The following is a 57,671-nucleotide window of genomic DNA, read 5'->3' as shown; positions in this document are numbered from 1 at the left end:
CGATAGCCGGTCTGGCGCACCGCCGCTTCCACCTTGGCGCGGACCTCCTCGCTGACCGGGCCGTTGCCCAGGACCCGCGACACCGTTGACTTGGACACGCCGGCCACACGGGCGACATCGTTGATGCTGATATTCACTGGAACCGTTCCCGCCTCCACTGCCGCGCCTTGACCCAAGCGCCCGTTGCCAGATCCTAACCCGAAAGCATTACAACACTCTTGTGCACCGCACATTGACCTGAAGAGTGGGAACGTTCCCACTATACTCACCCGCCCGACCACCGGAGCCTGCCGTGTCCCCTCCGCCGCTTGCCCCCGTCACCTCCGACCTCGTCCGCCTGCGCGCCTCTGCCCGCGACAAGGACGACGCCATCGCCCAGGCCGCCCAGTTGCTGATCGCGGCCGGCTGCGTGGCGCCGGGCTACGAGGCCAGCATGCGGCGCCGCGAAGGCCTGGCGAACACCTTCCTGGGCCATGGCTTGGCTATTCCGCACGGCGTGGGCGAGGACCGCCACCTGGTGCGCCGCGACGGTATCGCCGTGCTGCAGTTGCCCGAGGGCGTGGAGTGGAACCCGGGCCAGACCACCCGGCTGGTGGTCGGCATCGCCGCGCAATCGGACACCCACATCACCCTGCTGCGCCGGCTGACCCGGTTGATCCAGGACCCTGCGCAGTTGGACGCGCTGTTCAGTACCGACGACCCGGCCGTGATCGTGGCCGCGCTGACCGATGACCGTGCCCCTGAGGTCAGTGCGGCACCGGCCACCGACCTGGCCGAAACCTTCGACTGGACCATCCCCTACCCCAGCGGCCTGCACGCGCGCCCGGCCACCCGCTGGGCCGAGACTGCGCGTGGCTTCTCGGCCCGCGCGCAGGTACGTGCCGGCGACCAGGCTGCCGATGCCAAGAGCCTGGTCGGCCTGTTGCAGCTCGGCCTGCGTACCGGCGACAGCATCACCGTCTCGGCCGAAGGCAGCGACGCAACGGCGCTGCTCAAGCGCCTGCGCGCCGTGATGGACAGCCTCACTGCGCAGGAAAAGGCCGATGCCGAACGCGCCGCACAACGGCGCGCCGCGCCGGTGGTCGGCTGGACCCCGCCGCAGGCGCAGCCGGCCATTGTCGGTATCGGCGCCAGCCCGGGCGTGGCGATCGGCATCGTGCACCGCCTGCGCGCGGCACAGACCGAAGTAGCCGATCGACCGGTCGGCCTGGGCGACGGCGGTGCGCAGCTGCACGACGCACTGACCCGCACCCGCCAGCAGTTGGCGGCGATCCAGGACGACACCCAGCGCCGTCTCGGCGCTTCGGATGCGGCCATATTCAAGGCCCAGGCAGAACTGCTCAACGACACCGATCTGATCACCCGCACCTGCCAGTTGATGGTCGAAGGCCACGGCGTGGCGTGGTCGTGGCATCAGGCGGTGGAACAGATCGCCTCCGGTCTGGCGGCACTCGGCAATCCTGTGCTCGCCGGCCGCGCGGCCGACCTGCGCGATGTGGGCCGCCGGGTGCTGGCCCAGCTCGACCCGTCTGCGGCGGGCGCCGGCCTCACCGACCTCCCCGACCAGCCTTGCATCCTGCTGGCCGGCGACCTGTCGCCGTCGGACACCGCCAATCTGGACACCGCACGCGTGCTCGGCCTGGCCACCGCGCAGGGCGGGCCGACCTCGCATACCGCGATCCTCTCGCGCACGCTCGGCCTGCCGGCGCTGGTCGCGGCCGGCGGCCAGCTGCTGGAGATCGAAGACGGCGTCACCGCCATCATCGACGGCAGCAGCGGACGGTTGTACATCAAGCCGTCGGAGCTGGATCTGGATGCGGCGCGCACGCACATCGCCGAGCAGCAGGCGATCCGCGAGCGCGAGGCCGCGCAGCGCGCATTGCCTGCCGAAACCAGCGACGGCCACCACATCGACATCGGCGCCAACGTCAACCTGCCGGACCAGGTCGCGATGGCGCTGACCCAGGGCGCCGAAGGCGTGGGCCTGATGCGCACCGAGTTCCTGTTCCTGGAAAGCGGCCGCACGCCCAGCGAGGACGAACAACACGCCACCTACCTGGCGATGGCGCAGGCGCTGGGTGGCCGGCCGCTGATCGTGCGTGCGCTGGACATCGGCGGCGACAAGCAGGTGGCGCACCTGGAACTGCCGCACGAAGAAAACCCGTTCCTGGGCGTGCGCGGCGCGCGCCTGCTGCTGCGTCGTCCCGACCTGCTGGAGCCGCAACTGCGTGCGCTGTATCGCGCCGCCAGGGACGGTGCGCGGCTGTCGATCATGTTCCCGATGATCACCTCGGTATCGGAGCTGATCGCGTTGCGCGCCATCTGCGCACGCCTCCGCGCCGACCTCGATGCGCCGGAAGTGCCGATCGGCATCATGATCGAAGTGCCGGCCGCCGCCGCGCAGGCCGACGTGCTGGCACGCCACGCAGACTTCTTCTCGATCGGCACCAACGACCTCACCCAGTACGTGCTGGCGATCGACCGCCAGAACCCCGAACTGGCCGCCGAAGCCGACAGCCTGCACCCGGCGGTGCTGCGCATGATCCACAGCACGATCGAGGGTGCGCGCAAGCACGACCGCTGGGTCGGCGTGTGCGGCGGCCTGGCCGGCGACGCATTCGGCGCCAGTCTGCTGGCCGGCCTCGGCGTACAGGAACTGTCGATGACGCCCAACGACATCCCGGCGGTGAAGGCGCGCCTGCGTGGCGCCAGCCTGAGCCAGTTGCAGCAGTTGGCCAAACAGGCGCTGGACTGCGAGACCGCCGAACAGGTGCGTGCACTGGAAGCCAAGCGCGAGGATGTGGCATGAGCCTGCAGGCCCTCACAATCACGCTGAACCCGGCGATCGACCAGACCATCCAGCTCGAGACCCTGCAGCCGGGCGCCGTGCATCGCGCCAGCAGCATGCGCAACGATGCCGGCGGCAAGGGCATCAACGTGGCGGCCTGCCTGGCCGACTGGGGCAGCGATGTCGCCGCACTCGGCGTGCTGGGCGGTGGCAATGCCGGCGTGTTCGAAGCGCTGTTCCGCGAACGCGGCATCGTCGATCACTGCCAACGCGTGGCCGGCGACACCCGCACCAATCTCAAGCTGGTCGACGCGCGCAGCAACGACACCACCGACATCAACCTGCCCGGGCTGCGATTGGGCGCCACGCATCTGCAGGGCGTGGCCGACCAACTCGCCCCGCTGCTGCGCGCCGGCCTGCCGGTGGTGCTGTCGGGCAGCCTGCCAGCCGGCCTGCCGGACGATAGCTGGGCGCAGCTGCAGGCCCGGGCCAGCGCCGCCGGTGCGCGCGTGCTGCTGGACACCAGCGGCGCGCCGCTGGTGGCGGCATTGGGCGCCGCCCGCGAGGCCCTGCCGTACGCGGTCAAGCCGAACCGCCACGAACTGGAAGCCTGGACCGGCCGGCCGCTCACCGACCGCGCCGCGCTCAGCGCTGCCGCGCACGAACTGCTCGCCCGCGGCATCCAGTTGGTCGTCATTTCGATGGGCACTGACGGTGCGTTGTTCGTGCAGCGCGACCAGCGCCTGATCGCCCGCCCGCCGCGCCTGGCACAGGGCAGCAGTGTGGGCGCAGGCGATGCGATGGTGGCCGGGTTGGCCGCCGCGCTCATCGACCACGCGACCACGCTGGAGCAATGCGCGCGGCTGGCCACGGCGTTTTCGACGTGCCGGCTGGAAAGCGGCGACGCGCGCCGGATTACGCCAGAGGGCGTGCGCCGCGCCGCAGGCGAGGTCGTGATCGAGATGCTGTCGTGAGCGCAGCGCTGCCACTGACACCTTCGGCCGCGCGCGTGTCGACGCAGTGCGTTGCCCCTTGCGATCCCGGCCTGCGCCGCCCTCGCGCATAACCGCCGCTCACCTCTGCCGGTAACACCGGCGACCGCAATACAGCAGGAGTTTTGCCATGTCTTCCATCGTGGTCATCGCCGCCGGCGAACGCAGTACCGAGGCCGTTCTGGCCGCCGAAGCGCTGCGCCGTGCGGCCACCGCCGCCGGCCGCAGCGTAGCGATCGAAATCCGCAGCGACCAGGACGTGCTTGGCGCATTGCCCGCCGAACTGGCCAGTGGTGCGTCCCAGGTACTGGTGATCGGCGATGCCGATGCCGACACCGCACGCTTCGGCAACGCGCAGCTCGTACACCTGAGCCTGGGCGCGGTGCTGGACGATCCGGCGGCCGCGCTCGGCCAGCTGGCCGCTCCTGCCGATACCGACACCGCCAGTCCCGACGGTCCGGAACGTCGCAGCAAGCGCATCGTCGCCATCACCTCCTGCCCCACCGGCATCGCCCACACCTTCATGGCGGCCGAAGGTCTGCAGCAGGCCGCGAAAAAACTTGGCCATCAGATGCGGGTGGAAACCCAGGGCTCGGTGGGCGCGCAGGATGCCTTGAGCGACGAAGAGATCCGCGCGGCCGATGTCGTCATCATCGCCGCCGACCGCGAAGTCGACCTGGGGCGCTTCGCAGGCAAGCGCGTGTTCAAGAGCGGCACCAAACCGGCGATCAACGATGGTCCGGCACTGATCGACAAGGCGCTGGCCGAGGCCAGCGTGCACGGTGGCACGGCACCGGCCACCGGAACCGCCGCCAGCACGACTGCAAGCAAGGGCAACGCCCGCACCGGCGCCTACAAGCACCTGATGACCGGCGTGTCGTTCATGCTGCCGTTCGTCACTGCCGGCGGCCTGCTGATCGCGCTGGCGTTCGCGCTGGGCGGCATCTACGCCGGCGACGATGCGCATCAAGGTACGCTGGCCTGGTCGCTGTTCCAGATCGGCGCCAAGGCCGGCTTCACCCTGATGGTGCCCGCCCTTGCCGGCTATATCGCCTACTCCATCGCCGACCGCCCCGGCATTGCCCCCGGCATGATCGGCGGCCTGGTCGCGGCCAACCTCAGTGCCGGTTTTCTCGGCGGGATCATCGCTGGCTTCATCGCCGGCTACGGGGTGGCCGCGCTCAACCGCTACATCAAGCTGCCGCGCACCCTGGAAGGACTCAAGCCGGTGCTGATCCTGCCGGTGCTGGGCACCCTGCTGGTGGGGCTGGCGATGATGTACGTATTCGGCCAGCCGGTCGCCGATCTGCTGGCCTGGCTCACCGCCTGGCTGCGCGGCATGCAGGGCAGCAGCGCGCTGCTGCTGGGCCTGCTGCTCGGCGGCATGATGGCCTTCGACATGGGCGGGCCGGTCAACAAAGCGGCCTATGCGTTTTCCACCGGCCTGATCGCCAGCCAGGTCTACACCCCGATGGCCGCCGCCATGGTCGCCGGCATGACCCCGCCGCTGGGCATCGCGCTGGCCACCTGGGTGTTCCGCAACCGCTTCACTACCGAAGAACGCGGCTCGGCCACGGCGGCCGGCGTGCTCGGGCTGGCCTTCGTCACCGAAGGCGCCATCCCGTATGCCGCGCGCGACCCGTTGCGCACCATTCCGGCCTTGGTGATCGGTTCGGCCGTGGCCGGCGCGATCTCGATGAGTGCCGGCGCCGAGCTGAAGGCACCGCACGGCGGCGTCTTCGTGCTGCTGATCCCCAATGCCGTGACCCACCTGGCGATGTATGTGCTGGCCTTGCTGGCCGGCGTGGTGGTCACTGCCATCGCACTGCGCCTGCTCAAGAAGCCGGTCGCCGACGTCATCGCCTGACGCACGTTTGCCACGCGTCGTCGGTCAGCTGCCCGCCTCCGCCGCAGCTGATCGCTGACCCGCCTCACCCCCGATCGGTTTCACCGCTGTGCTGCGCACCGACGTGCGCCGACAGCGGCTTGCCCACCCACTTGCTGTCGCGTCCGCCACGTTGGCCACGCCCGCTTGTTCCGGAGTCCTGTCATGACCGCCCCGACCCATTACCGCCCCCGTTCCCGCCTGCTGTGCCTGTCGCTCGCCTTGGCGCTTGCCCCGCTCGCCCACGCGCAGGACGCCGCCGACGCCTTCAAACTCAAACTCGGCTATACCGGCGAAGCGGCTTCGATGATCGACGGCGGCCGCAAGAGCGGCCATGCCTATGCCGGCCAGCTGATGGTCGGCACCGACGTCGACATGGATCGGCTGCTCGGCTGGAACGGCGCCACCGTCAAGCTCTACGTCAGCAATCGCCACGGCACCAACCTGGCCAATAGCAGCATCGGCAACAGCACCTCGGTGCAGGAGATCTATGGCGGCCAGGGCACCCGCCTGGCCAACTTCACCCTGCTGCAAAAACTCTTCGACGACCGCCTGGAACTGGAAGCCGGCCGCAGCGTGGCCAACATCCACTTCCTCGGCTCGGACCTGTGCCAGTACTTCCAGGGCAACTCCGCCTGCGGCAACCCCACCTTCGTGTTCCGTACCAGCAACTTCACTTACTGGCCGGTGTCCAGCTGGGCCGCACACGCCACCGCCTGGGTCACGCCCAAGGTCTATGTGCACGTGGGCGCGTATGAAGTGAACCCGGTGCAGGCCCAGGACGGCCAGCACGGTTTGAAGTGGAGCACCGACGACACCACCGGCGTGGTGGTGCCGTATGCCATCGGCTACAAGAACAAGGGCGGCGACGGCACCCTGGCGGCGATGTACGAACTCGGCGGCTGGCAGGACAACTCCGACTACACCGACCCGCTGCGCGACCGCAACGGCAACCCCGCCGTCCTCAGCGGCCTGGGCTACGAGAACAAACAAGGCCGCTCGGGCCTGTTCGGGCGCTTCGAACAACAGGTCACCAACCCCGACCCATCCGGCACCCGCGGCCTCACCGTGTTCGCCGCCATGCTCAAGAGCACCGGCGGCCAGGCCATCGAAGACCATTTCGTGCAGCTGGGCCTGGTGCAGAAAGGCACCTTCGCCAACCGCCCGCAGGACAATATCGCCTTCGTGATCACCCAGCAGAAGTACAGCGCCGAAGCCATCGAAAACCTGCGCCTGGCGCGCGCCTCCGCCGGCGGCACCGGCACCCCGGCCGACAACCAGATCATGATGGAGCTCAGCTACGGCATCCAGGTCACCAAGCGCCTGCGCATCGCCCCCAACCTGCACTACGTGATCAACCCCGACCAGTTCAACGAACCCACCCGCACCACCGATCTGAAGAACGCGTTGATTGCGGGCATGCGGATCGACTGGAATCTGTAACCCGTCGAGAAGCTGCGTGCATTGCGCGCATCGATACGCCCAGTGTTTCCTAGACATCTCAAGGTCATAAAAAATGACTGATTGGGAGGTGGTGCCTAACGCCTGAATGAGCCCGATACGCGAAGCGTGTTCGGCTTGAATGAGTTGTTGTGCCTCGACCGATTACTTCAACAGCCCCTGGCAAAGAACGGTCATGGGAATAACCGACCTAGGAATGCACTTGAATTCATCAGCGTGATCAGCTAGGAGCTTGGTTAGTTTGCTCGCTTCTTTCGAGTTACGAACAAAGGCGGCCTGAATGAATTCAGGTAGCGAGAAATCGCCTTTACATCTCCACTCTCTCTCATGTAGCCAGCTTACCCAGCCATCTTTACTAACCTCGAACCTCACAACACGCCATAGTTCCCCGGCAGGAATCCCAAGATCTTTTGTCTCCGTGTCAGACAGGTACAGCACCGGACGGCATCCATTCTCGTGGCCGTATCTCTTTGTAACTGCGATCCCGTATGGCTCGTATCTCGGTTTTTGTGGATCGGAGTTCCCTGGGGTCAATACGTATTTCAGCGAGGACAACGGGACGTCCATAAAGCAGGCTGCCCGATTCTTGCCTTTAATCATCCCGGTCTGCGAAGTACTTCCCCAGATCGATCCTGTTTTTAGGATATGAACTAGGTTGTCGTACGCAGAGTAGTCATCATCCTTCTTGGTATTCTTTGTAAGGTGAATCAGATACGGCGAAAGATCTGGTCGCACATTGAAAGGAAGGTCATCAAACTTTGGCAGCGGCATAGCTCACCTTGAGACATAACGCCTGTGTTAAGCCGAACCGCGAAGCGGGTTTGGCTTGAAAGAATTGTTAGCGGTCAAAGGCCGACGACCTTGTTCCAGTCTGCAATATACATGTAGAGGCGTTGAAACTCACTTGGTAGAAGCATGCGATTGTGAGCAATAAAGTTGCGCGCCTTCTCAAGCTCATCCATGCGTTGCTTTAGCCAGTGCTGCGAAGGAATAATTGCGGAGAAACATTCCCACTTTTCTGTGATGACTGCTGCAAGCATCCCGAAATCAACAAACCCAAGCGGGTCCCGTTTTTGACCCTCGAGCCAAGAATCCTTCAGGGCTGCCGCCCGCCGCGACTCAGCGTGCTGCTTCACCTTGTTCGGGAGCTTTTCCCACCAGTCCACGCCCTCCTTCTCCTCAAGAGTCTCCCGAATTAGCACGCGGAGTTCGTTTTCAAAGCAATAGATGAGTGCGTATAGCCGAGACATCTCAAGTGCTTCGTTTCGTCTTGCGACTCCGAACGGTGCTAGCACTTCTTGGAGCAGAGCCTCCTCGGACGCTGCGTCACTAGCGCCGATTTGTATTCCTGCCCTCTGGAATACTGCCGCTTCTGACTCGAACATTAGGCCACGAAACAAAAAGTCCCGCAGGTCTTTCTGGATGTCAGCCAACCAAATGCTCCCGAAGCGACTTAAAGATGGCATTATAAACCTCAACATCTTTAGTGGCCGGCAAGTGGATTTGTATATTGTAGTGCAGCGCTGGCACTGCTGCAGGCATGCCAGCTGAGCCAGGAATCGAAATTGGCGTCGGCGTCGGCGTGAGCGTCTTCTGCTCCTCGTCAAGCACCTCGGCTTTAGGCTTAGACGGTTCGTGGTCTATATCGGCATGTTTAAGCAGGGCGAAGAACGCCTTTGCCATCAGCTCAGAAGTGCGGTCGCTAGCATTGTGAGTGCTTTTAAACTTTCCTTGGATGAGATCCTTGTCGCGCTCTGAAGGGTGAGACTTGATGACGAAAAGATCGCTGTAGGCCTCTTTGAGTGCCATACCGAGAACAGCCTTGGCCTGCGACTTGTCTCTGTAAGCGTGGTAGCGCTCCGTGGGAACACCGCTAGCGCTCAGAAATCCGATCGCTTTGAGCAGCGGAATATATGAGCGATGGTTCGAAGAACCAAACCCGATGTCCTTGAGATGTTGCTGCGAGAAGTTGGTTGGAGCTTGTCCTTCCTGGAGTTTAGCTAGGAAATCTCCCAGCTGCCCATAGCTCATTGTGTAGACGTTCGGTAACGACATACTTCCCCCTTGACTGCTAACGCCTGAATTAAGCCGCGCCGCGAAGCGGCGTCGGCTTGAATGAATAGTTAGACGGTGGTGCCAGGAGGTGGTGAAGCAAGGACCGTGCTCCCCAGCACTGCCGCCGAGAGCCGAGCATGCCACAGATTGCGGTCTTGGGGCTTGCCCGAGGTGCTGGAAGCTTGATGTGACCGACGCCCAAGGCAATGAGCGCTGCGGGACAACGAAGCGGGACGACGAAGGAGCACGCGATCCGATGGCGGGAGACGAGGGGACCGCGTACCGGAGCCGACCGCTGAGGCGCCAGCCCTGTTGCCAAAGACGAAAGCCGCGCCGCACTTACAGCACTACCGCCTAACTACTATTGGACCGCCGAAATGCGGTGTTGCACGGAGTATCTGCGATCGCTGGCACTTTGTGAATGGGGGGGGGGGAATCCTATTCGCAATCATGGGGTAGCACGATGGAGAGCGGCCTCGACCATGCAGACGCATTGGAGTGTTATCCAGCAAGGACGCAGACGTATGAGATACGCCCCCAAAAACAGTGGCGTAACAGCACCTCCACCTCTCTGGCTACTCGATCAGGTGCGCGACCTCCTGCCGGAGCGGCACTAAAGCCTGCGCACCGAGCAGGCCTATCCGAGCTGGATACGGCCTTCATCCTGGTCAGCGGCACGCGTTATCCGGCGCAGATGGGCCAGGTGGAGGTCGAGGGGTTCACACCCGCTTGGCGACCGGAGCGCAGGTGTCTGCGGGCACACAAAGCCAGCGTTGGCAGCGCTGGTGTTTCTCTCCCGCGATGTATTGCGTATCAATCGGCATCACGTGTCCGACGGGATCTCTAGTGTTCAAGATCTTGAGTAGTGGAGTCACAGTCACAACCGCACAGTCACGATGTACAACCCAGAAACGAAAAAACCGCGCAATGCGCGGCTTTTTCGTCAGGCCAGTACCAACCCATCAAGGACGACGCGCCAGCGCCTCCACGTCCTTGGCCTTGGGCAGCAGATCCTGCTTGGTCACCGCGAACGGTCCGATGCTCAGCATCGGCACGGCCACGATCACCGAGGAGATCACCACGATCACCGCACCGATCATGTGGGTCTCGGCCAGGCCTTCCATCGATTCGCCGCCGTAGATGTACAGCGCCATCGCCGACAGGAAGAACATCACCGCCGTGATCACCGTGCGCGACAGCGTCTGGTTGATCGAGCGGTTGAGCACTTCCAGCGGCTCCACGCGCAGCGCGCGGAAGTTTTCGCGCACACGGTCGAACACCACGATGATGTCGTTGATCGCAAAGCCCATCACCGACAGCAGGCCAGCCAGCACGGTCAGGTCGAACTCGCGGCCGGTCAGCGACACATAGGCCACCGTGACCAGCAGATCGAACAGCGCGGTGAGACTGGCGACCGCCGCGAACTTCCACTCGAAGCGGAACGCGATATAGATCAGAAAGCCCACCAGCATGAACACCGTGGCGTACACGCCGTTCAAGGCCAGGTCCTTGCCGACCTGCGGGCCGACGAACTCGCCCGGTTGCACCGTGGCCGGATTCTCTTCGCTGGTCACCGCCTTGCGCACGTCTTCGGCGACGGTGCGTGCGGCATCGTCGCGATTGTTGTGCTGGCCATGCGGCTGCAGGCGGATCATCACCTCGTTGCCGCCACGGGCGTTCTGCACCTGGGCGTTTTCGAACCCGGCCTTGGACAGTTGTTCACGCACCCGGTCCACGTCCACGGCCTTCTGGAACGAGGTCTGCACCAGCGTACCGCCAGTGAATTCCAGCGCGTAATTGAAGCCCTTGCCGGCCACCACGCCGATCGAGGCGACGGCGATCACCAGCATCAACACCAGCACCGGTTTGCGCCAGCGCATGAAATCGATCTTGGTGTCGTTGGGAATCAGGTGAAGCGGAAAAATTTTCATTGAAAGATCTTCCTAAAAAGTCCGCACATGGATGTGCGGGCTCTTGCGAGGGACTCGCATGACAGACGGGCTCTTGCGAGGGACTCGCATTAGATAGCGACCGACTTCAGCTTCTTGCGGCTGCCATAGATCAACACCGCCAGCGCACGCGACACCGTGATCGCGGTGAACATCGAGGCGAAAATACCGATCATCATGGTCAGCGCGAAGCCCTTCAGCGGACCGGTGCCGAATGCGTACAAGGCCACCGCCACGATCAGGCCGGTCAGGTTGGCGTCGAGAATGGTGCCGCCGGCCTTTTCGTAACCTGCGGCGATCGCCGACTTGGGCGGCACGCCCAACCGCAACTCTTCGCGGATACGCTCGTTGATCAGCACGTTGGCGTCCACCGACAGACCCACCGACAACGCCAGGCCGGCGAAACCCGGCAGCGTCATGGTGGCGCCGAACAGCGACATCACCGCCACCACGATCAGCAGGTTGAACAGCAGCGCCACCGAGGTGATCGCACCGAAGACGCGGTAGTAGATGGTGAAGAACACCAGGGTGAACAGGAACGAGTAGACCACTGCGGTCACGCCGCGCTCCACGTTCTCCGCGCCCAGGCTCGGGCCGATCACGTATTCTTCGACGAAGTCCATCGGCGCGGCCAGCGAGCCGGATTTCAGCAGCTTGGCCAGGTTCTCGGCTTCGGTCTTTTCCAGACCGGTGGTCTGGAAGTTCTTGCCGAACACGCCGGCGATCCGGGTCGGCGCCAGCGCCTCTTCCTTGACCCGCACGCTGCGCACTTCCTTGCCGTCGACCATGGTCACAGTGGGAATGCGCTCGATATAGACCACCGACATCAGCTTGCCGACGTTGGCGCTGGTGTAGTCGAACATGCGCTGGCCGGCCACGTTGTTGAGCGTCACGCCCACCGCCGGCATGCCGTTCTGGTCGGTACTGACGGAGGCATTGACCATCTGGTCGCCGGTCACCAGCGCGCGCTTGCTCAGCAGCACCGGCGCGTTGCTGTCGCGCAGGCGATAGACCTTGGCTTCCGGCGGAATGGTGCCGGTGCGCACGGCATCCTCGGCGTTGCCTTCGACCACCGCGCGGAACTCCAGCGAGGCGGTAGCGCCGATCAGGCGCTTGGCTTCGGCCGTGTCCTGCAGGCCGGGCAGCTCGACCACGATGCGGTCTTCGCCCTGGCGCTGGATGGTCGGCTCGGACACGCCCAGGGCATTGACGCGATTGCGCAAGGTGGTCAGGTTCTGCTCGATCGCGCCGCTGGCGATCTGCTTGAGCTCGGCCTCGGGCACCTTCACCGCGATGTTCTGGCCGCTGACGTCATAGGTCAGGGTCGGCTGCGCCTTGGCCAGTGCCACCCGCGCGGCGTCGGCATTGGCGCCTTCGCCCAGGCTGATCTGGATGCTGTTGTCGGCGCGACGTTCCACCGAGCGGTAGGCGATGCGGGCATCGCGCAAGGTGGTGCGGATGTCTTCGGCAAAACCGTCCAGGCGTTTTTCCAGCGCGGCCTTCTGATCGACCTGCATGGCGAAGTGCACGCCGCCCACCAGGTCCAGGCCCAGCACCATGGGCTTGCCGCCCAGGCGAGCCACCCAATCGGGCACGGTGGAGGCCAGACTCAGCGCCACCGTGTAGTTCTCGCCCAGCTGCTGACGCAGTGCGTCGTTAGCGCGCCTCTGCGCCTGCAGCGAGGACAGCCGCACCATCAGGCTCTCGCCCTCTTTGGTGATCGCCTTGGGCGTGATGCCGGCGCTTTTGAGCTCGCCGTCGATACGGCTGCGCAATGCGTCGTCGAGCTGCGCACCGCGGCTGGCGGTGATCTGCACGGACGGGTCCTGCTGATAGACGTTGGGCAGCGCGTACAACGCGCTGACCGCCAGCACCAGCAGGATCAGGAAGTACTTCCAGCGAGGAAATTCGAGCATTGCGACAGTCCCGCGCGGCACCATCCCGGCGCCGCGCCTAGCAGTGAGAACGACTTCAAGCGACCGACACCGTCGCCTGCGGTCATCCGGTGGATGCGGGGTGCACGGTCCCGAAGCGGACCTGCGGCCCGGTTCGACCCGGTGCACCGACTGCGCCGGCCTGGCGGCCGCGCAGCGGTGGTGATGCTTGCATGGAACAGGCGAGCAACCGACCGGGCACGCGCCGGGGTGCGCCGACGCGAAGAAACCGGAGTGTACGGGGGGTACCTGCCGATTTCGAGCGCCGGCAACGCCTACCGATGGCGCATGCGCCGACGGCCGGCGCTCAGCTGGCCGACTTCAGGGTGCCCTTGGGCAGCACGTGCCCCACCGCACTCTTCTGCACGCGGATGCGCACGTTGTCGGCCACTTCCACGGTGATGAAGTTTTCGCCGATATCAGTGATCACACCGGCGACGCCGCCGGAGGTGATGACCTCATCGCCGCGCGCCAGCTTGTCCAGCAACGACTTGTGTTCCTTCTGGCGCTTCATCTGCGGGCGGATCATCAGGAAGTACATGACCACGATCAGGATGATCGGCAGTGCGAAGGTGGACAGCCCTCCCACCGAGCCGGGTGCCGCTGCGCCGCCGGCCGCTTGGGCCTGGGCTGCGGGGATCAGGAAATCGAGCAAATTCATTCAATGCATCCTAGTTTGGTGCCAGCCCGCCCACGGGCGCGCTCGCTATTCAGGTACCGCCTGGGCGGAACAGCCGGGAATTATGCCACGCGGGTCCAACCCCGTCCGCGCCGGCGCGCGGACGGCAGGGCTCAGCTGGTTTCCCCGGGCAGCGGCGGCGTGGTGGCGCCACGTGCCGCATAGAAGGACCGCCGGAACTGCACGAAGGTTCCCGAGGCGATCGCCGCACGCATGTCGGCCATGAGTTTCTCGTAGTACCAGAGGTTGTGCAGGGTGCCCAGCATCGGCGCCAGCATCTCGTTGCAGCGGTCCAGGTGGCGCAGGTAGGAGCGCGTGTAGCCGCTGCTGCAGGCGTGGCACCCGCAGCCCGGCTCGATGGTGTCCAGGTCGCGCTCGTACTTGGCATTGCGGATGCGCACGGTGCCGAAGGAGGTGAAGTAATGCCCGTTGCGCGCATTGCGGGTAGGCATGACGCAATCGAACATGTCCACCCCGCGCGCCACGCCTTCGACCAGGTCCTCCGGCCGGCCTACCCCCATCAGGTAGCGCGGGCGATCGGCCGGCAGGCGCGGATGCAGGTGCTCGAGCATGGCGTTGCGCTCGTGCTCGGGCTCGCCCACCGCCAGCCCGCCGATGGCGTAGCCGTCGAAGCCGATGGCGCGCAGGCCCTCCAGCGAGCGGGTGCGCAGGTCCGGATGCACCCCGCCCTGCACGATGCCGAACAGCGCCGCGTCGTTGCCCAGCCCGTCATGCGCCTGCCGCGAGCGCTGCGCCCAGCGCAGGCTCAGCTCCATCGAGCGCCGCGCCACCTCTTCGGTGGCCGGGTACGGCGTGCACTCGTCGAAGATCATCACGATGTCCGAATCGAGCACCTTCTGGATCTGCATGCTCTCTTCCGGCCCCAGGAACACCCGCGCCCCGTCGGTGGGCGAGGCAAAGGTCACCCCCTGCTCGGTGATCTTGCGGCGATGCGCCAGCGAGAACACCTGAAAACCGCCGGAATCGGTGAGGATCGGCCCGTCCCAGCGCGCAAACCCGTGCAGGCCGCCGTGGTCGCCGATGACATCCAGGCCCGGGCGCAGATACAGGTGGAAGGTGTTGCCCAGGATGATCTCCGCACCCAGCGCGCGGATCTGCTCGGGCAGGATGCCCTTGACCGAGCCATAGGTGCCCACCGGCATGAACGCCGGCGTCTCCACCGTGCCGCGTGGAAAAGTCAGGCGACCACGCCGCGCGTGGCCGTCGGTGGTCTGGAGCTGGAACTGGAGTCGGGACATTGAAAGGCCGGGATTGGGGATTCGGGAGTCGGGATTGGCAAAAGCGGGACGGCGGTGAGCGGAGGGCCGTTACGGGTCTCCACTCCCCAATCCCCAATCCCTGCTCCACAACAACATCGCATCGCCATACGAAAAGAAGCGGTAGCGCTGCGCGATGGCGTGCCGGTACGCCTCGAAGATGCGCTCACGGCCGGCGAAGGCGGAGACCATCATCAGCAGCGTGCTCTCGGGCAGATGGAAATTGGTCACCATCGCGTCGACGCTGCGGATGCGGTAGCCGGGCAGGATAAAGATCTGGGTTTCGCCGGCGAACGGCTGCAACTCGCCCTCGGGTGCGGCCTCGGTCTTGCGCCAGGCGCTTTCCAGCGAGCGCACCACGGTGGTGCCCACCGCGATGACGCGGCCACCACGTGCACGGGTGTGCCGCACCTGTTCGACCAGCGCCGCACCGACATTGAGCCATTCGGTGTGCATCACATGCTGATCCAGCCTGTCCACCCGCACCGGCTGGAAGGTGCCGGCGCCGACATGCAGGGTGACATGGCCGAATTCCACCCCACGCTCGCGCAGGCGCGCCAGCAAGGCCTCGTCGAAATGCAGGCCGGCGGTCGGCGCGGCGACCGCACCGACTTCGCGCGCGAACACGGTCTGGTAGCGCTCGCGGTCTTCCAGGCCCGGCTCGCGGCGGATGTAGGGCGGCAGCGGCAGCCGCCCGGCCTCGGGCAGCCATTGCTGCAGCGGCGCGGGGATGTCGAAGCGCAGCAGGTAGAACTCGCCGTCGCGGCCCAGCACCTCGGCCTGGCCGCCGGCGTCGAGCGCGATCAGGCTGCCGGCCTTGGGCGACTTGCTGGCGCCGATCTGCACCCGCGCCTCGCGCTCGCCCAGCAGCCGCTCGATCAGGATCTCCACCCGTCCACCGCTGGCCTTCTGCCCGAACAGCCGCGCCGGGATCACCCGGGTGTCGTTGAAGATCAGCAGATCGCCGGGCTGCAGCAGTTCCGGCAGATCGCGCACCTGGCGGTCGTCGAAGGCCGCTGGCGCCGGCGGCACCACCAGCAGGCGGCTGGCGGCACGTTCGGCCAGCGGCGCCTGCGCGATCAGCTCATCGGGCAGGTCGTAATGGAAATCGGACTTCTTCAAGGCCGCAGGACTGGTTGGCTGAGGAGCCGGGCATTGTAACTGCGGCGGGGATTCGGGATTCGCAGTGAGGCAGGGATTGGAGATTCGGGATTCGGGATTCGCAAGAGCCGGATCCATTGGCTTGAGGGTGTACGGCCTGGACCTGCCCCGCTTTTACGAATCCCCAATCCCCAATGCCGAATCCCGGCTCTATCACCGCTCGAATTTGGTCGACAAAATGATCGAACTGGTCGTGCGCTCCACCCCGTCCAGGGCGCCGATGGCGTCGGTGAGCACGTCCATTTCGTTGACGCCGCCCACCACGCCCAAGGCGATCAGGTCGTAGGCGCCGCTGACCGAATGCAGCAGGCGCACCTCGGGAATGTCACGCAGCGCCTTGACCACCGCCGCCATCTTCTTCGGCAAGACGGTGATCAGGATGTGGGCGCGGATGCGGCCCTGATCGTACGCATCGTGCGTGCGCACCGTGTAGCCGCTGATCACGCCGTCGCGTTCGAGTTTCTCGATACGGCTCTGCACGGTGGTGCGCGAGAGCCCGAGTCGGCGCGCAATCTGCGCGGTGGAGGCGCGGGCATCCTCGCGCAGCAGCGACAACAGGCGCTCATCGGACGGGGTGACCTTCATTTTTGCCCAATCGTTTCGGCGAATCGACGAAAATAGCGCACATCTCGCCAGAATTCACGCTGCCAAACGCCGATCCCCTGCCGATAATAGAAAAGACACCGACACCTTGCAGGAGACGCGCCATGTCCGTTCTCGCCCCGCTCGCCCCGCTGCGTGCCCACACAGGGCGCCGCCTGACCGATGGCCTGGACGATGCCGCGGTCGCGCGCCTGGCCGGCAACCATCCGGACCTCGTGCAGGCCATCGCCGCGGCCGCCGCCGAATACGCGCTGGTACGCGCCGAGGCCGCCGACCTGCTCGATCTGGACGAAGCGGCGCAGATCGCCGCCGTACAGGACGGTTTCATCAACTTCTACGCCGACGATGCGGTCACGCCCTATGTGGCGCTGGCCGCGCGCGGCCCGTGGGTGGTCACGCTCAAGGGCGCGGTGCTCTACGACGCCGGCGGCTACGGCATGCTGGGCTTCGGCCATACCCCCACGCCGGTGCTGGACGCGATGGCACGGCCGCAGGTGATGGCCAACGTGATGACGCCCAGCCTGGCGCAGCGCCGGCTCGACCGCGCCCTGCGCGCGGAGATCGGCCACAGCCGCGGCGGCTGTCCATTCGCGCGTTTCATGTGCCTGAATTCCGGATCGGAAGCCGTGGGCCTGGCCGCGCGCATCGTGGACACCAACGCCAAGCTGCATACCGACCCAGGCGCACGCCATGCCGGCGCCCGCATCAAGCGCCTGGTGGTCAAGGGCAGCTTCCACGGCCGTACCGACCGCCCCGGGCTGTACTCCGACTCCAGCCGCAAGACCTACACCAAGTATCTGGCCAGCTATCGCGACGAGGATTCGGTGATCGCCATCGCTCCGTACGACGTGGCGGCGTTGCAGCATGCCTTCGACGAGGCCGCGCGCAATCACTGGTTCATCGAGGCGGTGTTCCTGGAGCCGGTGATGGGCGAAGGCGATCCGGGGCGCGCCCTGCCGGCCGAGTTCTACGCCGCCGCACGCGCGCTCACACGCAGCCATGGCAGCCTGCTGCTGGTGGATTCCATCCAGGCCGGGCTGCGCGCGCACGGCGTGCTGTCGGTGGTGGATTACCCCGGCTTCGAGCGGCTCGACCCGCCGGATCTGGAAACCTACTCCAAGGCGCTCAACGCAGCGCAATACCCGTTGTCGGTGCTGGCGGTCACCGAACATGCCGCGCAGGTGTATCGCAAGGGCACCTACGGCAACACCATGACCACCAACCCGCGCGCGCTCGACGTGGCCTGCGCCACGCTGGCCCTGTTCACTGCGCAGGTGCGCGAGAACATCCGCGTGCGCGGCGCGCAGGCGATCGCCAAGCTGCAGGCACTGCAAGCCGAGCTCGGCGGGCCGATCACCAAGGTGCAGGGAACCGGCCTGCTGTTTTCCTGCGAACTCGCGCCGCAATACAAGTGCTACGGCGCCGGCTCCACCGAGGAGTGGCTGCGCCAGCGCGGCGTCAACGTGATCCACGGCGGCGAGAACTCGCTGCGGTTCACTCCGCACTTCGCCATGGACGAAGACGAGCTGGATCTGCTGGTCGGCCTGATCGCACGCGCATTGAAGGAAGGCCCACGCCAGGCGCAAGCCGAGGCGGCCTGAGTCGACATCGGCGCCTCGACTGCGCGAGTGCAGTCGAGGCATCACCCGGACCCGAAAGAGCATCGCCACCGCCCGCAGTGACGCACCCCGCACACAGGCATTGGTCTGCACGACCTCGCCAGCAAGCAGAACGCCACCGCTGCTGGGCACAGCGCGGTCTTGCGAGGTCAAGCGGCGAAGCGAAGCCCAAACGGCTCAGCCAGACGGGCCTGCATGAATCGTCGCTGCACGCCGGCCGAAACACCCGTCCGGCTCGGCGAGCCGCATCCGCATCCCTGCCGGTCGGCCGATCAGATCGGAACAGCGCTCAGCTTGCGCCGCAGGTAATTGGTCACGGCACGGCGCGGCGACTTGCCGCGCCACGACGCCCAGCACAGATGCGAACCGACGGCGATCTGGCCGCCGCGGTGCCCGAGGCCGAACCAGGTGCGATCCGGGTGGAATGCATCGCGTGGCGGAAAGGCAATGCCAGCAAACTGCTGCTGGTGCGCGTTATGGAAGCGCGTCAGCCCACGCGGGCCGGAGATCATCGGGATCTGCCGGTGGTCTTCCAGCGTCTGCGGCGCATGCGCCTCGAAGATGTGCGCGATGAAGGCGCTCCAGAACGGATGCCCGGCCTCCGAGCCGAACACGGCGTTGCCGATCTTGAAATCCTCAGTTCCGGGTGCGCCCTCTTCCACCGGCAATACGCAGCGCTGCCTCAGCAGATCGCTATCCAGCGGGCGCAGCAATTTGTAGTCGGTATCGAAATAAAAGCCGCCATGGGCGTGCATGTAGGCGCAGCGCGCGATGTCGGCCTTCATGACGCCGAAGCGGATCTGCTCGTAGCGCTGCGCAAACGCGGGAAACGCACGGCGCATCAACTCGGAGTTGTCGGCATCGTCCCAGACGTAGCAGGTCCAATCGGGGAGCAGACGTTGCAGTCGCGCACACACCCTGCGCTCTTCCCACAACAGGTGCTTGGTGGGTGCGGTCAGATGAAACACATGGGGGATCATGGGAATACGGCTCAGTGGTCTGGGGGCCACCAGAACCCCGCCCGCAGCAACTGCATCGAACCGACAACCCGGTCGAGGTTCTGGCTAAATGCACCGTAGCCTCGCTAGCGATGTGACGTAACGCACAGCTTTTGAATGAGGTTCCCACTCCTTCATCGATAAAAACTATGCGTGGCAGAAGTTGCCATATGTGCCACGGATTGCACGACAGTTGTCACCGCCGTGTCATCCGCCACCACCATCACTCCCAACAACGATCCGCGCGCCCCTTCAGCGTGGCTGCGCGCGGGCAATCGCGCGGCGCGATGCGCCCCTGTTCGTGTTCGACCAGACGCTTGCTGCCGTTGGGATCGCGCTGCAGCTCGAAGGCGTCGTACAGGCGGCCGGTGGCGGTGCGCGACTCGTAGCGCAGGCGCTGGCCGTCGAGCCGCAGCACCTGATACAGCTGGGTGTCCTCGCCGACCGGGCGCATGGTCTTGCGCGCCATGTCCGAGAGCCGGTACTGCTTGGGCCCGGCCACCGAGACCACGAACACCGGCGTCGCCTGCCCGGCCTCATCGCCGCGCCGGCCGTAGGTGTGATCGTGCCCTTGCAACACCAGATCCACCTTGTGGCGGCGAATCACCGGCAACACCTGCTCCACCAGTTTTTCGTTCTCGCGATCGGCGCGCGGCGAAAAGAACGGCTGGTGGATCAGCACGATCGACCAGGGATGCGGATTGTCGGCGAGCACCTTGTCCAGCCACTGCGCCTGCGCCGGCCCGGTGCCCAGATCCAGGGCAGAGGTGCCGTCCAGCACCGCGATGCGCACGCCCTGGTAGTCGAACCAGTAACTGGTGCGTGCCGTGGCCGACGGCCCGTTACGCGGCAGCGCGAACGTCACCGGCCAGTGGCCGCCCAGCACGCGGGAGGCCTGTGGAGTGTCCTCGCCTTGTTCGTGATACTCGTGATTGCCCGGCGCCGGCGCCACCGCGGTGCCTTCCAGCAACCAGCGTCCGGCTTCGAACCATTCGGCCCATTCGTTGTCGTCCTGACCGTCCTTGCCGCTGACCAGATCGCCGGCGAACAGGGCCAGGCGCGCGTCCGGCGCCGAGCGCCAGGCCTGGCGGATCACCCGCGACACCAGGCTCAGGTTCTTGTTCTGGGTGTCGCCGAAATACAGCAGCGTGAGCGGCGTCTGCGGCGTGGCGGCGGTACGGAAGTGATTCCATGCGCCCCAGGTGTCGTGGCCCTGCACGCGATAGGCGTACAGCGTGTCCGGCTTCAATCCGTCGATATCGGCGCGGTGGTGGTGCGAGCTGCCGTTTTCGCTGGCCAGCGTGGCGGTGCTGGCACGGATGCGGCGCGGCGCGCCCACATCGGGCGAATCGCCGGCCACCACCAGTTCCAGCCATGGCCGCTCCACGCTGCCGTCGGTGCGCCAGGCCACCGCAAAACCGGTGGCGGCATCCTGTGCCGGGGTGGCGACGATGCGGTCCGGAAAGCCGTCGGCCACATAGTGCGTGGAGCCGGCCGGCACCTGGGTGTTGGGCTCGCTGGCGCGCTCGGCAGCCAGTGCCGGGGCAGCGGCCAGTGCAAATGCAGAAAGTGCGGCGTACAGCGCGGTGCGTACTGCGGTCACTGCGCACACTCCTTCAGGCGCAGGCTGCGCGCGACATCGCGCCAGTCGAACGCGGCCACCGCCTGATCGTCGTGCAATGCGTAGAACACGCCACCGGGGAAGCGTGCATCGCCGCGCTGGTCCAGCCACACGCCATCGGTATTGGCGGTGACCCGGCCGGCAAAGGCGCCGACGTGTGCGAGCGTCTGGCGATCGAAGACCTGGAACACGCTGCGGTCCTTGAACTGATCGGTCGCGATCCAGTAGCCGCTGCCGTCTGGGCATTGCAGCAAGGTCAGCCCTTCGGCCTGCGCCTTGAACAGGCCGGTGCCGACATTGCGCCCGCGGTAGCGCCCATCCATGCCGTACTCGCGCAACTGGGTGCCCACCGCCACATCTTCTTCGGCAATCAGCAGGCGCGCGTTGGCCTGGTCGCCGAACACCGATTCGGCGATGCGGATGGCACCGGCCTCGGTGGTATCGCCGAAACTCTGCGTCAGCTGCGCCTGCCAGCCCTGCCCTGCCGCAGTCAACTGATAGCGGCGAAAGCGTTGGCCGAGTTCGGCCAGCGGCGGTGGCTGGTCCTTGTTGGCTGGCGACATATAGTTGTCGCTGACCACCACTTCGTAGCCGCCATCATGCTTGCGCACCCACAGGCCGTAGGGCTCGCGCAATTCGTCCTGGCCGAATGCCGTCAGCGGTTTGAAATCCGGCAGCGCGAACACCTGCACGCGGCGGTTGTCGCGCTCCACCACGAACAGCAGGTCATCGACCACCGAAATCCCGTTCGGGCGATCCAGCTTGCCCAGCGCCTTGCCCTTGCCACCCACCACCCGCAGCCGCTCGCCGCTGTCGCCATCGAACACCACCAGCGCATGGCTGGCCTTGGCGGTGGCGATCACCCAGCGGCTGCCATCCGGCGCTGTCCAGCTGGCCGGAGAATCCAGGTTGTCCGAAGGCGTCAGTGCGGTGATGAAGGCTTCCGACACCACTTGGTGTGGCACCTTCGCCTCGCTCAGCAGCGGGTCCTTCAGCAGCGCTTCGTCGGCTTCGCGATCGACGACGGTGCTGGCGCAGCCTGCCAGCGTCAGGGCGGCGGCCAGCAGTGCGGCGCGCGGCAGCGCACGCGCGCCCATCACAGCGCCACCTTCAGGCCCAGCGCGTACGTGCGGCCGTATTCCTCGTTCTGCAGGGTCCGCGAACGCACGCCCTGGTACAGCTCCAAGGGCTCGTCCAGCAGATTCTGCGCTTCCAGGTACAGGCTGATGTGGCTGTTGAACTGGTAACTCATGCTGAGATCCATCTGGGTATGCGGGGCGACGTAGATATCGTAAGCGCGGCTCTGCCCGATGGTGTCCAGATACTCGCTGCGGTGGACCGCCGCCACGCGCGCACTGAAGCCATATTTTTCGTAGCCCAGATGGCCGCTGTAGATGCGCTTGGACGAACGCGGCAGCATGAAGTCGTCGCCGGCGCGGTTGGGCAGACCCGGGTCGAAGTCGCTGTCCAGCGCGGTGGCGCTGGCGCCGACCAACAGGCCGTTCCAGCCTTCGGGCAGGAAATCCAGCGTCTGCTGCCAGTTGAATTCTGCACCGCGCACCTTGGCGGTGTCGCCGTTGATCGAGCGGGTGACCTGCAAGCCGGGGAACTGCGCATCGCTGGTGCTGATGGTCTGCACGATGTAATCGTCGATCGACTTGTGGAACACGCCCAGCGACACCAGCCCGCTGCTGCCGATGTATTTCTCGAACGACAGGTCCAGGTTGGTGGAGCGGTACGGATCGAGCTGCGGGTTGCCGATGCTCACCTCCTCGTCGCCGCGATTGATGCTCACCCGTGGCGAGACGTCACCGAACGAGGGGCGCGACAAGGTCTTGTTGGCCGCAAAGCGCAGTACCCAGTCGTTGCCGCTGTCGTACCGCAGGTGCAGGCCCGGCAGCACGTTGGTGTAGCTGCTGGACGCCTCGCGTTGGGTGACGGTGGCGCTGCGGCCATCCTCGGCCACGTCCACCTGGTTGCCGGTGGCATCGAACTGGGTGTTTTCCACACGCACACCGGCGATCATGCGCAGCGCGCCGATGTCCCAGGTGCCCATCGCATAGGTGGCGAACACGTCTTCGGTGGCACGGTAGTCGTCCTGCAGCGACACCTGCAGGTTGCTGCCCACATCCTGCGGACGTGCGCTGTACAGATCGCCGGAGGCTCGCCAGTAGCGCCGCATGCCGTCCGAGCCGATGCTCTGGCCCAGGGTGCCACCGCGGTGTTCCGGCGCTGCCGTGGTCCAGCCGCTCAGATCGATCGCCGGCCCGCGCCGCAGCTCGTTCTCGTCCACATTCACGTCGCGCTCCCTCCAGCGGCCCAGCACCCCCATCTTCAGGCTGGAATGCTTGCCATCGAAGCGCACGTTGACCTGCGCGCTACGCTCGCTGTCGTCCACCGTCTTGGGCGCCACCACGAAGCGGTCGAACACGAAATCCTGATTGCTCTGCCAGCCATTATCGGAAAAACCCAGGCGCGGAATGCCGCGACGCTGGTCCACGGTGGCCGCCAGATCCTCGCCGTCGTAGTCGAAACGCGCCTCCATTTCGTCGTTCACGCGCTCGGTGGTCTTGGTATATCCGACCTTGTAGTCGACCGTGGCCGCGCGCAGGCGGTTCTCGCCACCGAAGCTGATCGCGGTATTGTCTTCCTTCTTGGTGCGATAGCGCACCCGCTTGGAAATGCTGTCGGCCGGCAGGTCGGCCACGTCGTAGGTGCCGTCGCCATTGGCGCTCACCTCGCCATCGCCAAGGCCGAAGATGGTGCGCTGACGCGTCTCGGCATCGTCGAAACGGCTGTACAGCGAGCGCAGGTAGTAGCGGTTGTCCGCATCCGGGCGCCAGTCCAGGTTGAGGTTGGCGCCCATGCGGGTGCGTTCGATGAAGTATTTGCGCCGCTGCACCTCGCCCGCGAACAGATCGTCCTGGGCGCCGCCGTCGAAGGCGTCGTAGGCCACTTCGGTATTGTCCGATTCGAACTCGCGGTCCTGATAGTTCACCCCCACCGCCACGCCCAGCGTGCCACCGAAAATGTCGCTGTAGTTGAATGCACCCTTGGGACTGGTCTTGCCGGACAGCGACTGATGGCTGCCCTCGATCGACCCGCGCAGGGTGCGTCCGTCACGGTCGAACGCGGAGGTGGATTCGACCTGGATGGCACCGCCGATCGAATCACCCGGCATGTCCGGGGTCGGCGACTTCACCACTTTCAGCCGCTCGGTGGAGTCGGAGGGAATCACGTCCAGCGGCGTGGAGCGCGTGCCGTCTTCGGGCGTGCCCATGTTCATGCCGTCGATGGTGACGCTGTTGAGCGACGAATCCAGACCGCGAATCACCACGAAACGACCTTCGCCCTGATCGCGGGTGACGCTGACACCGGGCAGCCGCTGCAGGGATTCTGCAACGTTCTTGTCCGGGTAGCGGCCCATCGCATCGGAGGCGACCGCATCCTGGATGGCATCGGAGGCGCGCTTGAGATCCACCGCGCGCTCCTGCGCCTCCAGCTGCGGGCGCACTTCCAGGCGCTCCAGATCGACCGCGGCCGCACCGCTGGCGGCGCCGCTCGCGGCAGCGGCCTCGGCTGCGCGCAGCGGCTGGCCCCAGCCAGCGGTCGCCAGCGTCAGCGTGATCGCCAGGCAGAGCGGAGTCTTGTTCACCACGAGTGCGTCCCCAATCGGTCAAGAATGGGTGGGCACACTATGTCTGCGACGTTTCACCGACATGACATGTGCAAGCGCGATCACGTGCAGGATGTGGCGACGACACGCGCAGCTGCGGCACACTGTGCATCTCTTCCGCTCGTTGCTGCCGCATGAAAATCGTCGAAGTCCGCCATCCTCTCGTCCAGCACAAGATCGGCTTGTTGCGCGATGCCGCCCTGAGCACGAAGGGCTTTCGCGAATTGGTCACCGAGCTGGGCACCCTGCTGGCCTACGAGGCCACCGCGAATCTGGACACCGAATCGCACGTACAACAGGGCTGGGCGGGTCCGGTGAACGTGCAGCGTATCGCCGGCGCCAAGATCACCTTGGTGCCGATCCTGCGCGCAGGTCTGGGCATGCTGCCCGGCGTGCTGGCCTTGATTCCCGCAGCGCGCGTGAGCGTGGTCGGCCTGCAGCGCGATGAGGAGACCCTGCAACCGGTGCCCTATTTCGAACGCCTCACCGGCCGCCTGGAAGAACGCGATGCGCTGATCCTGGATCCGATGCTGGCCACTGGCGGCACCTTGATCGCGACCATCGACATGCTCAAGCGCGCCGGTGCGCGCCGCATCAAGGGCATCTTCCTGGTCGCCGCGCCCGAGGGCCTGAAGGCGCTGGAGGCCGCGCATCCGGACGTGGAGGTGTACACCGCCGCCATCGACGACCATCTCAACGACAAGGGCTACATCCTGCCCGGCCTGGGCGATGCCGGCGACCGCATCTTCGGCACGCGGCTGGAGTAGGCCCTGCTCGCCGGTCGACGGCGGGTTGATGTGCGGCGTGTCGTGGCATTGGTGGCGCTGTGCACTGCCCCCATCCGCCCTTCGGGCACCTTCCCCCGCAAGCGGGGGAAGGCAGGCGTTGGCGCAGCGACACTGCAGCGCGGGCAATCCGTTGCCTTCTCCCGCGAGCGGGAGAAGGTGGCGCGTAGCGCCGGATGAGGGGCGTTGTGCCGTGCGAGTCACACCTGCGGGAACATCGCCAGACTGCGGCCCCCATCCGCCCTTCGGGCATCTTCCCCTGCAGGCCGGGGAAGGGAGGCGTCGGCGCAGCGACGCTGCAGCGCGGGCAATCCGTTGCCTTCTCCCGCGAGCGGGAGAAGGTGGCGCGTAGCGCCGGATGAGGGGCGAAAGCCCCTCTCCCGCGTGCGGGAGAGGGGTTGGGGTGAGGGCAGCGCACTCGCGCATGCCGCTCGTACGCACGCCTCGCGTTTCCGCAGTCAATCGGACTCTCGGCCGCTCACCGCGCGACAAACCATTCCCAGCCTGCTCCCGTCACGTCCGTCCAGCACGCCCGACCTGCTCTCTCAGCGCGTCAACGCCTGAATCGCGGCACTGACATACACCAGCGGCGCATTCCAGTTGATCGCCACTTCGTTGGTGGCATAGCTGCAGGTGTCGTCCAGGTACGACAGCGCTGGCAGCCTGGACGGATAGCTCGCCTTGCAATCCTTCGCGTCCTGCTGCCCAGGTTGCGGGCCACCGACCAGCCAGCCCGGCACCGGCGGGTCGATGCCATCGGCTTCGGAAGGACGGTGATGGATATGCATCGGTGTGCGCTGCCCCACTCCGGTGACGAACGACAGCCCCAGCGGGTTGCGGCCCAGGATGTAGTCCAGCTGCGATTGCGCCGCGTCCAGATAACGCCGCTGCTGCGTCGTGCGGTAGCCCTGCAGCAACATCATCGCCTGGTTGAGGACGACCGCATTGCTGCCCCACACGAAATCGGTATCGGTCATCGCCAGGCGCCACGGCGAGGCCTGCCACTGGTCGGCCAGGCGCTGCGCCAAGCCATCGATCTCCTGACTGATGCGCGCACGGTCTGCATGCGGGGTGAGCCGGTCGCGATGCGCCGCCAGCGACATCCACGCCAGCCCACCCACGTTGCTCCAGCCGGGCACGCTGGCCGGCACCTTGCGCGCCAGCATGGCGTCGTAGAAGCCGTCCTCGCCGGTGGTGACATACAGCTCCGCCGCGGCCCAGGCGAACTCGTCGGCAACCTGCGCATCGTCGTAACCGCCGGTGCGTACGTCATCGGGCTGGCGATAGATGACATCCGGATGCTGCTGCGCCCACGCCCATGCGGCGCGCGATGCCTTCAACATGCGCGCAGACACACCCGGATACTGCGTTTCGAATGGGGCGTACACCCGGCTGGCCGCCGCCATGACTGCGGCGAAATCCAGCGTGGCGGCCGTGGCCTTCATCACCACGTAGCGCTGCTGCCTGGCCTGGTCCGGCATGACCAGCCCATCGAACTGCTTGTCGGTGAGCTTGTGGTAGACCCCGCCATCGGCCGGGTCCTGCATGGCCAGCATCCACTGCAGGTTCCACCACACCTCCTGCAGGATGCCGGGCACGCCAGGCGCATCGTCGGGAATGCGCACCGTCTGCGCCTTGAACAGCGCCGGGTAATGCTCGTAGGCCGCCAGCAAGGTGTAGGTGCTGATGCCGGAGTTGACGATGTACTTGTTGTAGTCGCCGGCGTCGTACCAGCCCTTGGGCGCGCTGATCACACTGTCCGCCGGGCGCGTGGCCGAGGCCGCCGATGGATGGATGCGCACATCGGTATCGGGATGTCCGGCCGCACGCGCATAGCGCCCGGCGAACTGCGCCGGCAACGCGGTGCTGGCCCGATTGAAATAGAACGCCTTCAACGACGCATCGAGCACCGGCTGGTAGGCCCCGGCCCCGATGGGAAACGCCTCCGACGCGGCCAACCCGTCGATCTTCAGACGGTAGGTACCGGCTGCACGCACACTGGAGAAATCCGCCAGCCGCGCCTGCTGGCCGGCCGGCGACCACATTGCCGCCGGCGACAACGTACCCTGCAACACCGCGCGCCCGTGCGCGTCTTCGACGGTGAAGCGGCCCGAGCCGGCCGCTGCACCCTGCCGCTGCGCGACGACGGCCAGCTTGGTCGAGCCCGGCAGATACCCGAGCTGGTTGAGGTAAACACTACCGGGAGCGGTATTCGTTGCCTGCTGCGCGGAGCTACCTGCGGAAGCGAGCATGAGGACAGTGGTCAGCAGAGCTTGGCGAATCGTCATGCCGCAATGGTGACCGCGCTGCATCGTGACTACAAGCCCGCACTGCGCAGGCGGCCAGCAGCTGGCCGTACGGGAAGCAGGCAATCACCAGGGCCGGAAGCGGCGCTTGTGCACGGACCAGCACTGCGATGGTGGTACGCGCCGCTCGCGCTGATTCCGGCTCGCGCCTGCGAATCGCCGCCATCGTCATCGCACTACGTCGGCGATTCCGCCGCATTGGTTCGATCGCTGGTGGGCGCCACAGGCGACGACGCGATCATCGGTCGTTTCCCATCGAACGCACGGTGATTGCCAGCGTTTCGACCAATTCTTCCCGATTTCCCGGATCTACCCTGGCACTGCCGTGACGAACGGCATCGCCACATGCACGCGCGACATCGCCGGCTACCCGCATCCGACGCGGGCACCGCACGCCTCGCATCGCGCTTCTCTCCGCCAAGGAACCGCCCATGACCATCCAATCGATCACCCGCTTCTCCCCTACGCCCCATCCGCACGCATGCCCGGCCGGACCGTGGCGGCAGGCACGCGCACCGCGCGTGTTCGCCCTTCTGCTGTCGATGAGCCTGCTGGCGGTGAGCCAGAGTGCACTGGCGACCAAGCAGTGGAACAGCAACGCCAACCCGACCATCGACAACTGGATCTCCGGCATGTACGCCAGCATCAGTGGACCGCTGCAAACCATCCTCCAGCAGTGCCAGCTTGCACCGCAGGCGACGTGCGAGGTCACGATCATGGCCAATGGAGGCGTGCATACCAGCGCAACCGACGGAACGCAGCACTTCACCCTGCGCTTCACCGGCAATCCCGCACCGTTCGGCGCATGCCATATCTACCCGCTCAATCCAGGCATCCCGGGTGACAAACGCCTGCAAGGCGCCACCTGCTACGACGCCCAACACAACGGCACCTACTTCAATCTCAAGTGACCGCAGGCAGTGCGCGTCATGCCCAGCACTGGCGCCACCCACTGTCTCCATCGCGAACGGCGGCGCAGGGTGAACCCATCCACCCTGCGCCGCTGCGCTGGTCCTCAGCGGCCGCGCATCTGCCTCGTCGGCGCGAATATGGCCAGACTGCGCACTTACTGCCCTGGCGTTGCCAACTGCACCTGCGCCTTGCCGACCGGGTTGCGCGGGTCGCTGCCGCCGCTGAGCACGTTGCGGCGCTTGTCCCATTCCACCGTCTGCAGGTTGCCCCACACATGGCTGGAGCCGCGCCCGCCCTCTGCGCTGTCGCCAGGCAATTCGAGCGCATGGCCCATCGCCTTCAGACCCGCGGCGGTCTGCGCGGTGAACGCATTGCTTTCGGCGTCGATGACGTCCGGCAACCACTGATGGTGATAACGCGGCAGCGCGCTGACCTGCTGCGCATCCAGCCCGGCGTCGTAGCCCAGAATGCCGAGCAGCACCATGGTGATGATGCGGCTGCCGCCCGGCGTGCCCAACACGATCGCCTTGTCGGCCGATTCCATGAAGGTGGGCGTCATCGAACTCAGCATGCGCTTGCCCGGCTTGGGTGCGTTGGCGTCGTAGCCCATCACGCCGAAGGCATTGGGCGTGCCCGGCTTGAGCGCGAAGTCGTCCATCTCGTCGTTGAGCAGCACGCCGGTGCCCTTGGGAATCAACCCCGAGCCGTACAGCAGGTTCACCGTCTGGGTACCGCCGACACGGTTGCCTTCGCTGTCGATGATGGAAAAGTGCGTGGTCTCGTCGTCTTCCAGCGGCGTGGGATTGCCCGACAACAGATCGCTGGGCGTCGCCTTGTCCGGATTGATCGTGGCGCGCAGGCCTTGCGCGTAATCCTTGCTCGTCAGCACACGCTGCGGCACATCGACGAAGTCCGGATCACCCAGGAAGAAGGTGCGGTCGCGGTAGGCACGACGCATCGACTCCACCACCAGATGGGTGCGGTGCACCTCATCCAGGGTGTTCAGATCCCAGCCTTCCAGGATCTGCAGCATTGCCGCCAACGCAATGCCGCCGGACGACGGCGGCGGCGCGGTGGTGATCTTCCAGCCACGGTAATCGAACTGGATCGGCGTGCGCTGCTTCACCGAGTAGCCGGCCAGCTCTGCCGCAGTCCAGTGCCCGCCGGCCTGCTTCACGCCGGCGATCAACTTCCTGGCGGTCTCGCCCTTGTAGAAGCCGTCGAAGCCCTTGTCGCCCAGCAACGTGAGGGTGCGCGCCAGCTCGGGCTGCTTGAAGATGTCGCCTTCGGCGATGGGTCTTCCGCCGCGCAAGTACACCTCGCGGGTGCCGGGGTAGCGCTCCATCACCTCGCGCCGCGAGGCGTAGCCCTTGGCCATGCGCGCATACACCGGAAAGCCCTCGCTGGCGATGCGGATCGACGGCGCCAGCGATTGCTTGAGCGGCAACCGGCCGTGCCTGGCCGCCAGTTCCACCAGCGCCGCCGGCAGGCCGGGAATGCCGGCCGACCACGGACCGTTGACCGAGCGGTCGCGGTCCAGCCCACCCTGCTTGTCGAGGAATTTGTCCGGCGTGGCCGATTCGGGCGCGTACTCGCGCGCATCCAGCATCACGTCCTTGCCGGTCCTGGCGTCATGCAGCAGAAAGAAGCCGCCGCCGCCCAGGCCCGAGCTGATCGGCTCGACCACCGCCAGGGTGGAAGACACCGCAATGGCCGCATCGAAGGCATTGCCGCCCTCGCGCAGGATTCGCAGGCCGGCGTCGGTGGCCAGGGCATGGCCACTGGCCACGGCCGCGCCGGGCGGATGCGCAGCGACCGCCGCGGGCGCGCCGGTGGCAGGCGTGGTGCCGTCGGCGGACCAGGCCGGCGGTGCCAGCACAAACACCAGCAACAGCAGGCCCCGCGTCGAAAAATGTCGGAAGAAAGTGCTCACGGGGCGGGAGGCTCCTGTTCGTACAATTCGGGGTGATCGCGCTGCAGCTGCATCAGCTTGGCCAGCAATTGATCGTGGGTTTCCGGAATCTCCGGATCCGGGTCGATGCATTCGACCGGGCACACCACCACGCACTGCGCTTCGTCGAAATGGCCCACGCATTCGGTGCACCGCGCCGGGTCGATCACGTAGATGGTCTCGCCCATCGAGATCGCCTGGTTCGGGCAGGCCGGCTCGCAGACGTCGCAGTTGACGCAGAGCTCGTTGATTTTCAGCGACATATCGACAACACCATGCGATGCGAGGCAGCGCGATTCAACTGCAGGCGCTGGAACGCAACGTACTGCTGCAGGCAGGCGCGCACGGCGCGGATGATCAGCACATGGACAACGCCTGGGGCGCTGTCGGACACCTGCCCAACACGGCTGGTTCCGGTGATGTGCGGAGTCAGCATGCTGCTGGCTCCGCACACCGCGACCGGCTGCGCCCTCCCGCGCATCCGGCCTGGTACGGCATTACTTGGCTTCAACGAAGGTGTATTCCGCGCCCTTGGGCTGGACGATCGTCTGCACACGCGCATTCTCGGCGGCATCGCCGATGAACAGCACGCGCACGCCCTTCATCGAATCCGGCTGCACGTCCTTGAACGCGGCCTCGATCAGGTCGGCCATCTTGGTGGACGCGGACGAACCGAAGGCCAGCATATTGCCCGGCTGCACGCCACGCGCCAGCGCGGTCTTGACGCTTTCCAGCTGACGCTCGTAGCTGCCGGCGAACTCGGCATCGGACTCCGGCGGCAAGTAGTACAGGAACGGGCTATTGGTGGTGGTGCCCAGGTTCTGGCCGACCACTTCCTGCAGGTACTTCTTCCAGCCGGCGTTGTCGTCCTTGGCTGGCGCCTTCAGCGGCGCGGGAGCCGCGGCGGCGGTGGGAGCCGGCTCTTCCTTCTTACAGGCGGTGACCGCCAGTGCGGCGATCGAAGCGAGCGCCAGAGCGCGCATGGTGTGTTTCATGAAACTCCTCCCTTTGAAAAGCGTGTGGTGATGTAACGAAGATCGGGTCAGGCCTGCGCGCGGGATTCGCGTACCTGGCGCAGCGCCTCGACCACCGAGGCGGGAACGAAACCGGAGACATCGCCGCCGAGCCGCGCGATCTCGCGCACCAGCGACGACGAGATGAAGCTGTACTGCTCGGCCGGCGTGAGGAACAAAGTCTCCACTTCCGGAATCAGATGGCGGTTCATACTGGCCATCTGGAATTCGTATTCGAAGTCGGACACCGCGCGCAGCCCGCGCAGCAGCACCCCGGCCTGCATGTCGCGCACGAAGTGCGCCAACAGCGTATCGAAGCCGCGCACTTCCACGTTCCTGTGCGCCGCTAGTGCTTCCTGCGCCAGCACCACGCGCTTTTCCAGCGGCAGGGCCGGCCCCTTGGACGGGCTGTAGGCCACGCCCACCACCACGCGCTCGAACAGCGGCGCGGCACGGTTCACCAGGTCAATATGCCCATTGGTGATCGGGTCGAAGGTACCGGGATAGACGGCGGTGCGGCTATTGGCCACGCTCATACGGAAACTACCGGGGTCGGATCGCCGTTCAGTGTAGCAGCGGCCCGGCGATACAGCGCATAGCGCACCTGCCGGGTACCGCCCTCGCGGTGCAGGTCCCAACCGGCCGGCAGCGGCGGCACCGCATCGGCGGGCGCTTCCAGGTACAGCCAGGCCTCGGCGGCCAGATGTGCGGGCAGGCGTTGGAGCACGCCGGCCCACAGGCCATCCGCGAACGGCGGGTCGACGAACACGATATCGGCCTGGGCCGCCGGAGCGCGCTCCAGCCAGCGCAGCGCATCGTCCTGCAGCACCTGGACCTGCTCGGCCGCACCCAGCCGGGCCACATGCTCGCGCAGGCGCTGCGCCAGGCCGGGGTCACGCTCGATCAGGGTGGCATGCGCCGCGCCGCGCGAGACCGCTTCCAGGCCCAGCGCGCCCGAGCCGGCGAACAGGTCCAGCACGCGCGCACCGGGCAGGCGCGGCATCAGCCAGTTGAACAGCGTTTCGCGCACGCGGTCGCTGCTTGGGCGCAGCCCCGGTGCATCTGGCACCGCCAGCCGGGTATTGCGCCAGCGCCCGCCCACGATGCGCACCTGCCCTTCCGCGCCACGCGGCGCCGGCCGTGGCGGGCGGCTCATCGCCACCTGCCGCTGGCGGGCAGACCCAGGGGTAACACGGCGGAAGCGAGTGGCGGCATGGCTGACGACGTGGCAAGGGGCGGCCATGATACCGCCGTCGCCCAAGCTGCCGCCCTCCCCGGCCTGGTCAGCGCGGCACGACACATTCGCGCCGGTGCGCCTTGAAAACATCCGCCGACGGCCTCATCCCCCTGGCCATCGGCCGCGTGACGGCCTGAACCACCACGGAGCACGACCCCAATGACCGTTGAGACCGACAAGCAGACGCTGGGCTTCCAGACCGAGGTCAAGCAGCTGCTGCAGCTGATGATCCATTCGCTGTATTCGAATAAGGAAATCTTCCTGCGCGAGCTGGTGTCCAACGCCGCCGACGCCGCCGACAAGCTGCGCTTCGAGGCGCTGGTGAAGCCGGAGCTGCTGGAAGGCGGCAGCGAGCTGCGCATCCGTGTCGACTACGACAAGGACGCGCGCACCGTCACCATCGACGACAACGGCATCGGCATGAGCCGCGAGGATGCGGTCTCGCACCTGGGCACCATCGCCAAATCAGGCACCGCCGATTTCCTCAAGCACCTGAGCGGCGACCAGAAGAAGGACGCCAACCTGATCGGCCAGTTCGGCGTGGGCTTCTACAGCGCCTTCATCGTGGCCGACCAGGTGGACGTGTATTCGCGTCGCGCCGGCCTGCCGGCCAACGAGGGCGTGCATTGGTCCTCGCGCGGCGAAGGCGAGTTCGAGATCGCCAGCGTCGACAAGCCCGAGCGCGGCACCCGCATCGTGCTGCATCTGAAGGACGGCGAGGAATCGTTCGCCGACGGCTGGACCCTGCGCAACATCCTCAAGAAGTATTCCGACCATATCGGCCTGCCGATCGAGATGCGCAAGGAGCATTACGGCGAAGACGCCGACAAGCCCGCCGAACCCGAATGGGAAGTGGTCAACCGCGCCAGCGCACTGTGGACGCGCCCCAAGTCCGAGATCAAGGACGAGGAGTACCAGGAGTTCTACAAGCACATCGCGCACGACGCGGGCAACCCGCTGGCGTGGAGCCATAACAAGGTCGAAGGCAAGCTCGAATACACCTCGCTGCTGTTCGTGCCCGGCCGCGCCCCGTTCGACCTGTACCACCGCGATTCGGCCAAGGGCCTGAAGCTGTACGTGCAGCGCGTTTTCATCATGGACCAGGCCGAGCAGTTCCTGCCGCTGTATCTGCGTTTCATCAAGGGCGTGGTGGATTCGTCGGACCTGTCGCTCAACGTCTCGCGCGAGATCCTGCAGTCCGGTCCGGTGGTGGACTCGATGAAGTCCGCACTGACCAAGCGCTCGCTGGACATGCTGGAGAAGCTGGCCAAGGACAAGCCGGACGACTACGCCACATTCTGGCGCAATTTCGGCCAGGCCTTGAAGGAAGGCCCGGCCGAGGACTATGCCAACCGCGAGAAGGTCGCCGGCCTGCTGCGCTTCTCGTCCACGCACGACACCACCGGCGCGCAAAGCGTAGGTCTGGCGGACTACGTCGGCCGGTTGGCCGAAGGCCAGGACAAGCTGTACTACCTCACGGGCGAGAGCTACGCACAGATCAAGGACAGCCCGCACCTGGAAGTGTTCCGCAAGAAGGGCATCGAAGTGCTGCTGCTCACCGACCGCATCGACGAATGGCTGATGAGCTATCTCACCGAATTCGACGGCAAGTCGTTCGTGGACGTGGCCCGCGGCGACCTGGATCTGGGCAAGCTGGATTCGGAAGAGGACAAGAAGGCGCAGGAAGAAGTGGCCAAGTCCAAGGAAGGCCTGGCCTCGCGCATCAAGGCCGCCCTCGGCGACGACGTGGCCGAAGTACGCGTCTCGCACCGCCTGACCGATTCCCCCGCCATCCTGGCCATCGGCCAGGGCGACCTGGGTCTGCAGATGCGCCAGCTGCTCGAAGCCAGCGGCCAGGCCGTCCCGGAAAGCAAGCCGGTGTTCGAATTCAACCCGGCCCACCCGCTGATCGAGAAACTCGATGCAGAGCAGGATATGGATCGCTTTGGCGATCTAAGCCGCGTGCTGTTCGATCAGGCCGCACTCGCCGCCGGCGACAGCCTCAAGGACCCGGCTGGGTATGTGCGGCGGTTGAACAAGTTGTTGTTGGAGTTGTCGGCTTAAGCCGCGCTGCGGCTACCAGCAAACAACAAAGACCGGCCCTGCGCCGGTCTTTTTATTTGTTCGCCGTGCCGGTGTGCGGGATCAGGCCTCGTTCTCTTTCAACACCCAGCATCCGAACGCAGGACCGGCCGAATAACCGGTCTCCGGTTCGATACGGATCTTGAGCGTGGCACGGCCGGCAACCGCTGCCGGCAGCGCGTAATCCACATCGATGAAATCCAGGCCGCGGTTGCCTTCGAGGCGTTCGTTGACGATGAGTTCGCCGTCGGCGAGGAGGCGGAAGCGGCGGCGGGTTTCATCGCCCCAGTAGCGCAGGCGCAGCACCTTCGCCTGGGCAGTGTTGCGCAGGGTGAAGGCGATGAAGCCGCCGGTGCGGGCGTCGCGGCCGGGGCGGCGGCGATAGCTGAGTGCGTATGAGCTGGCGCTGGTCAGGGCATGGGCTTTCTCGGAGGCTTCGTCGCCCAGCGCCACGTAGTCGAGCGCGGTGGTGTCCAGCAGCTTCTGTCGTTGCGCGCTGGCGGCCCGTTCGGTCTGGCGTTGTTGCCAGGCGGCGGCATCGCGATGCTCCAGATAGACAGCGCTGCGACGGTCGAACTGGGCGTAGAACGGCGACAGGGGCCAGTGCTGCGCGCCGTCGGTGTAGTGGTAGTGGCCATGCGCCGGCAGCGGCTGCAGACGTTGCAGGACCTCATCGCCGCCGATCAGCGCCGGGGTGTCATTGTTCCAGGGCGTTGCTGCGTCGCCGAGATCGGCGGCCAGCACCAGCGGGCCGCGCATGACCGCCACCCAGGCAGGATCGTCGGGCGTGCGCTCCAGACGCAGTGGCATCTCCAGTTGCAGGGACACCGTGTCGCCGGCAGCCCATGTGCGTTCGATGCACAAATACCCATCCACCGGCTGCAGGGTCTGCGATTGGCCATTGACCTGCAAGGCGAATGCGCCGGCCCAACCGGGCATGCGCAGCGCAAGCGTGCGCAAGGTGGCCGGCGCTGCATCGATCTGCAACGTGACCTGGCCCTGCTCGGGCAAGGCGCTGTGCAGGCTGAGTGCGAACCCGGCTGCGTCGCGCACCGTGGAAGGCACATACAGATTGACGTACACCCCCTGCCCGTCTTCCCAGTAGATCGAGTCGCCGAACTGCGCGTGCGACTCCATGCCGCTGCCGACACAGCACCAGAAATCATCGAATGGCGACGACCAGCCGCGCGCTTCGCCGGCCAGTAGCGGTGTCATGTAGGTGAACATGCCGGTACGCGGATGCTGCTGCGCCATCACGTGATTGAGCAGCGTGCGCTCGTAGTAATCGAAGAATGCCGCCTGCGGCCCCCACTGATACAAGTGGCGGGTGAGCTTGAGCATGTTGTAGCTGGCGCAGTGCTCGCAGGTCTGCTCGGTGAGGAACTTGGAAATGCTGTCCGGCTGCTGGAAGTATTCGCGGTCGCCATTGCCGCCGATCGCATAGGTATGGTGGTCGGTGACGGTGTGCCAGAAGAAGCGCGCCGCCGCGCCAGTTGCGGCGTCGCCGGTCACTTCGAACTCGCGAGCCAGGCCGATCAGCTTGGGGATATTGGTATTGGAATGCTGGTGCACCAGTTCGTCGCGCTGGGCGATCAGTGGATCGAGCACGGCATGGTGGTGCAGACGTTGCGCCACTGCCAGCCACTGCGCATTGCCCGTTCGCACATGCAGCTCCACGAAGGATTCGTTGAGGCCACCGAATTCGCACGACAGCACCTTCTGCAGCTGCGCGTCGTCGAGTGCGGCGAAGATGCCTTGCAGATAGCCGGCCAGGCCCACCGCGACCTGCAGCGCCTGCGCATTGTCGCAATGCGCGTGCACGTCGAGCAGGCCGGCAAACAACTTGTGCCAGGTGTACAGCGGTGCCCAGCTGCCGTTGAGGTAGAACGGCGCCGGGTCGATCTTGCCGCGCCTGAGTTCATCGAACACCGTGCGGCCGCTTTCGATCTTCCCTGCGGCGTTCTTTCGGGTAAAGCCAGCCACATAGCCATCGCCTGCATGCGCCTGGCAGCGTGCCAGCTCTGCGACCAGGTACCCGGCGCGCGTGCGGCATTGCGCATCGCCGGTCTGCGCATGCATCAGTGCCAATGCGCTGAGATAGTGACCGAGCGTATGCCCGGCAATGGTGTCCGCCTCCCAGCCGCCGTATGCAGGCGCCTTGGGATCGAGGCCGGCGTACAGCACGAAGTTGTGCAACAGCCGGTTCGGCTCCAGCCGCATCAGGTAACGACGGTTGGTGTGCAGCGCGTCCAGGAACAACGACGGCGTGAGCCGCACCTGCGCCAGTGGCACGGCGCGCACGCTGCCGGGTTGTGCGGCGCTGGCCTGCGCCGGAAAGCGCAGGAAACCCGCCGCAACCGCCAGGCTGCTCCAGGCCAGAAAGCGCCGCCGCGACAGGCTCGGCGCGTGGTCGTTGGGCAACTCGCTCGGATACGTCTCGGTCATGGGCTCAGCTTAGCTCCTGTCGGCGCGCACAGACCGCGCGCGCCATTGCAACAACCGCCTATGCAATCGCGACAACACGCGCGTGACACGCATGACGCCCACGACCGATGGCATCTGGCCGCACACCACCGCGATACAGCGGCCCGATCAGAACTTCACCGTGGCACGCGCCCAGTAGAACCGACCCAGCAGATCGTAGGTGGCCACGTCGGTATTGGCGTTACCCACATTGTTGGAGTAATACAGCGGCGGCTGCTTGTTGGCGACATTGTCCACGCCTACCTCGAAGCGCGTATGCCAGGGCTGCACCTCGTAGCCCAGCTGCAGATTGTTGTAGACATACGCGCCGATCTTGCGCACCACACCGGGAATACCCGCATCGGCGGACAGGCTCTGGTCGAGGTCGGCGTTGCCGATATCGGTATTGCCCACGTAGCGGATACGCCAGGTGGCACTCCAGTCGCCCAATGCCCAGTTCACCGTGCCCAGGCCGCGCCAGCGTGGGAAGTTGCCGTAGGCCTGGGTGTAACGGCCCACGTTGTGGATGGTGACCGAGCTGGGATCGGTGGTGTCGGGCAGCACGTCGTAGCGGGTGAGGTAGGTGCCGTTGAGGCTGGCGTTGACCCTGCCCCAGGCGGCTTCCGGCAGGCGGTAGGTCAGATTGAAATCGATGCCCTTGGCCCAGAGCTTGCCCAGGTTGACGGTGGGCTCGGCGATGTAGTTGACGGTGCCGTTGCCGTTGCGATGGATCAACGCGCAGAACGCGCTCGCCTGATTGGCATAGCACTGGTTGAGCACGGTCTGCGCCGACACCGTGGTGATGGTGTCTTCCAGGTCGATGCGCCACCAATCCGCGCTCAGCGACAGGCCGTCGATCCAACCCGGGTCATAGACCACGCCCACGTCGTAGGACCTGCCGGTTTCCGGCTTGAGCTGGTAGCCCGCCACTACCGCGCCGGAGACCTTGCCCGACACCTGCCCGTCCGATTGTTGGTAGCTGCCATCGGTGGGCACGTTGGCGCAGGCCACGCTGTTGCCGCCGGTATAGCCGTTGCACGGATCGTTGACGGTGGCCGCGTCACCGGCCACGCCGGCGTACAGTTCGTTGATGTTCGGTGCGCGAAACACCTGCGAGACGGTGCCGCGCACCAGTAGATTCTCGATCGGACGATACTCCAGCGATAGCTTGCTGTTGGTCTTGCTGCCCACCGAGCTGTAATCGGAATAGCGGGTACCGACCGTGAGGTTCAACGCGTGGATCCCCGGCAGGTCCCTGAGCAGCGGGAACAAGGCCTCTGCATAGGCTTCCTTGACGTCGAAACTGCCGCTCAGGGTGGACGAGCAGAATTCGATCACCCCGCACAGGCCGTTCTCATCGCCTGTCCACAAGGCATCCGACGCCGTCGTGGAGCGTTCCTTGCGGTACGAGACGCCGGCGGCCAGGCTGGCTTCACCGGCAGGCAATTCGAACAGTGCGCCGTTGGCATTGGCCTCGAACTGCTTGACGGTATAGACACTGGTCACGATGGGATTGACCACCATGCCCTGCAGGGTGGACAGGTTGGCACTGTCGTTGAGGTTGAAGAAGTTCAACGGCGTGCAGCCGGTGATCGCCGCGCCCGCGCTGCCGCACTTCACCACACCATCGCTGTCCAGGAACGACGGGCCGATCGCCTGATTGAACGTTGCGTAGTCGAGAAACCCGTTGTTGATGGACTTCTGCTTGACCTTGCCGTAGTTGAAAGTGGCGTCCCACTGCCAGGCGCTGTCGCCGAAGCGGCCACGCAGACCGGGGCTGATCTGGAAGTTGTAGGTGTTGTACTGATAACTGCGATTGCCGAGCACGGTGGCGCGCGTGTTCAGGTCGTTGTAGGAGGTGCCGGTGCTGCGATCGGTGCCGAAGTTCACGCCGAACGGATTGTAGTAACTCTGCGCCGACACCAGGATGTTGTCGCCGTTGGAGAAGATCGGAATCGGCGCAATGACCGATGCCGATTCGGTTTTACTGAACCAGGTGTTGACGTACCCCTCAACACTGTCGCTGAAGCGAAATGTCCCCAGCAGGAAGGCATTGGTGCGTTCTTGCGGGGTCTGCAGCAGATTGAAGGGCTGGTAGTTATACGAATCTGCGCTGGCGTTGTAACAATGGAAATCCCCCGGGCCGGCACGCCCGCTGACGCCACTGTTGAGCGTGACGCGGCTGCAGCCATTGGCCTGGGCAAGTTGCGCCGACCGCGTGGAACCGTCGTTGAAATTGACCGTACCGGTCGGCGTGGCCGACGAGCCCTGCTTGACCGGCTGGCCATCGATCAATGCCAGCGCATCCCTGGAGTACGCACGTGCGCCGGCCGATACCGGGTCGATGCTGTGATACGACAGCCCGCCGATCAGGTTACCGCGCTCCCAGGTTTTGCCGGTGGTGAGCGCGAAGTTTCGACGGTTGCCGTCGCGCTCGCTGCTGGTGCCGAAGGCGCTGCTGAACTGCACGCCGTCGAAGCGCGAGCGCAGGATGAAGTTGACCACGCCACCGATCGCGTCGGAGCCGTACACCGCTGAAGCACCATCGCTGAGCACTTCGATCCGTTCGATCATGCTGGAAGGAATGGCGTTGACGTCGTTGTAGGCCAGGCGGATGCCGTTGACCAGCACCAGCGTGCGCTTGTCGCCCAGGCCGCGCAGCGAGACCGCCGATGCACCGGTACCGCCGCCATTATTGGTGTACGGATTGGTGGCATTGCCGGCAATCGACGGCAATTCCTGCAGCAGATCGCCCACCGTCGCCTTGCCGGTGGCGGCGATCTGTTCCTGGCTCACCGTGACCACCGGGTTGGCGGTTTCGGTATCCACACGGCGCAAGCGCGAGCCGGTGACGACCACGCTGTCCAGGGTTTGCGTTGCATCGCCGGCTGCCTGTTGCGCCCGCGCTGGTGCCGCCGTGCCGGCAACCAGCACGATCGATAACGCGGTGGTGAGCGAATGCTGGATCAAGCGCCCGGTAGCGGGGCGGGCTCGGGACTGAGGCAATGGCGACGTCGGCATGCGGGGCTCCTGGGGAGAACTTGGACGAACGATCGGCAACACAGGCCCGTGCCGACGTGCGCCGGCGTGGGTCGGAACCAGAGAGCAGTCACGCCGCCGCACGACGTATGCGACGCGCATGCTGCAGGCATCTCGGCACCCTGCAGGCGCCTGGCCGCAGGGCCAACGCGCAACGCGCAGTGTCGAATGGCAGTCGGTACGCAGCGGTGTCGCGCAATGCGATCCGCTTTCATCAGTTGGTCACAATGTGCCCGTCCTCACGTTCGGCGTCTTGTCGCATTTGGCGACGGTGCATGCGGAAAACAGCATGGTGGGAATGCGTATGCGTGATCGCTGCACGTGCCTGCTCCATGCACGGCCTCAAGCGGGCGTGCACTCCCAGTCTCCATCGCCATCGCCATCGCCATCGCCACGATGTGTATTGACCGCTGCATGCCGGAGCCGGCGTGCCTGCGCGCTGACCTCATCGAGGTTGGCCGGATCACCCCGCCTGCAGCGCCGCGCCGATCATCGCGGCGCGGTGGATGCCGCTGGCTGCGGTGCAGTGCTGTCCGGGCTGCGGTTCCACTCCGGCGTGGGCGAGCGCTGCATCCAGCGCACGAAGAAATCCAGCAGACGCCGCCTGCCGTAGTCGCCGCCGGCGCCGTGATCGCCGCCGGGCACCACCAGCAAGTCGAAATCCTTGTTGGCCTTGATCAGGCGATCGGCCACCTGGAAGGTACTGGCTGGGTCGACGTTCATATCCATGTCGCCGGTGATCAGCAGTAGATGACCTTGCAGGCGTGCGGCATTTTCCACGTTGGAGGATTCTGCGTACCACGGCCCCACCGGCCAGCCCATCCACTGCTCGTTCCACCAGATCTTGTCCATGCGGTTGTCATGGCAGCCGGAATTGGCCACTCCGGCGACATAGAACTCCGAATGGAACAGCAGCGCACCCAGTGCGTTCTGCCCACCTGCTGAGGTGCCGAACACGCCAACGCCACCATCGATGTCGTACCACGGATACTGCGCGGCAGCGGCCTTGTGCCAGGCAATGCGGTCAGGCAAGCCGGCGTCCTTGAGATTGCGCCAGGCCACATCGTGGAAGGCGCGCGAGCGATTGTTGGTGCCCATCCCGTCGATCTGCGCAACCGTAAATCCCAGGCCGGTCAAGGCGAAGGCGCCCGCACTGAACGTCTTGGGGACGAAGGAGCCCTGCGGGCCGGCGTAGATGTACTCGATCACGCGGTAATGCTGGTGCGGATCGAAATGTTGCGGGCGATTGATCACCCCCCAGATCTCGGTCTTGCCATCGCGCCCGACGCTATGGAACGGAAGCGGCGGCTGCCAACCGCTGGCGAGCAACTTGCCTAAATCGGTGCGCTCCACCGTATGCGCCAGCCCGCCATCGGCGCTACGACGCAGCTCCAGCACCGGGCCGAGGTCCACGCGCGAGTACAGGTCCACGAACCACTTGCCATCCGGCGAATAGCTCACCTGATGATCGGCGGTCTGCGGCGTCAGTGCGGTCAGGCCGGTGCCGTCCAGCCCGATGCGATAGGCATGCCGGTAATACGGGTCTTCCCCGGGTTGCATGCCCGAGGCGGTGAAATACAGCTGCCCCGCCGCCTCGTCGATGTAATCGAGCTTGCGCACCACCCATTCGCCGCGGGTCACCTGGCGGACCACCTCGCCACGATGGCCGTCATAGAGATACACATGCTCCCAGCCATCGCGCTCGGAAGCCCACAGGATCTGCGCGCCGTCGGCCAGATCCTTGCGCGCATATTTGCCGCCGTCTTCGTGCGTGCCGCTGAGTTCGGAGTATTCGATGAAGGTGGGCGAGGTCTCTTCGATCAGCGTGCGCGCCGCCGCGGTGCGCGCATCCACCTCGATGACGCGATACACCTGGTGCCCACGCGCGTTGTACTCGAAGGTGAAGCCACGGCTGTCCTTCCACCAGCGGATGCCGTTCAACGTAAAGGCATTGGGCAGCAGCGTCATCGCCACTGGATGGGCCGCGCCGGTGGCGATGTCGAACAGCACCGGCTGCATCACCGGCAACGCATCGCCCGGCTTTGGATAGATCTGCTGATGCAGCCTGGGCTGCACGCGATCGGCCGGCGCCGATTCGATGTAGTACACCATGTGCGGCGGCGGCGCCTTGACCCGGTAGGCGGCCAGATGCTGCGAATCCGGCGACCATTCCACGCTGTCGATGGCGTAATAGTCGCCGCCGCTGCCCTCGCGACTGAGGTCCCGGCGTTCCCCGCCGCCGGTCGGCGCAATCACCAGATTGCCCTGCTCCACCCATGCGCGCCAGCGCCCGTCCGGCGACGTCTTGGCCATGCGCTCGCCTTGCTTGAGCGGCAGTGCCATGTCCATCGTTTCGGCGGATTCATCGCGGTCGGGACGATGCTCGCAGCGATAACGCGCCAGATCGCATTGCCACCCCAGCCGCGCCAGTCGAAAGCCAAGGCGCTGCTGCACGAGCGTCGGCTGTTTCAGCGCCAACGCGGCCGCATCGACATCTTGCGCGCCGGCCTGGGTCAAGGCCGCTGCCAGCCGGGCATGATCGAAGGCCAGCGTATTGCGACCGCTGGCGGCATCCACCAACCGGTACTCGATCGCCGGAGCTCGGCCGGGGCGTGCAACGCCGCGCCGGTACAGAAAGCGTCCCGTATCGACCCACACCGGTTCGGCAGGCTCGCGATCGACCAGCGACCGGTAGTGTTCGGACACCGCCATGGCCTGTGTGTATTGCGCGGCAGTGGGCGCCGAGGGTTGCGCCAGGACGGCAGGCGCCAGCATCGTCAACAGCATAAGGCTGGCCCGCCAGCTCAGATGGCGGGCCAGGCGGTTCTTCGGCGTGCGATCAGATGACCATGTCATACAGGTTCCGTCGAGCGTGTGTGACGATTGACCTGCGCCATCAGACGCTGGCGTTTCAGGTGAGAGCCATAGCACGCATCGCAGCGAAGGCCGGTGCGATGGTGACTGGCAACGAAGGCCGTGTATTCAATGACGTAACGCCTGGCCGCCGCGCGAGGACATCATGCGTACCATGCCTGCACCGCGACCAATGCCGCTGTGCCCGGCAACGCCACCCGGTCGGCATGCCGGCCCTGCGGCCGCACCGGCTTGCCGTCGACCAGCACCCGCTGCAGCCGCATGCCCGCCGGCACACGCAGGCTCAGCCAGATGCGTTTCGGCCTGCGTTCCGGCAGTTCCACCTCGCCTTCGATACAACGCGCGTGGACATCGGTGCGCAGGCGCAAGGTGAGCTTGCCCCATCGGGTGGGCGCGGCGGTGATGCCGACGGTTGCGCCACTTTCCAGCCACGCACGTGGCACCGCGCGCGCAAGGAACAGCTGCTCGCCCGCACTGTCTTCGCTGACCAGCATCCAGCGCAGCAGCAGCGGAATGGTCATCTGGGCAGGCATGCAGAACAGCGGCATGCCGCCGGTGATACCGCTGACCTCGCCCGCCGTCCAGCTGCCGCGTGTGTGTACCTGATAACGGTGCGCGTAGACGAACAATAGATACTCTTCGATGCGGTCCAGCCGCAGCAATTGCTGCGCATATCCATAAGAAATGAAGCCAAGCAGGTCGCGGCTGCCCGGCTCCGGCGGCGCGATATTGGCCACCACGCCGATGCTGGTGCCGCCATGGCCGCGCAGGCAGTCGATGACCAGATGGGCCAGATCGTCGGGCAGCACGTCGGCCTGCAGCAGTTCGGCGTAGGCGCGATGCGGCCATTGCTGTTCGCTGGGTTTTTCCTGCAGCAACGATTGGCGGAAGGTCAACGTGGTGCCCGGCAACGGACCTACGTATGGTGGCGACAGCTCGTGGCGCACGTTCGCGCGCAGGCTGGCTTCGAGCCGCGCGCGCAGTTGCGTCGCGCGGCGCTGCCACTGCGCGGCCGTTGCAGCATCGCCGCCCAGCGTGGTCCACACCTGCGCGATGTCTTCCCAGCCACGGATGGTCATCGCGCTATTGGCGTAATACGGCTTCCACCACAGCGAGGGATCGGCGAACAGGCAGGCGTCGGACTCGTTCCAGCCATGCAGCAGCCCGTGGCCGTGCGCAGTGCGCGGCAAGGCCAACGCCTGGTCGTGCAGATCGCACAGAACCGCTGCGGTAGCGGAGATCTTGGGCAGCAACCGGCGCAGGCGCGCGGCATCACCGGTGTAGCGCAGATAGCGCGCCAGCAGCGACAGGGTGAGCCCGAACTGCCCGACCTCCGGCCCGCGCATGTTCGGCAGGCCATCGTCCTGCACGAAATCGTCGAAGTAGTTGTCCAGTACCGCGGCGGCCTGCGGGAAGCGGCCCCATTCCAGGTTGGCGTAGAACGAGCTGGTAAAGGTGTCCTGGAAGCCGTCGTACTCGTTGCCGTAGTAGTCGCGCTCCACCGCACCGTACTTCGGATAATCGCCACCGGGGCGTACCACCAGCTCGCGCGCGAAGGCGAATTGCGCCATGTCGTTCCAGCTGGCATCGGGCAGCTGCGCCTGCACCGTGCCGTCCATGGCGTGCTGCCAGTACGCGGCAAAATCGATCAACGCCGCGTAGAACTGCTCGGCGGTGGCCGGCTTGCGCGACGGTGCGAACGCGGGATAGCTGTGGGTGTAATGCACGCCGGCGATCTCGCCGCCGCGCACCTGCATCGTGCGATGCCAGGTCTGCACCACGAAGCGATCGCTGGCACGCACATCGGCGAACACCAGCACGTCGTACCAGCTATCGGCCTCGCCTTCGCGGCGCATCACCTTGCGCACTGCAGGCATCCAGCCACCCAGCAGGCCTTCCTCGCGCCGTTTGATCAACGCCTCTTCGCCGAGCTCGGCGAAGGCCTGCTCCGGGCGTGCCGTGCGGCTGCGGCCGTTGGGCAGGATCGGCATGGTGTCCAGCGCTTCGCGCGTACCGACGAAGGTGGTCCATGGCCAACGGCCGCCGTTGTCCTTGGGATCGAGCAAGGACGCCGGCGGCGGCGCCACATCGCGCACCTGCGCCTCGTCCGGGTCGCCGTCGCGCAGCAGGCGGTCGGCGAGCAGATCTGCCTCGGCCATGGCCACCTGCGCCAGCGGCAGACCGAAGTACGGCTTGCTTTCGGCCGGATACGCCGGCTCGGTGCGCTTGTCCAGGCGCAGCATGCCGCTGTCGGTCCAAAGCGTCAGCTGGCCCTGCGGGCTGTCGAGGTGCTCGTAGACGGTCCAGTCCTGCTGCAGATGTCGAAAGCGGCAAAGCGTGCTGCCGACATGCGCGGCCGACGGCAGCGCCTCAAGACGCGGCAGCACCGGTGGCGGCAACGTCGCCGGGGCGTGCGGCGTGCCTGGCATCGCGCGCGCGGCACCTACGCCCACTGCGGCGGTCGCCGCCATGCTCTGACGCAAAAAGCTTCTGCGGTCCATCGTCGCGCCCTCGGTTGATCTCATCCACATCGTGCGCGAGGGCGCGGCTCGCGTCTTGTGGCACGTGTCTGGCCCGTATGCGGAAATCCGCACACAAGCAGCTGTTGCTGCGCTGCCATCGCAGCAACGGCGCAGCGCCCAGTTGCCGCCCCCTGCCATTTAGCCACATGACTTCCTGGCCACGCCGGTACCTGCAGTGGCAGCCACACTGGCTGCACAGACGCAGGCGACCTCGTCGCCAGACCGCCACGCAACCCAAGCCCACCCACAAGGAACGTCATGCAGTCGTCCTTACCGCGCATCGCACACACTGCCCGCGCCGCAGCGCGGTTTTTCGATGTCGGCGGCGCGTCCGCCAAGTGGTCGAAACCTCCGGCGCATTGCTGGCTGTGGCTGGCCCTGATCGTGCCCTGCATCGCACAGGCGCAAGTGGACCTGTCGCAACTGGATGCCGGGATGGCCGCCCCACGCACCCAGGTGCTGGTGCTGGGCAGCGTGCATCTGTCGCAGCTGCCCAAGGGCAGTGACGTCGATGCGTCGCGCTTGCAGCCGCTGCTGGAGCGATTGGCCGCCTATCGGCCGACCATCATCACCATCGAGAACCTGTCCGGCGAGACCTGCGATCTGATGCGGCGCCATCCGGCCACCTACCTTCCCGAGGATGTAACCACCTACTGCCCGGAAACCGCCGAGGCGGCGGCGGCCACGGGACTGGACGTACCAGCCGCGATCGGCCAGGTACAGCAGACGCTGAAGACATGGCCCAGTGCACCTACGCCAGCGCAACGCCGCCGATTGGCGTCGCTGTTCCTGGCCTCGGGCGATCCGGCTTCGGCGCTGGTGCAGTGGCTGCAGCTTGCGCAGGCCGAGCGGCGCCCCGGCGACGGCTTGAACGCGGCGCTGGCAGCACGATTGCGCGATGCGCAGAAGCGCCCCAACGAGAGCTACCAGATCGCCGCGCAACTGGCGGCGCGGCTGGGGCTGCAACGCGTGCATCCGGTCGATGACCACACCGGCGACAACGTGGACGTGGGCGACCCAGCGGAGTACGGCAAGGCGATCCAGGCGGCCTGGGACAAGGCCGCACCCCGTGCAGCGGCAATGCGTACCCGTGAAGATGCGCTGGCGCGTGCAGGAAAGCTGCTGGAGCTGTACCGAGCGATCAACCTGCCGGCCAGCCAGCAACTCGCGATAGCGGTGGACTTTGCCGCCGCCCTGGGCGAAGCCTCACCGCAGCGCTACGGGTATCGCTACGTGTCCGGCTGGGAGATCCGCAATCTGCGCATGGTCTCCAATGTCCGCGCCTGCTTTGCCGAGCAGCCCGGCGCACGGGTGCTGGCCGTGGTCGGCGCCAGCCACAAACCATGGTTCGACAATTGGCTGGGCCAATTGCAGGGCGTGGATATCGTGGATGCGGCGCAGGTGTTGGGTAATGACGGAAAGTGAGTACAACGACTTCGGCTTGACGCTCTAATGCAAAAGATTGATTGGCCGAGGGCGCGGTGCCCTTGCCGCTCGCGGGACACGCCGTGAATCCATCCCTGGGGGCTCGGTGGCGGCATCCATGCCGCCACACGGTCCCGCGATCGGCGAGGACACCGCACCAGAGAGTGAGTCGGCTGCTTTGTTGAAAACATGCACAGCGACCATCTCGACTGGTCATTGCCCGCCTAGCGTCGCGGGACCTTACGCGGCATGGATGCCGCGTAAGAGCCTCCATGGACGGATTCACTGCGTGTCCCGCGATGGTAGGCGGGCAAGGGCCGGGGAGCCGGGTAACAGATCAGCCGCTCTACGCTTGCGGGCTGCCCGCACGGTCCTACCACCCGCAGACAAGACAACCGCGGTTATCGATACCGGCATGAGCAACGGTCATCAATCCGCCGACTCAGACACGCACAACGTGCATCTGCCTGTCGTGTCAGCAGGTGGGGCTAGCGCGCCGGCCATGTACCCCAAGCACCAGATCGACAACCGGCTTTCGTCCAATCCAGGCTCTCAGCTCAACACGTCCAACAAGCTACCCAGCATTTCGTCGGAGCGACGTAGCGCAGTGGCGTTGGCTTGAAAAGCGTTGCGTGCCGACAGCCCGTCGACCAGATCGGTGACCGGTGCGGCGGGATCGGAGGGCGCCTCCACCACGCTGGCCGCCACGCCACCATTGGCCTGCGTGCTGGCTGCGACGGCCTGCCGCGGGCTGCCCTCCACCGGCTGCCGGGCCACATTGCCGGCAGCCACCTGCTGACGCAGTGCGGCGGCCTGCATTCCGGAACTGGCGATGGCGCTGATGCTCATGGTGGCTCCGCTAAGAATGTGAGTGTGATGCGGGATTCGAGGTGATGCAGGCAAACACACGGAGGCACGCGCCGCAACGTCTGCAGTCGTCAATAGGTTCCGACCCGCACCCGCAGCACCGCGGGTTCGGAGCTGGCGGGGCCGCCGCGGCCGAAGTTGAGGCCATAGTCGGTCTGGTCGCCGTTGAGCTGTCTTTCGACCTGCCAGCGTCCGTCCACATACCGCCCCTGCTCCACCCGCAACAGTTGTCCATGACAGGTATCGGCCGCGTCGCGGAAAAATTCAACGCGCGCGGCCATCCCGGTGACCAGGAATTCCTCCGGCCCCAGTTGCGCCACCAGCAGCCGCCCGGCACGGTCGTCGTTGCCCGGCAGGATGGCCGGGGCATCGCCCCACATCGGCGCACCGAACGACACCTTGGCCTGCCAGTCGCCGAAGCGCAGCGTGCGTTGCGGCGCGCCGGGCTGTTCGGCCACCGCCTGCAGCCGGCCGTCGAAGGCGGCCTGGGCGATCACGCGCTGCAGCGGCGCCAGCAGCTTGAAGTTGGCGGCGTGTGCAGCGATCGCGTCGCGGTTGGCCTGGCTGTCCGGGTTGCCATCCATGCCGAACACCGAGAAGCCCACCCCGCCCTGCCCCAGCACATGGAACAGGTACGGCGCGGTGGCCGCCTCGAAGCCGGTTTCCGATACCCAGGCCGGGTTGTCCGGCCGCGCGTACTGGCCAATGACCTTGGTGTATTCGTTGTAATCGCTGGTGTAGATGTCGGTGCCGATGAAATCGATCGACGGCGTGGCCGCGCGCCACAGCGCGAACACGTTCACCGTGGCGCCACCGGAGGGATAGTCCAGGCCTGGATACCGCTTGCCCTTGTAGCGCAACCAGGTGTTGACGTAGAGCGGCAGCGGATACGCGCGCTTGCCGGCGGCGGCCACCTGTTCGATGTACGCGGCGGTTGCGTGCGCGTTGAAGGCTTCCGCGGCCTCTGCGCCGAACAGTTGCTGCCAGCTACCCTGCGGTTTGCCCAGCGCCTGTGCGATTGCCGCAGGCACCGGTTGTGCGAACGCCGCCTCGCCGGCCGGTCCGTGGTCGCGCACGGTGCCGATCGCGCCAGGCTCGTTTTCCACCTGCACCAGGATCACGGTGTGACGGTCACCGTCCACCTTGCGCAGGTGCTCCATCAGTGCGGTGAACGCACGCGCATCGGCTTGCACGTTGGCCGCCACGTGCGGCGACAACACATCCACCGGCTCCCCGTTGGCGTCGCGCATGCGCCGATACGTTGCCTCGTCGCGCTTGATCCATTCGGGCACGTAGTGCATCTGGCCGTTCTTCCAGCTGCCGAACCACAGCAAGGCCACCCGCAGGCCACGTTTGCGGGCGCCGGCAATCAACGCGTCCACATTGGTGGTGTCGAAGCGGCCCTGCACCGGCTCGAATTGCTCCCAGTACACCGGCGCTTCCACGGTATTGGCATGCAGGGCGACCACCTCGTCCAGCGCCTTGGGCAACACCGCCGGCCAGGCGCTGGAGTTATGCAGCTGTGCGGCCAGGATAGTGTACGGCGCCCCGTCGACGAAGACCGCATGGCGACCGTTCTGGGTGACGAAGCGCGGCATCGTTTCCGCGCCGACCGCTGGCGAGAACAGAACGGCCAGCAGCGCCAGCAGACACGCCGCAGGCACTGCCTGAAGACGTTGCAGCGCTGCATGCAGACCGGGCCGGTGCATCACCGACACCGGCAGGCATGGCCGCATGGCGCGCAGTTTCCGGATGCGTAGCGCGTCGGGCCATGCCTCATTCGCCATCGTCTTCTTCCAATGCCAGTTCGTCGCTACGCAGGCCGCTGCGCGCGCCCCAGTGGTAGATGAACAACGCGATCACCGCCACGCTCAAGGTATCGAACGGATGCGTGATCCAGCCATGCCCACCGAAGGTGCCGGCCCAGGACACCGCCATTACCAGGACGAAGAACACGATCAACCACAGCGATGCACGCACCTGCCGCAGCAGGCGCGTACGCCCCTCACGCGACGGCAGGCGGTACAGCACGTACAACGCGAACGCGGCGACCTGCAGCCCGAGCAGCCACGACACGGTCCGCCACGTGGACCAGTACACGATCAACGCGGCCACGATGAACGCCAACGGCCCCAGCACGCTCAGGCCGCGCACCAGGAACGGCCGCGGCAGGTCCGGCGCACTGCGGCGCAGCGCCGCGACCGTCACCGGTGCCACCGCATAGCTCAGCACCAGCGCTGCCGATACCACCCCGATCAGCGTTTCCCACGACGGGAACGGCAGCGTCCAGAAGATCGACAGGCCCAGGCTCAACCACAATGCCGGCCGCGGAATGCCCGAGACCGGGTCCACCCGTGTCAGCGCAGGAAAAAAGCCGCCGCTGCGCGCCCAGCCATACACCACGCGCGGGGTGGCATTCATGTAGATATTGCCGGTGCCGCTGGGGGAGACGATCGCATCGCAGATCACCAGCGCGGCCAGCCAGGCCATGCCCAGGGCCAGCGCGATGTCGTGGTAAGGCAGCGCGAATGCCTTGTCGATGCCGCTCCAGCCCTGCGCCAGCTGCGCGGCCGGAATGCTGCCCAGGAACGCCAGCTGCAGCAGTACGTAGATCACGGTGGACAACGCCACCGAGAGGATCAGCGCGATGGGAATATTGCGTTGCGGATCGCGCACCTCGCTGGCCACCGACACGATCGGCGTCAGTCCCAGGTAGGCAAAGATGATACCGCCGGCAGAGATCGCTGCCTCGACCCCGGCCATGCCCGATGGCGCAAACCCGTGCATGCTCAGGTTGCCCTCATCGAAGTGCTGCATCAGCAGCACGATCACCAGAATCGGCACCAGGAACTTGAAAATGCTGACGATGTTGTTGGCCAGCGCGAAGGTCTTGACGCTGAAGTAGTTGAGCAGGAAGAACAGCACCAGCAAGGCCAGCTGCACCAGCCAGCCCCAGAGGCTGGGATGGGTGCTGCCGGGCTGGCTCAGCCACGGAAACCACGCCGCCGCATATTGCCGCGCGGCCTCCACTTCGATCGCAATCAGACTGGAAAATGCGATCAAGGTGATGAAGCCGGTCAGCGAACCGAGCAAGGGGCCGTGCGAATACTCCGGGTAGCGCACCACCCCACCGGCACGCGGCAACGCCGCGCCCAGTTCGCAATAGACCAGCCCCAGCAACAACACCGCGATGCCGCCGAGGATCCACGAGACGATGCCGGCCGGCCCGGCGATCGAGGACACGTGGCTGGCCGAGAACAGCCACCCCGAACCGAAGATCGAGCCCAGGCCGATGAAGGTCAGGTCGGTCAGGCTCAGCCGCTTATGGAACTTGCCTTGCGTGGTCGCACCCTGTGTGGTCATGACTGGCCCCGAAAGAATGGAAAGCGCGCGTGTTACGGAAGCTGGCGTGGTGCTGCACAAGGCGATGTGGCTGCCGGTGGGTTACGGTGTACTCCCTCGAGCGCCGATGGCCTGGCGCCAGCGATGGCGTGCTTGCGAAAGCGAAGCCGATGCGCTTGCGTGGCCGCGCGCAGGGCGGCACTCACTCATCCGCAGCGCTCCCTGCTCCTGCATCGGAGGATGCCGCCGCGGCATCGTCCGGATACGGCGATGCGCCGCCGTCGGCGATGAAGCGATCGATGCGCGCTTCCAGCACCGGCAGCGGCACCGAGCCGGTCTGCAGCACCGCATCGTGGAAGTGGCGCAGATCGAACTTCTCGCCCAGTGCCACCTCGGCCTTGCGCCGCAATTCGAGGATCTTCAGCTCGCCCAGGTAATACGACAGTGCCTGCCCCGGCCAGGCGATGTACCGATCCACCTCGGTGGTGACTTCATGCTCGCTCAGCGCGGTGTTGTCGCGCAGGTAGGCCTGCGCCTGTTCGCGCGTCCAGCCGGCGTGGTGAATGCCGGTGTCGATCACCAGGCGGCAGGCGCGCCACATCTGGTAGGTGAGATAGCCGAAGCGATCATAGGGCGTGTCGTACAGGCCCATCTCCTGGCCCAGGTACTCCGAATACAAGGCCCAGCCTTCGCCATAGGCGGAGATATAGCCATGACGGCGAAACGCCGGCAGATCCTGCGCTTCGGCCGCCAGCGGCATCTGCAGCGCATGCCCGGGCGAGGATTCGTGCAGGGTCAGCGCGGTCAGGTTGTACAGCGGCCGTGACGGCAGGTTGTAGGTGTTGACCAGATAGATGCCAGGCCCGCCGCGGCCACCGGTATAGAACGGCGCCAACGCCGGCGGTACCGGTTCGATGGCGAAGCGGCGACGCGGCAGGCGGCCGATGTAATCGCCTACCTTGGCATCCACGCGCTTGGCGATCCACGCCGCCTGCTTGAGCAGTTCCTCCGGCGTCTTGGCATAGAACTGCGGGTCGGTGCGCAGGAACTGCAGAAACGCCGGGAACACCGCCTGCCCGGCCGGCGGCTTGAAGCCGCTGTCCACGATGGTGGCGTCCATCTGCGTGCGCAGCTTGGCGACCTCCTGCAAGCCGATCCGGTGGATCTGCTCGGGGCTCAGGTCCAGCGTGGTGAACTCGCGGATCTGCGCGCGGTAATAGGCCTTGCCATCGGGCAAGGCCTCGCCGGCCAGCGTGGTGCGCGCACGCGGCTGATACTCGCTACGGATGAAGTGCAGCAAGCGGGCGTAAGCCGGTATCACCTGTGTGTCGATGGTCTGCACCGCCTGCTGGCGCAACTGCGCCTGCAACGGCGCCGGCAGCGTGGCCGGCAGTTGCTTGAACGGGGCGTAGAACGGGTTGGCCTGCCCCCTGGCCTGCACCACATCGGCGATGGATTGATCGCGCCCGCGCAGCGTGACCTTCGGCTGGCTGAATCCCCGTGCCAGCCCCGCGCGCATGTTGGCAGTGTGCTCGTCGAAGTAGCGCGGGATATCGGCCAGCATCGTCAGATAGCGCTGATAGTCCTCACGCGTGCGCAGCGTGGCTTTTGCACTGAAGCCAAGGTCGCTCCAGAACGCGGAGTCGCTATTGAAGGGCATTTCCCAGGCGCGGTAGCGCTGCTGGTCCAGCAATACCTGCAGCTGCTGCCGATACACCTGGTAATTCACACTCTGCTCGGCCGACAACTGCGCCTGCGGGATGGCATCCAGCTCTTCCAATGCCTGTTGCCAGTACGCAGTGCGCTGGTTCTGGCTCGCCACATCGACCCTGGGCAGATGGTCGGACTGCTGCTGGGTGGCCTGGTTGTCTTCGTCCACCGCACCGGACAGCTGTGCCTGCCGCCACTGCCATTCGCGTGTGTACAAGGCCTTGAAGCGGGACGCAGCCGTGCCCTGCGCAGTTGGCACGGGCGTGTCTGCATGCGCCTGCACGGGCGCGCCGCAAAGGCTGGCGGCCATCAGCAGGCCAAGCGCGCCACACCGCCAGGCGCTGCTCACTTGGCCGCTCCCGCGCTCGTCCTGGCCTGCGCGATCCACTGCCGCACCCGCTGCTGCAGCAGCGCCAATGGCATCGCGCCGCCGCCCAGCACCGCGTCGTGGAAGGCGCGGATATCGAAGCGCTCGCCGAGCGCCTGTTCGGCTTCGGTGCGCAGCGCCAGGATCTGCAGCTGGCCGAGCTTGTAGCCCAGCGCCTGGCCCGGCCAGACGATGTAGCGATCGGTTTCGGACTGGATGCTGGGTTCGTCGTCGGATGGATGCGCGTGGAAGAAGTCCACCATCTGCTGGCGCGTCCAGCGCTTGTAATGCACCCCGGTGTCCAGCACCAGGCGATTGGCGCGCAGCAGCTCGCCGGATAGCCGGCCGTAGTCGTTGTACGGGTCCTTGAAGAAGCCGATCTCCTTGCCGAGCCGCTCGGAGTACAGCGCCCAGCCTTCGATGTAGGCGTTGTAGCCGGCTTGCTGGCGGAACGGCGGCAACGGCAGCGTCTGCGCGAGCGAGATCTGCAGGTGATGGCCGGGCACGCCTTCGTGGTAGGCGGTGGTTTCGATATTGATCAGGGTGCGGCTGGCGAAGTCGCTGGTGTTGACCTTCACGATTGCCGGCTTGGTGCCTTGCGGATTGCTTTGCCAGTATTCGGCACCGGGCGCGGTACGCCGGAACGCCGGCATCGCCTGCACCTCCAGCGGGGTCTTGGGCAGGTGTCCGAACAACTTGGGCAGCTCCGGTTCCATCGCGGCGATGTACTGGCGGTATTGCTGCAGGATCTGCTCGCCGGAGGTGGCGAAGTGGCGTTTGTCGGTTTCCACCGCCTTGCGGAAGCTGGCCAGGTCGGCAAACCCCTGCGCCTTGGCGATCACCGCCATCTCGCCTTCGATGCGCGCAACCTCCTGCAGGCCGATCTGGTGGATTTGCTCCGGCGCCATGTCGGTGGTGGTCTGGGTGTGGATGGCATAGCGGTAGCGGCGCTCGCCGTCGGGCAGCGACCACAGGCCTTCGGAGCTGCGGCCCTGCGCGGCGTATTCGTCGCGCACGAAGGCGGCCAGCTTGGCGTAGGCCGGGCGGACCTGCTGGTCGATCGCCGCCAGCAATTGCTTGCGCAGTGCATCGCGCTGGTCGGCAGGCACCGCCGCATCGAGTTTCTTCAATGGCGAGGCGAACGGGCTCTGCGCGCCGGTCAGCGCGGCGATCTTGTCGATCTGTTCGGGCAGGCGCTCCAGCAGGTAGCGCGGCTGCACCAGCCCGTCCTTGGCCCCTTGGCGCGAGACTGCGATGACCTGGTCGATCACGCCCGGAATGGCCTGCAGCCGCGTGATGTAGTCCTGATAATCCTTGGCGTTCTCGAATGGGAACGCATCGCCGTAGCCGGCCAGTGCCAGCTGGATGCCGCCAACCGGCTCCAGCGGCATCGCATAGGTCTTGAGGTCGATGCCCTCGAGCGTGTCGCGCAACTGGCCCAGCATCATCTGCAGGCTGAGCTGGCGCTGTTCGTCCAGCGCCTTGGCGTCCACCGCCTCGAATTGCTTGAGCAAATCGGCAGTGGCGGCGCGTTCGGCTTGCACGGCCTCCAGCGAATAGTCGCTCCAGCGATCGTTATAGCGCTTGTCGCCGATGATGCTGGCGAACTCGGGGTAGTGCTGCAGCTGGTATTGCCACTGTTTGTCCAGCAGCGCATCGAACGCCTTGGCGGCCTGTTCGTCGCTGGACGCGGCGACCGCGGCTGCGGTCTTCTCAGCAACGGGTGGCGCCGGCTTGCAGGCGGTGAACAATGCGGCGGCAAGCAGGCCGACGGCGACAGGACGCAGGTGATTCATGCAGTTGCTCCAAGATGCAATGGCGGCTGTAGGAGCGCGCCCGAGCGCGCATGGCATTGGTCGGGCACCCATCGCGCCCGGGTGCGCTTCTACGCGTGCGCGAGCCGGTGCAGGCTCATGCAAACGGTTGGTCGATCGCCGGCGACGGCGGCGTGAACCACTGCGCGCCGGCATCGGTGACATGGAAATGATCTTCCAGGCGCACCCCGAACTGGCCCGGTACCACGATCATCGGTTCGTTGCTGGCGCACATGCCCGGCTGCAGCGGCAACGGGTTGCCGCGCACCAGATACGGCGCTTCGTGGATCGCCAGGCCGCAGCCATGGCCGGTGCGGTGTGGCAGCCCGGGCAGCCGGTAGTCCGGGCCCAGCCCCGCCGCCTCCAGCACCGCGCGCGCCGCCTGGTCCACCGCCTCGCACGCCACGCCAGGGCGGATCGCCGCGAACGCCGCCGCCTGCGCGGCCTGTTCCAGGTCCCAGATGCGCCGCTGCGCATCGCTGGGCGTGCCGTAACTCCAGGTGCGGGTGATGTCGGAGTGGTAACCCTGCACGGTGCAGCCGGTGTCGATCAGCACGAGTTCCCCTTCGCGCAGCTGCTGCACACCGGGAATGCCGTGCGGAAACGCAGTGGCGTGGCCGAACTGCACGATGCAGAAGGTCGAGCCGTTGTCCGCGCCCAGCGCGCGATGGGCCTCATCGATGAAGCGCACCAGTTGATCGGTGCCGATGCCTTCGTGCGCGATGCCGGCAGCCAGGCGCTGCACCAGCAGGGTCATGTCGCAGGCCTGCTGCATCAGCGCCAACTCGGCCGGCGACTTGCACATGCGGCAGCCGTCGACGATGGCGCCCGCATCGCGGATGGCGGTGCCCAGGTGCGCGCGCAGGCCGGTATGCACGGCAAAGGCGACACCCGGATCCAATGCCAGCGCACGCGTACGGCGCTCATCCATGACCTGCACAACCAAGGCATACGGGTCTTCGTGTTCCTCCCACAGCCGCTTGCTCACCGGAATCTGCAGTACCGCGTCCAGCGAGCCTTCCTCGAAGGCCGGGCAGATCAGCGCCGGGTCGGCATCCAGCGTCAGCAGCATCGCCACCAGGCGCTCGCTTGCGCCCCAGGCCACGCCAGTGAAATAGCGCAAGGAAGTGCCGGCGCCGATCAACAGCGCATCCACGCCATGCGCACGCATCAGTCCGCGTGCGCGCTCGATGCGCTGCGCGTATTCGGCAGCCGCGATCGGCGCGGCGCGCTGCGTCCACGGGGCCAGCTGCGCGCGCGCCTGCTGCAGCGACAGCCCGCCAATCTGGCGACTCATGCGCCCACTCCCACATCCGCGGTGCTCCACTGCCCGTCCACCAGGCGTGCCACGCCGCCAGGATTGCGCTGGCGCAGTTCCACCGGCAGCAGCGCATCCGGTACCGCGTCGTAGCTGTGCAGGGCGGCGAAGCGGCGGATCGCGCCCGGCATGCCGACGGCGGTGAAGCCCGGGTGCCCCGTACTCGGGAATGGGCCGCCATGATTCTGTGCCGCGCTCACTGCCACGCCGGTCGGCATCTTGCTGTTGATCAGCCGCCCCACCCGCGCGCGCAGCACCGGTGCGATCGCCTGCCAGGCCGCATCGTCACTGCCATCGGCGGCGCGGTACAGCGTGCCGGTGAGGTTGCCTTCGAACGCAGCCGCCACCTGCGCCATCTGCGCGCTGTCCTGTGCACGCACCAACAGACTCACCGGGCCGAACGCCTCGCTCTGCAGCGCCTGCGGATCGGCAAGGAACGCCTGCGCATCCACGCTGAGCAAGGTCGGCGCGTAGCGAAAGCCGTCTTCGCCGGTATGTCCGCCGGCCAGCAGCGCTGCACCGGCCGCACGCAGACCGGCCACGCCGTGCTGCACGCCTTCGACCCCCGCGGCGGAGAACAGCACCATCGGCACCGCCGCGTCGAAATGCGCCTTGGTGGCTGCGACAAAGGCATCGCCTGCCGCGCCGTGCGGCACCACCACCACCCCAGGATTGGTGCAGAACTGCCCGCTGCCCAGTGTGCACGAGGCGAAGAACTCCTGCGCCAGCGCATCGCCGCGCTCGGCCAGCGCCCCCGGCAACAGGAAGACCGGATTGACGCTGGACAGCTCGGCATAGCACGGCACGCCGGCCGCATCGGCAGCGGCCTTCAATGCCAGCCCGCCGGCGCGGCTACCGGTGAATCCGATCGCCCCCAGCCGCGCATCGCCGGCCAGCCGCAGACCGGTGGCGTTGTCGAAGTGATACAGCAGTTGCACCGCCGCAG

At 66.1% G+C, this 57,671-nt stretch carries 39 protein-coding genes and 1 pseudogene (2 of these 40 only partly in view); 9 read left to right on the top strand and 31 right to left on the bottom strand.

From position 1 onward, the window contains the following. Positions 1–137, bottom strand: partial view of a LacI family DNA-binding transcriptional regulator gene (locus tag LL964_RS10210; protein ID WP_104587450.1) — the start only. 859 nt of this gene lie to the left of the window's left edge; 137 of the gene's 996 nt are visible here — the first part of the coding sequence; its start codon is at positions 135–137; its stop codon lies off the left edge, out of view. Between the two features lie 155 nt (positions 138–292). Between LL964_RS10210 and ptsP the strand changes: the two genes are divergently transcribed. The 4 genes from ptsP (at position 293) to LL964_RS10190 (ending at position 7,108) form a co-directional block, all read left to right on the top strand. Further along, complete coding sequence (gene ptsP, locus LL964_RS10205) at positions 293–2,809, top strand: phosphoenolpyruvate--protein phosphotransferase (protein WP_104587451.1); 2,517 nt, start codon at positions 293–295, stop codon at positions 2,807–2,809. Then, on the top strand, positions 2,806–3,762 hold the full coding sequence (pfkB, locus tag LL964_RS10200; RefSeq protein WP_104587452.1) for a 1-phosphofructokinase: 957 nt from the start codon (positions 2,806–2,808) through the stop codon (positions 3,760–3,762). Before ptsP ends, pfkB begins: the two co-directional genes overlap by 4 nt. 148 nt (positions 3,763–3,910) lie before the next feature. Beyond that, positions 3,911–5,647, top strand: coding sequence for a PTS fructose transporter subunit IIC (locus tag LL964_RS10195; RefSeq protein ID WP_104587453.1), 1,737 nt, complete (start codon positions 3,911–3,913; stop codon positions 5,645–5,647). Between the two features lie 183 nt (positions 5,648–5,830). Continuing rightward, entirely contained in the window at positions 5,831–7,108 is a 1,278-nt protein-coding gene (locus LL964_RS10190; protein WP_167395325.1) for a carbohydrate porin, read from the top strand. Between the two features lie 863 nt (positions 7,109–7,971). On the opposite strand, the gene LL964_RS10185 is transcribed toward LL964_RS10190, so the two are convergent. The 8 genes from LL964_RS10185 to LL964_RS10150 form a co-directional block, all read right to left on the bottom strand. Beyond that, on the bottom strand, positions 7,972–8,559 hold the full coding sequence (locus LL964_RS10185) for a Swt1 family HEPN domain-containing protein (RefSeq protein ID WP_208621444.1): 588 nt from the start codon (positions 8,557–8,559) through the stop codon (positions 7,972–7,974). Next, positions 8,552–9,157 (bottom strand): DUF5343 domain-containing protein, encoded by a 606-nt coding sequence (locus tag LL964_RS10180; protein WP_228329432.1) that lies wholly within the window; start codon positions 9,155–9,157, stop codon positions 8,552–8,554. Before LL964_RS10180 ends, LL964_RS10185 begins: the two co-directional genes overlap by 8 nt. Positions 9,158–10,143: 986 nt before the next feature. Then, the gene (gene secF, locus LL964_RS10175; protein WP_104587455.1) at positions 10,144–11,112 is read right to left on the bottom strand and encodes a protein translocase subunit SecF; all 969 of its coding nucleotides are present in this window, start codon (positions 11,110–11,112) and stop codon (positions 10,144–10,146) included. A gap of 89 nt (positions 11,113–11,201) precedes the next feature. Beyond that, on the bottom strand, positions 11,202–13,046 hold the full coding sequence (gene secD / locus LL964_RS10170; RefSeq protein WP_167395326.1) for a protein translocase subunit SecD: 1,845 nt from the start codon (positions 13,044–13,046) through the stop codon (positions 11,202–11,204). Between the two features lie 325 nt (positions 13,047–13,371). After that, positions 13,372–13,725: a preprotein translocase subunit YajC gene (gene yajC / locus LL964_RS10165; protein ID WP_104587457.1), complete on the bottom strand. Its 354-nt coding sequence runs from the start codon at positions 13,723–13,725 to the stop codon at positions 13,372–13,374. Positions 13,726–13,856: 131 nt separating this feature from the next. Further along, entirely contained in the window at positions 13,857–15,002 is a 1,146-nt protein-coding gene (gene tgt / locus LL964_RS10160; RefSeq protein WP_104587458.1) for a tRNA guanosine(34) transglycosylase Tgt, read from the bottom strand. 69 nt (positions 15,003–15,071) lie between these two features. Next, positions 15,072–16,142 (bottom strand): tRNA preQ1(34) S-adenosylmethionine ribosyltransferase-isomerase QueA, encoded by a 1,071-nt coding sequence (gene queA / locus LL964_RS10155; RefSeq protein ID WP_104587459.1) that lies wholly within the window; start codon positions 16,140–16,142, stop codon positions 15,072–15,074. 192 nt (positions 16,143–16,334) lie between these two features. Further along, entirely contained in the window at positions 16,335–16,766 is a 432-nt protein-coding gene (locus LL964_RS10150; RefSeq protein WP_104587460.1) for an Lrp/AsnC family transcriptional regulator, read from the bottom strand. A 122-nt stretch (positions 16,767–16,888) separates the two neighbouring features. On the opposite strand from LL964_RS10150, the gene LL964_RS10145 reads away from it, so the two are divergent. Next, the gene (locus LL964_RS10145; protein ID WP_104587461.1) at positions 16,889–18,385 is read left to right on the top strand and encodes an aminotransferase class III-fold pyridoxal phosphate-dependent enzyme; all 1,497 of its coding nucleotides are present in this window, start codon (positions 16,889–16,891) and stop codon (positions 18,383–18,385) included. A gap of 290 nt (positions 18,386–18,675) precedes the next feature. Here LL964_RS10145 and LL964_RS10140 read toward each other — a convergent pair whose 3' ends face one another. The 4 genes from LL964_RS10140 to LL964_RS10125 form a co-directional block, all read right to left on the bottom strand. Next, the gene (locus LL964_RS10140; RefSeq protein ID WP_104587462.1) at positions 18,676–19,383 is read right to left on the bottom strand and encodes a glycosyltransferase family 32 protein; all 708 of its coding nucleotides are present in this window, start codon (positions 19,381–19,383) and stop codon (positions 18,676–18,678) included. A 241-nt stretch (positions 19,384–19,624) separates the two neighbouring features. Beyond that, on the bottom strand, positions 19,625–21,004 hold the full coding sequence (locus LL964_RS10135) for a purple acid phosphatase family protein (RefSeq protein WP_104587463.1): 1,380 nt from the start codon (positions 21,002–21,004) through the stop codon (positions 19,625–19,627). Continuing rightward, positions 21,001–22,119 (bottom strand): phytase, encoded by a 1,119-nt coding sequence (locus tag LL964_RS10130; RefSeq protein WP_104587464.1) that lies wholly within the window; start codon positions 22,117–22,119, stop codon positions 21,001–21,003. The genes LL964_RS10135 and LL964_RS10130 overlap by 4 nt, the downstream gene beginning before the upstream one ends. Beyond that, positions 22,119–24,680, bottom strand: coding sequence for a TonB-dependent receptor (locus LL964_RS10125; RefSeq protein WP_167395327.1), 2,562 nt, complete (start codon positions 24,678–24,680; stop codon positions 22,119–22,121). The genes LL964_RS10130 and LL964_RS10125 overlap by 1 nt, the downstream gene beginning before the upstream one ends. A 152-nt stretch (positions 24,681–24,832) precedes the next feature. On the opposite strand from LL964_RS10125, the gene upp reads away from it, so the two are divergent. After that, positions 24,833–25,465 carry a uracil phosphoribosyltransferase gene (upp, locus tag LL964_RS10120; protein ID WP_104587465.1) on the top strand — a complete coding sequence of 211 codons (633 nt, stop codon included), beginning with the start codon at positions 24,833–24,835 and terminating at the stop codon, positions 25,463–25,465. A 563-nt stretch (positions 25,466–26,028) separates the two neighbouring features. Here the strand turns inward: upp and LL964_RS10115 are convergent. Beyond that, positions 26,029–27,672, bottom strand: a pseudogene (locus LL964_RS10115) (glycoside hydrolase family 9 protein); the annotation flags it as partial. Positions 27,673–28,220: 548 nt separating this feature from the next. Here LL964_RS10115 and LL964_RS10110 point away from each other — a divergent pair. Next, entirely contained in the window at positions 28,221–28,700 is a 480-nt protein-coding gene (locus LL964_RS10110) for a hypothetical protein (RefSeq protein ID WP_104587467.1), read from the top strand. A gap of 155 nt (positions 28,701–28,855) precedes the next feature. Here the strand turns inward: LL964_RS10110 and ggt are convergent, their stop codons facing one another. The 6 genes from ggt to rsmD form a co-directional block, all read right to left on the bottom strand. Beyond that, positions 28,856–30,634, bottom strand: coding sequence for a gamma-glutamyltransferase (ggt, locus tag LL964_RS10105; protein ID WP_104587468.1), 1,779 nt, complete (start codon positions 30,632–30,634; stop codon positions 28,856–28,858). Further along, positions 30,631–30,915: a YfhL family 4Fe-4S dicluster ferredoxin gene (locus LL964_RS10100; protein ID WP_104587469.1), complete on the bottom strand. Its 285-nt coding sequence runs from the start codon at positions 30,913–30,915 to the stop codon at positions 30,631–30,633. The genes ggt and LL964_RS10100 overlap by 4 nt, the downstream gene beginning before the upstream one ends. Then, the gene (locus LL964_RS10095; RefSeq protein WP_228329431.1) at positions 30,906–31,088 is read right to left on the bottom strand and encodes a hypothetical protein; all 183 of its coding nucleotides are present in this window, start codon (positions 31,086–31,088) and stop codon (positions 30,906–30,908) included. Before LL964_RS10095 ends, LL964_RS10100 begins: the two co-directional genes overlap by 10 nt. 61 nt (positions 31,089–31,149) lie before the next feature. Beyond that, on the bottom strand, positions 31,150–31,647 hold the full coding sequence (locus LL964_RS10090; protein WP_167395328.1) for a hypothetical protein: 498 nt from the start codon (positions 31,645–31,647) through the stop codon (positions 31,150–31,152). Positions 31,648–31,694: 47 nt separating this feature from the next. After that, positions 31,695–32,201 carry a pantetheine-phosphate adenylyltransferase gene (gene coaD, locus LL964_RS10085; RefSeq protein WP_104587471.1) on the bottom strand — a complete coding sequence of 169 codons (507 nt, stop codon included), beginning with the start codon at positions 32,199–32,201 and terminating at the stop codon, positions 31,695–31,697. After that, positions 32,198–32,821, bottom strand: coding sequence for a 16S rRNA (guanine(966)-N(2))-methyltransferase RsmD (rsmD, locus tag LL964_RS10080; protein WP_104587472.1), 624 nt, complete (start codon positions 32,819–32,821; stop codon positions 32,198–32,200). The genes coaD and rsmD overlap by 4 nt, the downstream gene beginning before the upstream one ends. Before the next feature lie 240 nt (positions 32,822–33,061). On the opposite strand from rsmD, the gene htpG reads away from it, so the two are divergent. Further along, on the top strand, positions 33,062–34,966 hold the full coding sequence (gene htpG / locus LL964_RS10075) for a molecular chaperone HtpG (RefSeq protein ID WP_104587473.1): 1,905 nt from the start codon (positions 33,062–33,064) through the stop codon (positions 34,964–34,966). Positions 34,967–35,047: 81 nt separating this feature from the next. Here htpG and LL964_RS10070 read toward each other — a convergent pair whose 3' ends face one another. From LL964_RS10070 to LL964_RS10055, 4 genes are all read right to left on the bottom strand, one after another. Beyond that, positions 35,048–37,429 carry a glycoside hydrolase family 127 protein gene (locus LL964_RS10070; protein WP_104587474.1) on the bottom strand — a complete coding sequence of 794 codons (2,382 nt, stop codon included), beginning with the start codon at positions 37,427–37,429 and terminating at the stop codon, positions 35,048–35,050. Positions 37,430–37,576: 147 nt separating this feature from the next. Beyond that, positions 37,577–40,468, bottom strand: a complete 2,892-nt coding sequence (locus LL964_RS10065) for a TonB-dependent receptor (RefSeq protein WP_104587475.1) — start codon at positions 40,466–40,468, stop codon at positions 37,577–37,579. 507 nt (positions 40,469–40,975) lie between these two features. Continuing rightward, positions 40,976–43,273, bottom strand: a complete 2,298-nt coding sequence (locus LL964_RS10060; RefSeq protein ID WP_228329436.1) for a S9 family peptidase — start codon at positions 43,271–43,273, stop codon at positions 40,976–40,978. 230 nt (positions 43,274–43,503) lie between these two features. Continuing rightward, positions 43,504–45,861 (bottom strand): glucosidase family protein, encoded by a 2,358-nt coding sequence (locus tag LL964_RS10055; protein WP_104587477.1) that lies wholly within the window; start codon positions 45,859–45,861, stop codon positions 43,504–43,506. 279 nt (positions 45,862–46,140) lie between these two features. On the opposite strand from LL964_RS10055, the gene LL964_RS10050 reads away from it, so the two are divergent. Then, positions 46,141–47,307 carry a DUF5694 domain-containing protein gene (locus tag LL964_RS10050; protein ID WP_228329430.1) on the top strand — a complete coding sequence of 389 codons (1,167 nt, stop codon included), beginning with the start codon at positions 46,141–46,143 and terminating at the stop codon, positions 47,305–47,307. Between the two features lie 552 nt (positions 47,308–47,859). On the opposite strand, the gene LL964_RS10045 is transcribed toward LL964_RS10050, so the two are convergent. The 7 genes from LL964_RS10045 to LL964_RS10015 all read right to left on the bottom strand — a co-directional run. Continuing rightward, positions 47,860–48,156 (bottom strand): hypothetical protein, encoded by a 297-nt coding sequence (locus LL964_RS10045; RefSeq protein ID WP_104587479.1) that lies wholly within the window; start codon positions 48,154–48,156, stop codon positions 47,860–47,862. A gap of 89 nt (positions 48,157–48,245) precedes the next feature. Then, positions 48,246–49,772 (bottom strand): DUF5597 domain-containing protein, encoded by a 1,527-nt coding sequence (locus LL964_RS10040; protein WP_228329435.1) that lies wholly within the window; start codon positions 49,770–49,772, stop codon positions 48,246–48,248. Positions 49,773–49,950: 178 nt separating this feature from the next. After that, a complete protein-coding gene (locus tag LL964_RS10035) occupies positions 49,951–51,537 on the bottom strand; it encodes an APC family permease (protein WP_104587480.1) in 1,587 nt (528 codons plus the stop codon). Between the two features lie 181 nt (positions 51,538–51,718). Then, positions 51,719–53,536 (bottom strand): DUF885 domain-containing protein, encoded by a 1,818-nt coding sequence (locus tag LL964_RS10030; RefSeq protein WP_104587637.1) that lies wholly within the window; start codon positions 53,534–53,536, stop codon positions 51,719–51,721. A gap of 35 nt (positions 53,537–53,571) precedes the next feature. Then, positions 53,572–55,389, bottom strand: a complete 1,818-nt coding sequence (locus LL964_RS10025) for a DUF885 domain-containing protein (protein WP_146092370.1) — start codon at positions 55,387–55,389, stop codon at positions 53,572–53,574. Between the two features lie 115 nt (positions 55,390–55,504). Then, entirely contained in the window at positions 55,505–56,704 is a 1,200-nt protein-coding gene (locus LL964_RS10020; RefSeq protein WP_104587481.1) for a M24 family metallopeptidase, read from the bottom strand. Continuing rightward, positions 56,701–57,671: the 3' portion of an aldehyde dehydrogenase family protein gene (locus LL964_RS10015; protein ID WP_104587482.1), read on the bottom strand. It continues 625 nt past the right edge of the window; only the last 971 of its 1,596 coding nucleotides appear in the window; its start codon lies off the right edge, out of view; the stop codon is at positions 56,701–56,703. Before LL964_RS10015 ends, LL964_RS10020 begins: the two co-directional genes overlap by 4 nt.

The organism is Xanthomonas melonis (genome assembly GCF_020783655.1).
Lineage (GTDB): Bacteria > Pseudomonadota > Gammaproteobacteria > Xanthomonadales > Xanthomonadaceae > Xanthomonas > Xanthomonas melonis.
This window is presented reverse-complemented; position numbering and strand designations above follow the sequence as displayed.

What these genes read in the sequence shown, in the direction of transcription:
- LL964_RS10140 (WP_104587462.1), bottom strand. Translation starts at nt 19,383, where the DNA reads ATGATCCCCCATGTGTTTCATCTGACCGCACCCACCAAGCACCTGTTG.
- LL964_RS10100 (WP_104587469.1), bottom strand. Translation starts at nt 30,915, where the DNA reads ATGTCGCTGAAAATCAACGAGCTCTGCGTCAACTGCGACGTCTGCGAG.
- LL964_RS10110 (WP_104587467.1), top strand. Translation starts at nt 28,221, where the DNA reads ATGACCATCCAATCGATCACCCGCTTCTCCCCTACGCCCCATCCGCAC.
- LL964_RS10050 (WP_228329430.1), top strand. Translation starts at nt 46,141, where the DNA reads ATGCAGTCGTCCTTACCGCGCATCGCACACACTGCCCGCGCCGCAGCG.
- LL964_RS10130 (WP_104587464.1), bottom strand. Translation starts at nt 22,119, where the DNA reads ATGGGCGCGCGTGCGCTGCCGCGCGCCGCACTGCTGGCCGCCGCCCTG.
- LL964_RS10035 (WP_104587480.1), bottom strand. Translation starts at nt 51,537, where the DNA reads ATGACCACACAGGGTGCGACCACGCAAGGCAAGTTCCATAAGCGGCTG.
- LL964_RS10180 (WP_228329432.1), bottom strand. Translation starts at nt 9,157, where the DNA reads ATGAGCTATGGGCAGCTGGGAGATTTCCTAGCTAAACTCCAGGAAGGA.
- rsmD (WP_104587472.1), bottom strand. Translation starts at nt 32,821, where the DNA reads ATGAGCCGCCCGCCACGGCCGGCGCCGCGTGGCGCGGAAGGGCAGGTG.
- yajC (WP_104587457.1), bottom strand. Translation starts at nt 13,725, where the DNA reads ATGAATTTGCTCGATTTCCTGATCCCCGCAGCCCAGGCCCAAGCGGCC.
- LL964_RS10040 (WP_228329435.1), bottom strand. Translation starts at nt 49,772, where the DNA reads ATGCCGCGCTTCGTCACCCAGAACGGTCGCCATGCGGTCTTCGTCGAC.
- secF (WP_104587455.1), bottom strand. Translation starts at nt 11,112, where the DNA reads ATGAAAATTTTTCCGCTTCACCTGATTCCCAACGACACCAAGATCGAT.
- LL964_RS10150 (WP_104587460.1), bottom strand. Translation starts at nt 16,766, where the DNA reads ATGAAGGTCACCCCGTCCGATGAGCGCCTGTTGTCGCTGCTGCGCGAG.
- LL964_RS10145 (WP_104587461.1), top strand. Translation starts at nt 16,889, where the DNA reads ATGTCCGTTCTCGCCCCGCTCGCCCCGCTGCGTGCCCACACAGGGCGC.
- LL964_RS10025 (WP_146092370.1), bottom strand. Translation starts at nt 55,389, where the DNA reads ATGAATCACCTGCGTCCTGTCGCCGTCGGCCTGCTTGCCGCCGCATTG.
- LL964_RS10030 (WP_104587637.1), bottom strand. Translation starts at nt 53,536, where the DNA reads ATGGCCGCCAGCCTTTGCGGCGCGCCCGTGCAGGCGCATGCAGACACG.
- tgt (WP_104587458.1), bottom strand. Translation starts at nt 15,002, where the DNA reads ATGTCCCGACTCCAGTTCCAGCTCCAGACCACCGACGGCCACGCGCGG.
- LL964_RS10070 (WP_104587474.1), bottom strand. Translation starts at nt 37,429, where the DNA reads ATGACCGAGACGTATCCGAGCGAGTTGCCCAACGACCACGCGCCGAGC.
- htpG (WP_104587473.1), top strand. Translation starts at nt 33,062, where the DNA reads ATGACCGTTGAGACCGACAAGCAGACGCTGGGCTTCCAGACCGAGGTC.
- LL964_RS10065 (WP_104587475.1), bottom strand. Translation starts at nt 40,468, where the DNA reads ATGCCGACGTCGCCATTGCCTCAGTCCCGAGCCCGCCCCGCTACCGGG.
- LL964_RS10055 (WP_104587477.1), bottom strand. Translation starts at nt 45,861, where the DNA reads ATGGACCGCAGAAGCTTTTTGCGTCAGAGCATGGCGGCGACCGCCGCA.
- LL964_RS10095 (WP_228329431.1), bottom strand. Translation starts at nt 31,088, where the DNA reads ATGCTGACTCCGCACATCACCGGAACCAGCCGTGTTGGGCAGGTGTCC.
- LL964_RS10060 (WP_228329436.1), bottom strand. Translation starts at nt 43,273, where the DNA reads ATGCTGTTGACGATGCTGGCGCCTGCCGTCCTGGCGCAACCCTCGGCG.
- LL964_RS10190 (WP_167395325.1), top strand. Translation starts at nt 5,831, where the DNA reads ATGACCGCCCCGACCCATTACCGCCCCCGTTCCCGCCTGCTGTGCCTG.
- coaD (WP_104587471.1), bottom strand. Translation starts at nt 32,201, where the DNA reads ATGAGCGTGGCCAATAGCCGCACCGCCGTCTATCCCGGTACCTTCGAC.
- LL964_RS10195 (WP_104587453.1), top strand. Translation starts at nt 3,911, where the DNA reads ATGTCTTCCATCGTGGTCATCGCCGCCGGCGAACGCAGTACCGAGGCC.
- LL964_RS10090 (WP_167395328.1), bottom strand. Translation starts at nt 31,647, where the DNA reads ATGAAACACACCATGCGCGCTCTGGCGCTCGCTTCGATCGCCGCACTG.
- pfkB (WP_104587452.1), top strand. Translation starts at nt 2,806, where the DNA reads ATGAGCCTGCAGGCCCTCACAATCACGCTGAACCCGGCGATCGACCAG.
- upp (WP_104587465.1), top strand. Translation starts at nt 24,833, where the DNA reads ATGAAAATCGTCGAAGTCCGCCATCCTCTCGTCCAGCACAAGATCGGC.
- LL964_RS10020 (WP_104587481.1), bottom strand. Translation starts at nt 56,704, where the DNA reads ATGAGTCGCCAGATTGGCGGGCTGTCGCTGCAGCAGGCGCGCGCGCAG.
- secD (WP_167395326.1), bottom strand. Translation starts at nt 13,046, where the DNA reads ATGCTCGAATTTCCTCGCTGGAAGTACTTCCTGATCCTGCTGGTGCTG.
- LL964_RS10045 (WP_104587479.1), bottom strand. Translation starts at nt 48,156, where the DNA reads ATGAGCATCAGCGCCATCGCCAGTTCCGGAATGCAGGCCGCCGCACTG.